The sequence below is a fragment of the Acinetobacter sp. LMB-5 genome, assembly GCF_001541635.1.
GTDB lineage: Bacteria > Pseudomonadota > Gammaproteobacteria > Pseudomonadales > Moraxellaceae > Acinetobacter > Acinetobacter pittii.
In genome coordinates, this window is sequence record NZ_LRDR01000001.1 from 519,043 (window position 1) to 576,713 (window position 57,671).

The window sequence follows — 57,671 nt, forward strand, 5'->3', positions numbered from 1 at the left end:
TAAAAAAACCTAAGAAACTATCTTTAGGCGTGCTAAACGGACAAAACAATCCGTCTTTTGATGTCACATCACATACTCCCTCATCAGTATTACCTGCTATTAATCTTTCATTACTAGGGTAAAGAATATTAGGAAGTTTTGATGAGGCATTTCGATTACATTCTGCTGTCACCAAATTACTTTGTATAATTGTTTTATCAGTTGCACTAGCTTGACAATTGACTACATTACCAACTAAAACACTATTTGAAATAGAAGCATTACCTTGCGGAGCATCAAGAAATAGGCCTTTGTCATTTTTTATCATGGTGATGTTATTAACAAACATTCCATCGTAAATATTGGCAATAAAACCGACTTTATTGTGAAAAAACGTACTATTACTTAATCCAATAGCTCGACGACTTAAATATTGCCCAGTACTTTCGTCATTAAATTTATTTGCACTGAAGAAAAGTGATCCGCTTGCTAAACTAACTTCATTATCACGTATTACTGATTGAGTAATAAAATACAAAGGCTGTTCACTATAAATCACCCCGCCCTGATTTGCTTTATTATTTTGAATAAGGCTATTTATAATACGAACTGATCCAGCAGTTTGATCTGTTTGAGTCAATAATCCCTGATTATAAATAGCTCCGCCTTCATTAGCATATCCATCAGTTAATCGAGAGTTTTGAATAATTAAGCTTTCGTGATTTAGAATTAAACCGCCGATAGTAACATTTGATTTCGCCCCAGCACCCTGTAAGTTAAGATCATTGAAATAAACGGAAAATGATGGCTTTTCTGTACTGCCATCATCTATGTGAAATAGCCTGTCGGTGCTTGCTATTTTAATAGTAGCATTATGAGAGCCTGGTTGATCAGTGTCTTCAAAAGGGGAATCATTTTCAGTTATTGAGATAGTAAGAGGCGCTGCAATCGTTATACTTGTATTTAATAAATATTCTTTATCACGCTGCAAAATAATATTTGAAGAAGCGTCTTTATTACCACAACCATTGTAACCATTTGCATATTTTTCAACATCAGCAGCATTGGAAGAGGCTCGATAATTTAGAAATTTTACAGCCTCGCGTAATGAACAGGCAGTGTTATCGACGTCTTCATCAGTTGTAGTTGTGACTTGAATATCGGCAGAATAAGCGTGTCCAGCAGCAGCCAATAAAGCAAAAGCAATGCTCCGTTTGAGCATACCCATCTCCTTACATCTTTTTTCATTTTTCTTTGTCAATATTGCAAAATTTCCGCTTTTGCAATCGCATCCTTTGTGCGTACTTTGTCACAGGAAGTAGAATTTCTCAAGACATTTTGGTCGGTCTGTAGAGTCATTTTTGAGCTAGGTTACAAAAAGCCTCGTAGATCTAAAAAAGTTTTTTAAATACAAAAAAGTGGCGTATTAAAAAATTAAAAGAAAATTTAATAGATATAAATATAACTATTCTGAAAGGAGAAAAACTTATGTAGGGAAAGCCATTTTTTAAATTGTATGAGTTTAATTTAAGCAAAACAGCAAACTTAAGTTAAAGAAACTTAATGTTGATACTCATCAATCAAAGCGTAAATTTGTCTTAAAGTCGCATTAGAAAGTTTTGTTTTTTCACCTTTGAGCAGTTTTTCTAACTGAGCAACAGTTTGCAGTAAAAGAGACGCTTGATGAGGACCATGTAATAATAAGTAGTCAACAATTTGTTGATCAAAGTGGATACCCCTTCTAGCCATTACAGATGTCACTAAGGCATAGCGATCTGCATATAAACTTCCACTTGGTACTTTTACACTAACAGCTTGTGTAAGTCGTGATTGTAAGTCTGGTAATTCCAGCTTTAATTCAATCGGTGCTACACGCGAAGAAAATACCAGTTGTCCTTCATGATTATTCATTAAATGAAAAACAGCTTTCTGCCAATGAGGCACACCACTAATCGATTCAATATCATCCAAAGCAACAAGATCATAATGTTCTAAAGAGGTAATTGCCTCAATAGGTGCATCAAGCAGTTCAAGCAAAGATACTTTGATAGCAGACTTACCTATTTCTAAATAAGAATCACAAATTGCGGAAAGCAAATGGCTCTTGCCCGTTCCTGCTCCACCGTAGATATAGAATCTACTCACCAGACCAGCATGTAGTTGCCGCACGGCATCGACTACATGCCCCCAACCCGGTCCCGAAAAATCACTGATTCGGGCATCAAGTTGAGGTTCTATATCCAGTTGGAGTTGACGCATATATTGAATTAACCTTGAAATTATTTCTGGTTAGGAGATTTTAGTTCATCTGTATCTTGCTGTGTTTTAACTTCAAGATCAAGCTTAGTGCTTTCGGTTTGTACATGAATTTGCTCAATATCGCCATGTTGGATCACTAATGTAGATGGTGGAGCATAAAGTGAGCTTCTTTCGTAATTCTCTCTTAAATGTTTCAACAACACTACAATAACCGCAGCAACAGGCAATGCAATTAACATTCCCAAGAAGCCTGCAAGTTGTGCACCTGCCAATACTGCAAAAACAACTGCTACAGGAGATAAGCCAATTTTATCACCCAGTAAGAATGGCTGTAGGATATAGCCTTCTACCGCTTGACCAATCATGAAGACAATACCAACCAGTAATAGATGCATCCAATCCAAGCCAAACTGGAACAGGCTAGCAATAACAGCGGCAATAATACCTACAGCAAAACCTAAATAAGGAATAATACTAGCAAGCCCAGCCACCATACCAATAATCAGGCCAACTTCCAAACCGATGAGTTGTAAACCAACTGCATATACTACGCCAAGCAATAGCATGACAAGAAACTGACCTTTAACAAATGCTCCTAAAACGCTATGGCATTCACCAACGATCTGTAAAGTAGTCGCTTCATATGGACGCGGAATGAGACGACGTAAGTTTTGCAACATACGCTCCCAATCAAGCAAGAAATAGAAAGCAATAATTGGAATTAAAACAACTGTTCCACCAATCTGAATAAAATTCAAACCAGATTGAGCCAGTTTTAATAACACTGCCTGAATGCTGTCTGCGCTATAGTTTGTTTGGACATATTCCATGACAGCTTTAGACAACTGCTCTGTGTCAATTTCCATTTGCTGGACATTAAATGTCGAAGACACCCAAGGTAAAAAGGTAGCGTTAATCCAGTGAATACCTGCTGGAATACTATCTCGGGCATAAACTAATTGTTTCCAAATCAGTGGAACTAAATACCAGAGTGCAATAGTTAAGGTTACACCTATTCCAACAAATACCACGCTAATTGCTAACCAGCGAGGCAATTTCATTTTTACCAGCACATCAACAAGTGGACTGAATAAATAAGCCAGGAAAAAAGCACCGATAAAAGGAATGACTACAGGCTTGAGTAAGTACAACACCCATACCAGCAATACAATACCTGCGAGTAAAAAAATACGGCGCAGTATACGATCTTGCATAAAATCTAGCCTTTTTTGATTTAATCGTTATAAATGAAAAAATATTTTTATTAAAGATAGCATTTTCGAGCATAAATAACATAAGAGTTTCGTATATTCAGGTTATAATCTGCCGCCAATGCGGAGACTTCATTTATGAGCAACTCAACTTCTACCCCAAATACCGGTTTAAGCTACAAAGATGCGGGTGTCGACATTGAAGCGGGCGACGCACTGGTCGATCGTATCAAGTCAGTCGCTAAACGTACAAGTCGTCCTGAAGTAATGGGCGGGCTTGGTGGCTTTGGTGCACTATGCAAAATTCCCAAAGGTTATGAAGAGCCTGTTTTAGTTTCTGGAACCGATGGTGTAGGAACTAAATTACGTTTGGCCCTTAATCTCAATCGTCATGACACAATCGGCCAAGACCTTGTGGCTATGTGTGTAAATGACCTTTTAGTTTGTGGCGCAGAACCATTATTCTTCCTTGATTATTACGCGACTGGTCACTTAAATGTTGACGTTGCTGCAAACGTTGTTACTGGTATTGGTAAAGGTTGTGAGCTTGCAGGTTGCGCACTTGTAGGTGGTGAAACCGCGGAAATGCCAGGCATGTACGAAGGTGAAGATTACGATCTTGCTGGTTTTGCCGTTGGTGTTGTTGAGCAAAGCAAAATTATTGATGGCTCTAAAGTAAAGTCTGGTGACGTACTTATCGGTGTTGCATCAAGTGGTGCTCACTCGAATGGTTACTCATTACTACGTAAAATTTTAGACGTTAAAAACGTTGATTTAACTCAAACGATTGATGGTCGTCCTCTTGCTGATGTAGCAATGGAACCAACTCGTATTTATGTAAAACCAGTTCTTGAACTCTGCAAACAAGTTGATGTTCATGCTATGGCGCACATTACTGGTGGTGGTTTACCAGGTAACTTACCTCGTGTATTGCCAAATGGTGCACAAGCAGTTATTGATGAATCTTCTTGGGAATGGCCTGAATTGTTCCAACTTCTACAACGCGAAGGTAATGTAGAACGCTTTGAAATGTACCGTACTTTTAACTGTGGTGTAGGTATGGTTATTGCTGTTGATGCAAATGATGCTGAAAAAACAATTGAAGTACTTAATGCTAAAGGCGAAAAAGCTTGGAAAATCGGACATATCCAAGAAAATGCTGAGTCAGTGGAAGGTGCAGACGAAAAAATTCGTGTGATCTTTGCATGATAAAAATTGCTGTTCTAGTCTCTGGGAATGGCAGTAATTTACAGGCCTTGATAGATGCAAATCTATCAGGGCAAATTGTAGGTGTACTGTCTAATAAAGCAGATGCTTATGCCCTAGAGCGTGCTCAAAAAGCCAATATTGCTACCGCTGTTATCTCCCATAAAGACTTTCCAACGCGCGAAGTTTTTGATGAGGCAATGCATCAGCAACTCTTAGCTTGGGAAGTAGATGTAGTTATTTTAGCTGGCTTCATGCGTATCTTAACACCAACCTTTGTCAACAAATGGCAAGGGAAAATGCTGAATATACATCCCTCGCTTCTTCCAGCTTACAAAGGTGTGAATACTCATCAACGTGTTTTAAACACAGGTGATCGTTTGCATGGTTGTACCGTACACTTTGTAACTGCTGAACTGGATTCTGGTCAATCTATTGCCCAATCAGCTATATCAGTTAAAGAACATGATACTGTCGCTTCATTAGCAGATCGAGTCCATACACTTGAGCACTTTATTTATCCACAAGTTGCCGAGTGGCTGTGTAACGGTCAACTTACATGGAAAGATGGGCAAGCCTATTTCCGTAATCAAGTTCTAAAAGACCCTATTCGTTTTGCAAGTTGGTAAAGTATTTTACTAACAAACAAAAATAAAAAAGGACATGCTGGCATGTCCTTTTTTATAAGTTTTAAATTAATTTAATTAATGATGAATCAATTTCTTTATAGAATTTACTGTATCAATAGGATGCTCTAGAGGGAACATATGTCCCCCTTCAACCACAGTAAATGGGATTCCCATTTTTCGCTTTGCCATTTGAGGAAAGCCTCTTTTTAAGAAATCACTTCCTTTACCCACAACTAAATGCACAGGCATCTTAGGTTTTGGCATAGGCAGCCACCACCAAGAAGGATTTTTACGGAAAATTGCAACTTCATCTTCACGAGAAATCGTTAAAGTTACTCCACCGCGAATCGAATCTTCTTTCAAAGCATAATCAATATAAGCCTGAAAACAATCTTCATCAAAATCTTTATAAAATCCTTTAGGACGAAGTAACTCAGCAGCCTGCTCTCTCGATTCCCAATGTTCACGACGACGTGCAGATAAGCCCGCCGGTGTCATCGCATCAACCAATTTAGGGCGAAATAACTTTGCCATATGAAAAGCAAACGAATATCGCCCTAAAATAAGAGGCGGATCTAACATAATGACTTGAGAAAACAGTTCAGGACGTCGAAAAGATGCCATCAATGTTAAAACCGAACCAAGAGAATGGCCTAATCCGATGACTTTACGTCCTTTCGCCTGACGCACAATACTATCAATAACTTGATCAACCAAAGCAGGCCAATGGTTAGTCACAGGATAACGTTTGTCAGGACCAATGAGTGGAACATAAATTACGTCATACTCATCTTTTAATTGATCAAACAATTTTTGATACACCATAGATGGCACACCATTAGCATGCGCAAAGTGTATAACCGGTTTTACTGACATACCGTTATCCTAAAAATACAGATTTATTGTAATTTTGCGCTTTGACTAGTCTGCACCTCTTGAGCAATAGATTCACTTACTCCTTGCCCGATTTGTGCCCCCATACGACCCAAAATGGATTGTAGTGGGTTACGCTCAATTGTGTAGTCAACTTTATTATCAAGGTTTAGTTCACGCATCAAGCTCGTAATATTACCTGAACGGTCAGCAACACCTAATTGAATTGCTTGTTCACCCGTCCAGAATAAGCCAGAAAAAATAGCTGGATCATTCGATTTCAAACGCTTACCACGGCCTTCTTTCACTGCGGTAATAAAGTGAGTATGAACATTATCAAGAACAGATTGAATATGTTGCTTTTGAGCAGGATCAATCGGTTTTGTCATACTTAAAATGTCTTTATTCGTTCCGGCAGTTAAAGTGCGGTCTTCAATACCGAGCTTCTGAGCTAAACCAGTAATGCCATAGTTAGGCATGATCACACCAATTGAGCCCACTAAACTTGATGGGTTGACAATAATCTCATCAGCAGCAGAAGCGATATAGTACGCACCCGATGCCCCCATATCACCAATAACGGCATAAACTTTCTTATCTGGGTGCTGTTTTTTCAAATAACGAATTTCCTGCCAGATTTCATCAGACTGAACTGGAGAACCGCCAGGTGAGTTAATGTTAAGTGCAACAGCCTTACTATTTGAGGCTTCAAAAGCACGTTTAAGCGCTTTATTCGTATCTTCACTATTTACCGCTTGATTACTCGAAGCATCAATCGTTCCAATAATATCCACCACTGCCAAATGAGCACTACTGCTACTTACGGCAGAGCCTTCTTTGCTGGTTGAACAGCCTTTACCCATGAGTACAATAATGAATAATAGATAAATAAAAGTTAATGTTTTAAAGAAGATACCCCAACGACGACTACGGCGTTGCTCTTCTACTGAAGCAAGTACAGCCTTCTCAAGAATTTGCCATTCCGGTCCATTTTGTTTAGGGATTATAGGTTCATTTTGTGGTTTTGGTGGCCAATCGGACATAAAATTCCAATCCAAATCAATCTAAAATGATGTCATTATATACGTTGATTTGATAAAAACTGTCTAAATTATATGATTTCATTTATAATATTTTTATCTTTTTTTACTTGTTGCCTCCTTTTTACCGCGATAGATGACCAAACTAGATGTAAAAAGCATGAACTATTACTTACTCAAAACTTTTAGCCGTCAACCCATTCAATTTGGACGTTTTATTGCCCGTATGTTGGCAGGGTTAGTCAATACTTTAAAAATTACTAGAACATCAAAAAGTATAGAACTTAACTTACAAATTGCACTTCCCCACTTAACACCACAGCAACGAATAGATATTACACAACAAGCTATTCGTAACGAGTTAACCTCATACTTCGAGTTCTTAAGTATTTGGGGCTCGTCAAATAGTAAGAACATTTCAAGAATTCACCATATCGAGGGTGAACATTACTTTCATGAAGCACTGGCAGCAAAAAAAGGTGTGGTTTTGATTGTTCCACATTTTGGTACATGGGAAATCATGAATGCTTGGTGTGCCCAGTTCACTTCCATGACTATTTTATACAAGCCTGTAAAAAATGAAGATGCAGACCGTTTTGTTCGCGAAGCACGTAGTCGTGAACAAGCCAACTTGGTACCTACCGATGAGACGGGTGTTCGACAAATTTTTAAAGCACTCAAACAAGGCGAAACCACTGTAATTTTACCCGACCATACACCTAATGTTGGTGGGGATATGATCAATTATTTTGGTGTACCACTTGCCTCAAGTAATTTAAGCGCCAAGCTCATCCAAAAAACAAAAGCCAAAGCATTATTTCTTTATGCGATTCGTAATGAACACGACGGTTTTACGATGCATATTGAACCTATGGATGAGAAGATTTACGAAGGTAGTGCCGATGATGGAACCTTTGTTATTCATCAAGCCATTGAACAACTGATCCAACATTATCCAGAACACTATCACTGGAGTTATAAACGTTTTAAAGCAAATCCAGCTTTAGATAATATTTACAATATTGATCCAAATGAAGCACTTCAAATTGTAGATAGACTTAAAGCAGAAGCTTCACAAATTCCTGTGAAGCCAAGTACGCTCGAAACGTCGAGTGTATAAAACCATCTCTTGATTGCGAGATACAAAGCTTAATGTTCCTTGTTCAACTGTGCTTTTAAACGGAAGATTAAGTGCTTGTACTCTCGCTAAAACCTCTTTGCTTGGATGACCATAACGATTATTAAAGCCAGCAGAAGCAACAACAAGCTTTGGTTTTAGAGTCGCTAAAAAGTCATAAGCCGAACTATGTTTACTTCCATGATGACCTAATACCAAAACATCTACCTTTAAATCAGGATATTCTTTCATGAGTTGATATTCTGCTTCCCACCCTGCATCACCCATAATTAAATAATTTTGATAACCATTTATCTGTTTTAAGTGAATATAAACCACACAAGAATATTGGTTTTGATTTGAAGAAACTAAGTTTAAATCTTTTTCTTTAGGCCAAAGAATTTCAATATTTAATTGTGGATATTGCCATTTTTGCCCTTGATGACAATAAGTAAAGGGTTCTGTAATTTGCTCTTTCCATAATTCATTTGATATGACTTGTTTAATAGGAAAAGTCTGAGCAATAGAAGGAAATGCTCCGCTATGATCTTGATCAAGATGAGATAGTACGACGTGATCCAGTTGTTTAATTCCCTTTTGGCGTAAATATGGAATCACCACATTTTGACCAATACTAAAAGCTTTCTCATCATAAGACCCACCCGTATCGATGAGCCATGTCTGCTGCGGGTGCTGTAAGAATATAGATTGCCCCTGTCCTACATCTATAATATTTAATTGAATTTGCTGGGACGACTCATCTGGAATGATCAAGGGTAGACAGCATATTAGTCCCCAAGATTTTGGTAAAACTCCACGCGGTAAAAATAAGATAATAATAACGAAGCTAAGGCAAACCAAAGCAAGCGGTGTCAGGCTAAAGCCTTGTAATGGTAGAGATAACTTCTCTAAAAGATTAAAACATGACAGTACTATACTAATCAGGACGTCATTAATTTGAAAAAGTAAATTTCCGAATGATTTAAAAATAAGCCATACACAAGCTGCAAAAATATTTAAAGGAACAATTACTCCTCCAAGTAAAGGAACAGCAATAATATTTGTAAAAGGAGCAACCCATGAAATTTGTTGAAAGAAAATCAACATTAAGGGACATAAGGCAATAAATATTTTGCCTTGAGATTCAATTAAAATTTTACTGAAAAGAATGATTCTAAATAACAGACTAGTTGAAACAAGATTTGGGGCCTGCTCTATAGTTTGATAAATCCGTAATAAAATAAAGCAAGAACCATAAGACAGCCAAAAGCCTGCTGATAAAACACTGAAGGGATCGAAAAGTAAAAGTAGACTTGCACTATAAACCAAGAGTGAAAATGGCTTAACAGGCACTTTAATCAATAACAAAGAAGCAAATAAAAATACTGAGAGTAAAGTTCTTAAGGCGGGAATTTCAAAACCAACAAATGCCGTATAAATTAAAACACCGAAACATAATGGAATCATGGCCCATATTTGTTTAGGTTGACGCAAATAAAGCTGCGGATAATAACGTCTTATTAATTGATGTAATACCCAAGACAACATGATGGCAAAAATGAGTACATGAGGCCCTGAAATGGCTAACAAATGAGAGATTCCTAATTCCTTAAATTGATTTTTAATCTCATCATTTAAGAGACTTTCGTCCCCTGTTAATAAAGCTAATAACAGACCTTTATTTTGCAAAGGAGATTGTTTTAACATTAATCTAAATGTTAGGCGCAACTTTTCTACATTTAACTTTTGTCTGTTAAAGAATTTTTGTTGCTCTTTTAAATGATGTTGATAACCCAACTGATAAATTTCATCAGAGCTTAAAGGCTCAATATGCTGAACACTAAAACCAGACATTATATTTCGTTGAATGAACCACTGTTCTTGGTCAAAAACACCAGCCACTGCGTAACTATGAGCAGGTTTGGTTTTGCCAGAAATTCGATAATAATGACCTAATTTTAATTTTGGCTCATCTATGGCTGAGTTTACTTTTTGATTTTTTAAATACAATAGCCAATTGACGGGATGTAAGGACTGCCCTAATACCTGAACGGGTTGCTGTGTCTTATCTTCTTTTTCTTCACTTATACGGTCGACATACACAATAATATCTAAAGATTTAGGCTGCATTTGTCGCAGTTCTAATCTTTCATTTAAGGCATACTGAGCATATTGATGTCCTATAGTAAAAAAACTAATAGCGCAGACTAAACAGTAAATGGTTTTTAATATGGGGCGATTTAAGAATAAATTTCTCTTAAAAATATAAAAAATAAAGCCGATAACAAGCAAGACTTTACCTAACCACCCATATTGCATTATTAAAGGGATATCTATCCCCATAAATGCAATACCCCCAATCCACCCCATTAAAATAAGTTTTAACATTCAAGGTCATATCATTATCTTTTTAGGGGCAAAATTAAAGCCCAACTCAGTGGGCTTTAACAATGTGATTTAATGACAATTTTTTAAGTGCCACTCACCCAGAGTCCATCTTGCATATGCAAAATAGAATCAGCAGCCTGAGCTAAATGCTCGTCATGGGTCACAATTAACATTGCCATGTTGAGTTCTTTCTTAAGATCGGTCAGTAATTCAAAAATACCTAGAGCTGTTTTACGGTCTAAATTACCTGTAGGTTCATCAGCCAGAACAACCGCAGGTTTAGTGACTAAAGCACGCGCTAAAGCCACACGTTGGCGCTCACCACCCGAAAGCTCCCCTGGCTTATGATCCATACGATGAGACAACCCAACTCGATCAAGTAAATATTCAGCTTGCGCTTTTACCGATTTAAATTGGCTATCTGCACGAAGCATTAAAGGCATCGCGACATTTTCAAGCGCAGAAAACTCAGGTAATAAATGGTGAAATTGATAAACAAAACCGAGATATTGGTTGCGCTGAAAACCACGTTCAGCTTCACCTAAATTATCAAAGCGCTGACCATTTAAAAATACTTGCCCTTGAGTTGGCTGCTCCAAACCACCTAGCACATGAAGCAGAGTACTTTTACCTGAACCACTCGCACCGACAATCGAAACAAACTGCCCTGCTTCAACTTGTAAAGAAAGACCTTTAATGACTTCAACTTTAGATTTACCGTCATCAAAATGTTTATATATTTCTTTCGCTTCTAAAACAATTTTACTCATAGCGCAGAGCCTCGGCAGGTTGAACTTTAGCAGCACGAAGCGCTGGATAAATAGTCGCCAAGAAGCTTAAAAGTAAAGAAACAATCACGATAATCGTTACATCTTGCCATCTTAAATAAGAAGGAAGGTAATGTACAAAGTAAGCATCAAATAGATTTAAGCCCAACACATTGTTAAACCATGAAATGATATCACTAATGGTTAAAGCTAAAATTACACCTAAAACCGTACCTGCAACTGTACCAATCACCCCAATCACGGTACCTTGAACCATAAATATTTTAGTGATCATCGATGGCGAAGCGCCTAATGTACGCAAAATTGCGATATCAGATTTTTTATCAGTCACCACCATGACCAATGATGAAACAATATTAAATGCTGCAACCACAATAATAAGGACAAGCAATAAACCGACTAGAGTTTTTTCCATTTGAATGGCATTAAATAAATTACCATGCGTATAGGTCCAGTTCGTCGCGTAGAAATTGCTTGGTAAACTTTTTACTAAGTCGTCAGCAACTTGCGGCGCTGCAAAAATATCATCTAGTTTTAAACGGACACCTTGGGCACCATCTGGTAAGCGTAATAAGGTTGAAGCATCGTATAGGGCGATATAACCCACCATAGAGTCGACTTCAGCGCCTACACTAAAAATACCAACCACTTTAAAACGCTTGAAACGAGGTACAACACCTGCTGGAGATGGCGTTGCTTCTGGTAAAACCAATGTCACACTATCATTTAGACGTAAGCCCAATGAATCAGCCATATCTTTACCAAGTACAATACCAAATTCACCTTTTTTAAGTGAATCTAAGCTCCCGGCAACAATATGATTTTGAATAATAGAGACATTCTTTTCATATTTTGGGTCAATACCCGTCACCATAATACCAGCGACTTGCCCTTGCGCAGTTAACATACCTTGCAATTGCGTAAAAGGTGCAACCCCTGTTACATGTGGATGATGTTCAACTCGCTTCACGAGTTCAGGCCAATCCGTGAGGATTTGTGTAGATGAAACTGTTGCTTGCGGCACCATTCCTAACACACGGTTTTTCAATTCGCGATCGAAACCGTTCATGACAGAAAGTACTGTAATCAGCACAGCGACACCTAGTGTCAAACCGACCATCGAAACCAATGCAATAAAAGAAATAAAATGATTACTGCGTCTTGCGCGAGTATATCTCAACCCTATATACAGTGAGATTGGTTTAAACATACCTTCTAAATCCAAGGTCATTGATGGAAAATATAAGATGTTGATGTCAAATTGCACCCACATCTACTATTTGGCCATACCGTTAGATGCTGTATTAAGGTTTAAAAATCAGTAAGTTCTGACTTATCCTTAATAATCCTAATATTATATTGCTGCGCTATTTTCTACTAGTTGAGTTGGGAGATCAATTTGATCATGCATTTCGCTACGAATTAGAACAATTTAATGAATAAGCTCAACAAATTACCCAAATCTTCTCCTATTTAGACTTCATATGTTGAGCAAAGTTCCGGTTTGCCTGAATGTCTTTATAGAAATATAAAAAGAGTCCAGACAAGATAATGAAAGCGCCTACAAAAACCATAATTGAAAGTTGTTCATGGTTTAAAGCAGCCCCAATCATCATCGCTAACATAGGGGTAATAACTGTCGTTAAAGATAAAGTGGTTGCCTGAATATTTTGTATAAGTTTGAAATAACAGAACATGGCAACGAGTGAAGCCATGAGTACCGTATAAATTAGGGCAAATAGTGATTTGGCTTCTGGCAAATGTGTCGGTGCATATTGCCAAATAAATGGAATAAAACAACTAGCAAAAATAGAAGACACTAAAATAGAGCCTGTTGCCTGAGCCATCGGCTGAATTTGGGCATTAACTTTCTTAACCCAGAAAATTGAAAATGAATAAACAAACACACTGATCAGCATAAGAATAATACCAAACGGGTGTACATGCTGATTCGCACCGCTCAGACAAATAATAGCTAGCCCACAGACCGCAATTGCCATACCCAACCATTGCAGCTTATAAAGTTGCTGGCCAAAAGCAAACCGCCCAATAAGCCCCGCCATAATCGGTGCTAAGCCAAACATAAGTGCAATCATGCCGGAACTTAAATATTGGGTCGCGGCATAAGTGAAAATTTGAGAACCAATTAAGCTAAAAGATCCGGCAATATAGCTATGAACTGCTTGTCGATGCGTCGGAAAAGGTGTTCTCAAAATTAGTAATATGATGACAGCCAAAGGCAATGCAATAAAAAAGCGTAATAACAATGCCCACATCAGATGTAGATCAGACACACTCCAGACAATTGCCAACGGAGTTGTTGCCCAGATAAACACTAACAAGGCATAGGTTAGAGCCAAATTGGTTTGCGATGGCATGCGATGCTCACTTAGCTGTTTTACGTTTTTGCTTTAAAATCGTTTGATCTAATGAACTTGAAAATTCACGTTTATCTCGCTCGGAAATAGGCGGTGGTCCACCAGTTTGCACACCCGCACCACGAAGCGTATCCATGAAATCACGTAGATGTAAACGCGCTTTAACATTGGCCGTTGTATAGACTTCACCACGGGGATGAATAGCAACTCCACCTTTCTCGATCACCTGAGCTGCCAGTGGAATATCCTGCGTAATGACAATGTCATTTTCAACCATACGATCAACTATTTCTTTATCTGCCTGATCAGCACCACTGAGAACCTGTATTGATTTGATTCGTACTGAAGGGGTGATACCAACATTCTGATTGGCTACAAAAATGACTTCTAATTGATAACGATCTGATGCACGTAAAATCACTTCACGTAAAATTTTCGGTAAGGCGTCTGCGTCTACCCATAGCTTAAATGGCAGCACGTTATTCTCTATTTCCACTAAAAATATTAGTCTAACAGATGCTTTTCTAAGGTGAGTAAAAATAACGATTAAACTGATTTTTAATTTCAACATTTAAATTTTTTATAAATTAAACGTACTTTTAACTTATAAATAGAAACGCCGCTTCCCTTTAAATGACTAAATATGCGCTTTTACAAGAGAATTTACATATGGTGACTTGAAAAATAGCAAACACCCTCGATTTAATATAACAAGTAATGTGAACCCAACAGCATCATGCTTATGAAAAATCAAAACAGTCCAGAAGTTATTAAAGTAAATGACCAAAATTTTGGTAGTCATGGAGAACATTGGAATCTATTGACGTCCCATCCCGAAACAGATGTACCAAAATGGTTAGGACTGGCACTTGATGCACCTGTAATGCCAATGGGTTTGTGTGAACATGAAGAAGACATGGACCAATCTTTTTGGCTCATTCAAGGTCCACAAGACCAAAAAGTTACGATCAATCAAATTATTGCTGTTGAAAACCAAAAACCTCGCGCGCTTAAAACAGCCTTCCCAAGTTTTGAAAGTCCATATCAATATAATGCGAAAATTGAACGCATCATTACTTGTGACTCTGCTACACAAGCCGTGTTGAGTTTAAGACTAAATAAAAATACAACCGTTTATGCATTTGATAATTTATTTAGTGTTAACTACTGTCAATATGACAAAAATCAAAACTATCAAGTCCAATTTAATGCATGGGCTTATGAATTAGAACCTGTTCCAGCAGGTGAAAAAATCATTGTTGATGACCCCGCTTCTATTAAACATCACCGTGCATTAAATGCAATTTTAACTGAACATAATGGTGTTGCTCCTGAAAACTTACAGGAACTCATTAATGAATGGCAACCAAAAACTCCAGAAGATCAAGAACCTGTAACCGTTGATTTTTCTAAAATGGTCGCTTATTTATATGGCGAAAATCTTGGTCAAGAAGATGAAGCATGGTTCCAAGGTAATATTGTTGGTAAGACCTCTATGACATTTATGGGGGCAGAATATACCCTTTATGATGTCACTTTGGTTTTAGAAGATGATCTTCCTGCCATATTAGTGCGCATTGCGACCAAAAACGATTTGTATAAAAACTTTAATATTGGCGAATATATTCGCGGTAATATCTGGATTCAGGCGACTATTTGTGCTAAAAAGGGTGAAACTAATTGAATTTCACTAATATTTTAATAATTAGGTTATTGAATGAAGATTATACCCGAACAAACTACCAGCCTCATTCAATCCAGTAGCCTGCGCGTAAAGGTCGATACTGGTGCGTTTTGCTTTTTTGTCTTGGGTATGTTCTTAGCTGCCATATTCATGCACCAGTTTGGTTTAGTGCCTTTTTAATTTATAACTTATTTAATAAATAAAGCCCTCATTTGAGGGCTTTATTTATTTGATTTGCTTAACCATTACGCTTTGCAAAATCATCCATAAAGTTGATTAAAGCCTGTACGCCTTCTAATGGTACGGCATTATAAATACTTGCACGCATACCGCCGACAGAACGGTGGCCAGCTAAATTCAACAAGTGATTAGCTTCCGCTTCTTTTAAGAATTGCTTTTCTAAAGCTTCGTCTGCCAAGGTAAACGGTACATTCATAATTGAACGGTTTGGAATTGCGATCGGGTTATTGTAGAAATCACTTGAGTCGATATAACCATATAACAACTGAGCTTTTTCAAGGTTCACTTTATGAATAGCCTCTACCCCACCCTGCTCTAGCAACCATTCAAATACCAAACCAGACAAGTACCAAGCGTAAGTCGATGGTGTATTTACCATAGAACCATTTTTCGCTTGCTCACCATATTTTAAAATACTTGGAATTTCTGGTTTAGCCTGATCAAGTAAGTCATCACGAATAATGACAATTGTTAAACCAGCAGGACCAATATTTTTTTGTGCACCAGCATAGATTAAACCGAACTTAGTCACATCTAATGGAGCAGATAAAATACTTGATGAATAGTCACAAACAAGTGGAGCTTTTACATCAGGAATTCCTGCAAACTGTAAGCCGCCAATCGTTTCATTATCCGCATAATGTACATATGCTGCATCGTCAGATAAATTCCATTCGCTTTGTTCAGAAATCGCGAACTTGCCATCTACTTTAATGCCAGCTTCTACAACATTAATATCGCCATAACGTTTTGCTTCTTTTAAAGCTTTTTCAGACCAGATTCCGGTGTGAATATAATCGGCTTTACTGTTCTTACCTAGAAGGTTTAAAGGAATCGCAGAAAATTGTAATGACGCACCGCCTTGTAAAAACAGTACTTTATAGTTTTCTGGAATATTCATTAACTTGCGTAAATCTGCTTCAGCTTTTTCAGCCACAGCAACATAGTCAGCACTACGGTGACTCATTTCCATGATGGATAGACCTTTACCTTGCCAATCCAACAATTCTTGTTGAGCTTTTTCTAAAACGGCAGTAGGTAATGCAGCAGGACCAGCACAGAAATTGTACGCGCGCATGATTTTTCCCTTGTATAAAGTCAAACACAATAAAAATGGCATTTAACCACAGATTGCTTAAGCTTGCAGCAGCTTCTCAAGTAAATATTTCAATGCTGGACTGTATTTAGGTTTATTTTTTCAATTATTGTTGTCTTTATTTCTTTAGTTTTAATAATCAGCTTCCCCATTTAAAAAATTTTTAAGCAAAAAGATCAACTTGACTTGTGATTATAATTTCACATACCTTGATAGCTATTACAAAAATATTGGCTTAGTAAATTCAATAATTAAAGGAGCTAAAAACCACTATGTTTTTATACAAATGTATAATAAACAAGATGATAATTGAATTTAATAACAAGAAATTTAAACTATAAGGGATGCCAAAAATTGTTATTTAAAATGCCAACACATCGATATAGACAGTCTATTTTTCCCTTTTCATTTAAACCAAAACATCTTGCTTTGGCTTTAGGCTTTTTTTTCACTAATCATTTATATGCCGGAAGCTTAAGTTATGCTGAAGCAGAACAACAAGCTTTAAAAAGTTCATACAGTACTCAAGCCAACCAAGCATTACAGCAAGCATCTCAATTAGAAGCTGAAGCAGTAAAGGGCCTCGGATTACCTAGAGTTGATTTGAATGTCAGAGCATATGCTTTTCATAGTGAAACAGATGTACCTCTTGGGGCTTTTAAACAAAAACTTGAGAATGATTTAAGCCAAGGACTAAACGATAAACTTTCACAGTGGAACAATGTCATTCCATCAGATGTGCTGGGACAAGTTCAAGAAGGCGCAAACCAAACCATACATGATGGTATTAACCGATTTCCAGATTATGCGAATCTGACCATAGAAGATCAGGTCGTACGCCCTTCCATTTCAGTCGTAATGCCACTCTATACAGGCGGCTTAACCAGTAGCGCTAAAAAAATAGCAAATATACAAGCACAGCGCTCTGAACTTTCAAGCCAACAACAACAAGATATACAGCGATTTGAAGTAGTACAAAGTTACTTTAATGTGCAATTACAGCAGCAACTGGTCGCAAGTAGCTTATTTAATTTTAATGCGATGCAAAAACATTACAGCAATGCCCTAAAGCTGGAACAACAAGGATTTATTAGTAAAGGGCAACGCATGCAATTTGAAGTCGCGCGTAATAATGCGGAACGTACTTTACAAAATACTCAAGCCAACTTAAACGCCAGCCGCTTTAGTCTTAATAATCTTTTACATCAACAAAATAATGTCGATTTAAGTACACCGTTATTTGTAAACAACACTCCCAGCCAGTCCCTAGAATCACTTTTAACCAGTTATTCACAACAATCTAGCCTTGTACAAAAAATGCAGATGGATACTCAACTGGCTAATGTCAATATTCAAGCTCAACAAGCAGCAAAAAAACCAAGTCTATTTGCATTTGGTGAATATGCGCTTGATGAAAATGAAAACTGGATTGTCGGTGTAATGGCAAAATACAACCTATTCTCTGGGGTAGATAAAAATAAGAATATTCATGCTGCCGAATTGAAGCGCTACGCTTCTGAGCTCATGACTGAACGAACTAAACAAGAGATTGAAGCACTTTTGAATAAATCATATAACGAGCTTAACTCTGCTCAACAAAGTCATCAGCTCTTACAAAGAAACGTAAATGCCGCTCAAGAAAACCTACGTATCCAAGAACTTTCTTTTCGTGAAGGAATGGGTACAGCAACCCAAGTGATTGATGCACAAAATGCATTAAGTGCGTTAAAAACTGAAATGGCTTTAAATGCTTATAAATATGTCATGTCACTCGCAACTTTACTGCAAAGTCACGGCTCAATTGATCAGTTTAAAGCTTATGTTAATCAACCACATACCGACTATATTCGTTAATGGGAGTATAAAATGAATCAAGACTCAGCTCATTCAGAACAAGATTCTCCTGTTGCGGATACGGCAGAAACCAACCAAGTTCAAAAAGATGATCAAGTTAGTGACCATCAAGAATCAAGCACAAATAAAAGTGACTCTAAATCGCCTAAAAACTCTAAAATTAAACTGATTATTGGCCTGATCATCATTACCCTATTAGGTTTAATTATTTTTGGTTTGTGGAAAAGCTATCAGCCGAAACCTATTGAACTTCAAGGCCGAGTTGAAGCCGAGACTATTCACGTAAGTACAAAAGTTCCAAGTCGTATTGAAGAAATTTATGTACAAGAAGGCCAGAAAATTTCCAAAGGTCAGCCCCTTGTTCGTTTGGTTAGCCCGGAAATAGAAGCTAAAAAGCAACAAGCCTTGGCTACCTTACAATCGGCTTTAGCATTTCAATCTACGGTAGACCGCGGTTCGCAACAAGAAAATATCGATACTCTTTATGCCAACTGGCAAAGCACGAAAGCACAAGCAAACCTTGCAAAGACCACTTACCAACGCGGTGAAAATTTATATAGACAAGGTGTCATTTCACGTCAAAGACGAGATGAAATGCTTGCTGCACAGACCTCTGCTCAAGAATTAAGTGAAGCCTCTTATCAACAATATGCTCGTGCAAAACGTGGAAGTACTAGCCAGCAAAAATCTACAGCAGATGCACAAGTTGAAATTGCAAAAGCTGCGGTAGCTGAGGCAAAAGCGTTAGAGGAAGAGACACGCTTACTCTCACCTATTTCAGGTACGGTTTCAAAAACTTATGGTAAACCTTCCGAATTAGTCGCTATGGGCGTGCCTGTTGTTAGCATTTTAGAAGATGATGATTTATGGGTAAGTTTAAACGTCGGTGAAAATCAATATGCATCCGTTTATAAAAATAAAACCCTTGAAGGATTCATACCTGCTCTTAATCAGAATGTGAATTTTAAAATCAAGAATATTGATGCTGAAGGTGAATTCGCCACCATTAAAACGACTCGCCAAACTGGAGGCTATGATATTCGTAGCTTCAAATTACATCTGGTGCCTGAAAGTCCTGTCAAAGATTTAAAGGTTGGTATGAGTGTTCTATTTAAAATTAAAGAAGAAAAATAAAGCATGTTTGCCAGTATATTACGGGAACTAAACTATCTAAAAAGCAATAAATGGGATTTGTGTATGGTCACACTTATCCCTGCTTTTATCATTTTCATGTTTAGCAGCATGTTTTACGCAGGTAAAGCTGAACACTTACCAATTGCGATTATTGATCAAGACCAAAGTGAACTCAGCCGCAATATTGAAAAGTATCTTTCGTTGAATCATACAGTAGACATTAAAACAATTACGGCAAGCTCTGCTGAGGCTGAACAACTACTCAATGAAACCAAAATATGGGGTTATGTTTTTATTCCAGACGGGGCTGAAAAACGCTTCGTGAAAGCACAAGATGCTCAAATCAGCATTGCATTTAATCAGTCTTTTTTTAGTGTCGGAAATACAATTTCTTCAGCAATGCTGGTCAGTACCCTTAATGCTTTAGCAGACTATGCTGGTCAAAGTTATCTTGCAAATAGTATTCCCTATTTAGATGCTCCTACAGCTCATGTAAAAATCTCAACGCTTTATAATCCAAGCATGAGCTATGAGTTTTATTTAGAACCCTTCATGGTTCCTGCTGTATTGCACTTATTGCTGTGTTGCTGTGTTGCCTTTGCTATTGGACAAGAACTTAAACGTGGCACATTAACAGCATGGGTAAACCGAGAAAGTTTTATTCAAGGCTTATTGGCTAAAAATTTGCTTTATAGCCTTATATTTTGTGCATGGACATGGATATGGATGTTTTGGCTAGTCGAAATCCGTGGCTGGTTCGTAGCAGGTTCTCTTAGTTTATTGTTATGTGCACAGTTTTTACTCTATTTTGCCTACGCTTTGATTAGTAGCACCGTCATTCTTGCAACCAAAAATTTAAGTAAAACTTTTGGTTTTATCGCGGTATATGGCGGGTCTTCTTTAAGTTTCGCAGGCGTTACGCTACCTTTAAATAATGCCCCTATTTTTACCAAATTTTGGTCACTCATTATTCCTTATACCCCTTATGCTAAGCTTCAAACCGAACAATGGGTGATCGGCAGTCCAATTTTCATTTCAATGATTCCTTTTTTAATACTCATCGGTTATTGCCTGATTTACTTCTTTTTAAGTTCTCTACTGCTTAAAAAATTAATTCGGGGAGCAGTGCAATGAAAGAATTTTTAAAGGCATATTTGCAAACTTTTAAAGATATTGTAGGAAACAGTTCAGTTTTCACAACTCTGATTTTATCCGTCATTCTTTATAGTTTTTTTTACCCTACCGCCTATAAAGCTGAGCGGGCAGAATCTATTCCTATTGTCATTGTTGATGAAGAACAAAGCCTCTTAACTTCTCAATTGATTGGCCAAAGTGCAAATAGCCCCCATGTTCATATCGTTACAGTTACCAGCAATTTTTTACAAGCTGAACAAATGGTCCGTGAGCAAAAAGCCGACGGTATTTTACTTTTACCCAATAACTTAACCCAAAGCTTACGCAGAGGAGAAACAGGTGGAATCGGCTTATACTTAAGCACAACCAACTTTTTAAAAACTAAAGAAATTGGTTTAGGTCTAGCAACCTCGATAGAAGCTATATTAAAAGAATATATTGAAAAATTTGGACAGCGCACACATTTCCAGCCAGCGCTTTCTATTCATCAAGTGCCGTTATTTAACCCACTTTCAGGCTATGGAAGTTATATTTTTCCGGCTGTTGCATCTTTAATTATTCATCAAACGATTGTGCTAGGTTTGGCAATGTTAATAGCTAGTTATCGTGAGCAACATGAAAAGATTACAGCTGTTCGCTTCGCTGGAGTTTTCGCAAGTATATTTACTATTGGTTGTTTGGGCTGTTTTTATCTTTTTGGTTTTACCTTGTGGTTCAATGACTATCCACACGGTGGAAACTTTATAGGTCTACTCATTGCCGTTCCAATTTTTATTAGTTGTGTGATTGGATTAGGCATGCTGATCGGTTCACTTTTAGATATGCCGGAACGTGCAGGACATATTATTGTGTTTAGCTCTGTACCTTTATTCTTACTAACTGGAGCTGCTTGGCCTCATCAAGCCATGCCTGAATGGTTACAATCGTTGGCATGGTGTTTACCCTCAACACATGCGGTACAAATGTTTGTGCAACTTAACCAGATGGGCGTTCCATTAGCCACGGTTGTACCAAAGCTGATTTTTCTTGGGACCCTTGGATTAATATTGATGAGTTTATCTTATTATCGGCTTGTTAAAAAATCTTCTTCATAAAATAAAAAAAGGAAGCTTATGCTTCCTTTTTTATTAAAGTTTTACTTAGTCTTCAGAAGCATCTTCATTATTTGATACAACTTCTTCGCTATCAGTTTCAGTAGTATCTACTTCGCCTTCGAGAAATTCTTCTTCATCTTCAACAGCTTCAATAGACACAACGCCCACTAGAGTTTCTTCTTCGCTTAAGCGAATTAGACGTACACCTTGTGCATTACGACCAGTCATTGCAACTTCTGCTGCACGGGTACGAACTAATGTACCGCCATCAGAAATAAGTAACAATTCTTTGGTTTCATCAATAGACACTGCACCAACAAGCTCACCGTTACGTTCGCTTGTCTTAATCGCAATTACACCCTTACCGCCACGTTTCTTGGTCGGGAAGTCATTTACTGGAGTACGCTTACCATAACCGTTGGCACTTGCACATAGTACTTCACCTGTTTCAGGTACAACTACAAGCGATACGATACGGCTTACTAAATTTGAATCTGCTGAATCGTCATTGTCATCTGATTCATCATTTTCAACTTCTGCATCTTCTTCACTTAAAGTACTGCTTGCAAAGCTAACGCGCATACCACGCACACCTTTCGCAGTACGACCCATTGCACGTACGTCAGTCTCAGCAAAACGGATTGCCTTACCTTCGTTCGAGAACAACATGATTTGCTGATTACCATCAGTAATCGCAACACCAATTAAGGTATCTTCTTCATTGAGTTCAATTGCGCGCAAACCATTTGAACGGATATTAGCGAATTGCTCTAAATCAACACGTTTAACCGTACCTGATGCTGTCGCCATAAATACGTAATGGTTTTCTGGGAACTCAGTCAACGGCAAGATAGCTGTTACTGTTTCATTCGCATCTAAAGGTAACAAGTTCACAATCGGACGGCCTTTGGCACCACGTGATGCTTGAGGCACTTCAAACACACGAAGGCGATATACTTTACCTACGTTGGTAAAGCACAGCACAGTCGCATGGTTTGAAGCTACAATCAGATGTTGAATAAAGTCATCATCTTTCATTGAAGTTGCAGACTTACCACGTCCACCACGGCGCTGAGCCTGATAATCTGAAAGTGGTTGAGTCTTTGCATAACCTGTTTGTGAAACCGTTAATACAACTTGCTCTTCAGGAATTAAATCTTCACGGCTAAAATCAATACGTGATTCAATAATTTCAGTGCGACGTCCATCACCATACTGTTGTAGTACCAGTGCCAACTCTTCGCGAATTACAGCCATCAATAAATTGAAATCATTCAAAATTGCAGTAAGTTCAGCGATTTGACCTAAGATCTCAGTATATTCTGCATGTAATTTGTCTTGTTCAAGACCAGTTAAACGATGTAAACGTAATTCTAAAATTGCGCCTACTTGTGTTGGTGATAAACGATAAATCGATTCAGTTAAACCGAATGGACGATTTGGATCTTCACCTTCGATTTCATCTGGACGAACAGAAATTGCGCCAGCTTTTTCAAGCAATGAAACGACACCACCACCTGCCCACTCACCTGCAAGTAAACGCTCACGCGCTTCAGCAGGGTTAGCAGAAGTTTTAATCGTCTCGATAATTTCATCGATATTGGCTAAAGCAACGGTTAAGCCTTCTAAGATATGACCACGTTCACGTGCTTTACGCAGTTCGAACATGGTACGGCGGGTCACAACTTCTTGGCGGTGACGGATAAATGCCGCAATAATATCTTTCAGATTCATCAATTTTGGTTGTCCGTTATCAAGACAAACCATATTGATGCTGAATGAGTTTTCAAGTTGAGTATTTAAGAATAAGTTATTTACAACGACTTCAGCGTTTTCACCACGCTTTAAGTCAATTGCAATACGCATACCTTCTTTGTCAGACTCATCACGAAGTTCTGAAATACCTTCAAGTTTTTTCTCTTTCACTAACTCGGCAATACGTTCAATAACTCTTGCTTTGTTTACTTGATATGGAATTTCAGTAAAGACGATGGTTGTACGGCCTGTCTTTTCATCTTCTTCGAAATGGTACTTACCACGAATGTGTAAGCGGCCTTTACCTGTACGGTAGGCATCAACAATACCTGATTTACCGTAAATAATACCGCCTGTAGGGAAGTCAGGACCCGTAATGTATTCCATCAATCCTTCAATCGAGATATTCGGATTGTCAGCATAGGCTAAGCACGCATTCACAACTTCTGTCATGTTATGCGGTGCCATGTTGGTTGCCATACCTACGGCAATACCAGCAGCGCCATTAATTAACAAGTTAGGAACACGTGTCGGAAGTACTTCAGGAATACGCTCAGATCCGTCGTAGTTATCTTCCCAGTCAACCGTGTCTTTTTCTAGATCTGCAAGAAGCTCGTGTGCAAGCTTGGTCATACGGACTTCGGTATAACGCATTGCAGCTGCGCTATCACCATCAATCGAACCGAAGTTACCCTGACCATCTACCAATAAATAACGTAAGCTAAAGTCCTGAGCCATACGTACAATGGTTTCATAAACAGCTGAGTCACCGTGAGGGTGATATTTACCGATTACGTCCCCAACAACACGCGCAGATTTCTTGTAGGCTTTGTTATAGTCATTGCCCAATTCGTGCATGGCATAAAGCACACGACGGTGAACAGGTTTAAGACCGTCTCTCACATCCGGCAATGCACGAGATACGATTACACTCATCGCGTAATCTAAATATGAATGCTTGAGTTCGTCCTCAATGGCAATCGGTCGGATTTCCGATACGCTCATGCATACTCCTTCTTACAGATAGAAATTTCCATCTGCTTATATGTCTTGATCTTGCAAAAAATTTAGTTCCGGAAACTGAACTAAAATCGAAAAAAATATAGCTGTATACTATAGCATAAAAGCACTGTGTAATGTGCGGAATCTACACCGCCAATCTGGTGATATTTGTATAATTTAATTGCATATTATTCTTATCATATCGCTATAACGAGCACGTTCTATTCTTAATAAAACTATGTGATTTTTATTCTATAAAAATCAAACCTCAAATGAGATAAAAGTTTCAGTTATACATTTCAGGACACTATCCATAATAAAAAACCCCTAGTAAAAACTAAGGGTTTTTTAGCTTTAATCGGTAAAGATTAAAGTTTAGATACCAATTCTGGTACTACAGTGTTCAAATCACCAACTAACCAGTAGTCAGCAACACTGTTGATTGGCGCTTCTTCGTCTTTGTTGATTGCAACAATAACTTTAGAATCTTTCATACCAGCTAAATGCTGGATCGCACCAGAAATACCTACAGCAATATAAAGCTCAGGCGCAACGATTTTACCAGTTTGACCAACTTGGAAATCGTTAGGTACAAAGCCCGCATCAACTGCTGCACGTGAAGCACCTTGTGCTGCACCAAGCTTGTCAGCTAATGGATCAAGTACTTTATGGTAGTTCTCACCAGAACCTACACCACGACCACCAGAAACTACGATGCGAGCCGCAGTTAATTCTGGACGATCAAGCTTAACGATTTCTTCAGATACGAAGTGAGAAATACCCGCATCTTTTACTTCGCCAACTGTTTCAACAGCAGCTGAACCACCTTCCGCAGCAACTGGATCAAATGCTGTACCACGAACAGTACCAACAATGATTGCTTCGTCAGATTGAACAGTTGCAATCGCGTTACCAGCGTAGATAGGACGCTTGAATGTGTTCGCAGATTCAACAGAAATGATATCTGTGATCATGCTTACATCAAGAAGAGCAGCAACACGTGGAAGAATGTTCTTACCAGTCGTTGTAGAAGCAGCTAAAACGTATTTGTAACCTTTAGCCAAGTCAGCAACTAGGCCAGCTACGTTTTCAGCTAATTGGTTTGCATAAGCAGCATTGTCAGCAAGTAAAACTTTGCTTACACCAGCAACTTTAGCAGCAGCATCAGCAACTGCTTGAGCACCAGAACCAGCAACTAATACAGTAATATCACCACCGATTTTTTGTGCTGCAGCAACAACGTTTAAAGTAGCACCGTTAAGTACTTGGTTGTTGTGGTCAGCGATAACTAAAATACTCATGATTTTATCCTTCCGTATTAGATCACTTTCGCTTCATTTTTCAATTTTTCAACAAGCTCATCTACAGATTTCACTTGTACGCCAGCTTTACGTTCTGCTGGAGCTTCAACTTTAACAGTTTTAAGCTTAGTACCAGCTGTAACGCCATAATCAGCAGGAGATTTAGTATCAAGTGGCTTCTTACGAGCTTTCATGATGTTAGGCAATGCTGCATAACGTGGCTCGTTCAAACGCAAGTCAGTCGTGATGATTGCAGGAAGTGTAAGTTCAACAGTTTGTAAACCACCGTCAACTTCACGAGTCACCTGTACTTTACCGCCATCAACTTTCACTTCAGAAGCGAATGTACCTTGACCAGCACCTAATAATGCACCAAGCATTTGACCTACTTGGTTAGAGTCATCATCAATTGCTTGTTTACCAAGAAGGATAAGTTCTGGTTTTTCAGCTTCAACAACACCTTTTAAAATTTTAGCAACTTCTAAAGCGCCAATTTCATCAGTAGTTTCAACCAAAATACCACGGTCTGCGCCTAGAGCCATTGCAGAACGGATTTGTTCTTGAGCTTCTTTAGGACCAACAGAAACAACAACGATTTCTGATACTGTTCCTTTTTCTTTTAAGCGAACCGCTTCTTCCACTGCGATTTCACAAAATGGGTTAATTGACATTTTTACGTTGGTAAGGTCAACCCCACTATTGTCCGGCTTAACACGAACTTTAACGTTGGCATCAACCACGCGTTTTACAGCAACAAGAGCCTTCATGTAATCCTCGGCTGTTCTAGCAAAAGTAAATGTTGAGAAAAGTATATTAACTCTTCAATTAAAATTTTTTAGGTACCCTATCTTGCAATGTGTTTGGCATTTCGGTCAAGTCACAATTTTCTGGAACAGCACAAAAAAAATGAAATCATCAGTTCATAAAAAAATTTTATACTGCTATGAGGGCCTATTTTATTCTTTTTAAACTCTATTTTATACATTGATTTTTATTATCTTTTTATCTTATTTAGCATATTAGCTAGAAACATAACATTACTTTTAAAAACCTTAAATCCGACGTTTTTTAGACCCAGTCGTCCACAAAATACCCAAAGATCAAAATGGTCAATTTGGCTGTTTTGACTATTTCTCTTAAACAAATTTGTAAAAAAATACAAATGATCTCTACATTCACCTAAAACTTCTCAATTTAATTATCTATTTATTGAGTCTATTTTTAAATTTTAGTTTTTATTAGCCCTTGGATGAGCTTGATCATATACTTGTGCTAAATGATCAAAATCAATATGCGTATAAATTTGTGTCGTAGATAAATTACTATGGCCTAGCATTTCTTGTACTGAACGCAAATCACCGCTACTCGATAGCATATGGCTAGCAAAACAATGTCTGAGTAAATGCGGATGTAAATCGACATTTACACCTGCCCTTTGTGCTTGAAGCTTCACACGTTTTTCAATTTGCCTTGGAGTGAGCGCCCCTCCTCGTAAGGAAATAAAGACAGAATCATTTTGATCAAAATGTCCTTTCCAAATTTTATAAACTTTCAACCAGTTCAATAGGCTTTCTTTTGCTTTTTTCCCAAATGGTACTATACGTATTTTATTTCCTTTACCTGTAATACGAACAAGTTGGCGATTAAAATCTACATCTTTAACAGTTAATCCCTGCAATTCAGCCAGACGTAAACCACTTGAGTAAAGTAACTCGAGCATCGCTTTGTCTCTTAACCAAAGCTGCTGATCAATTGGTTTTTCAGGCATAGGTTGATCTAAAATTTGATTAACTGTTTCTATGTCGATCATGCCTGGTAAAGGTCTAGGTTGGCGTTTTAACTTAAAATCGTCAGTAGGATTAATTTCTAGATATTTGCCTTGTTCAGCCCACTTCATAAACTGGCGAATTGAAGTGAGATGGCGTTGCATACTACTTGAACTTAACTGGTCCTGTTCGACACGCTGCGCTAAGTACTCTCTTAAATCTGAAGCTTCAATATTTCTCAAATCTAGTTGTTTGTGCTCGCAGAACTCAAGAAAGCTTTTAACATCTCGTTCATAAGCAGTAATCGTGTGCTCAGATTGATTCTGTATTTTTCTTTCTTTTAACCACATTGAGAGCAGTTGTAATGCAAAATCCAAATTGCTCTCCATTTATTTGCTCATTTTTTTGAGTGTATCAAAAACTATGTGATCATGAAAATTTGATATCGCACAACCTAATGCTGATCTAATTTATATATTACAATTTAAACCAAGTATTCATTGGACCATGCCGCCATGACCACCATACTCATCCCTTATTTAATTGCCATTACATTACTTACACTGACCCCGGGTCTGGATACGACTTTAATTATTCGTACAGCAACACTTGAAGGTAAATCGAAAGCATTTCAAGCAGCGGTCGGCATTAGCCTTGGCTGTATTGTATGGGGAATTATGGTTGCCTGTGGTCTAGGTGCTTTGCTCATGGCATCTGATCTCGCTTTTAATATTCTAAAATGGATGGGAGCAGCCTATCTAGCATGGTTAGGTTTAAATATGATTTTAAAACCACGTAGCCAACTTGCAGATATTCAAGAGAATAGTTCAAATACCTCTCCTTCACAAAATTGGTTTATTAAAGGCTTTTTGGGTAATTTACTTAATCCCAAAGTTGGTATTTTTTATATTTCATTTCTTCCACAGTTTATTCCACCACAAGCATCAGCAGTTACTTGGGTGATGGGACTGGTAATGATTCATGTGGTGATTGGAATGTTATGGTCAACTTTATTAATTTTGGCTATGCAACCACTGTCACGTTATCTTAAGCAACCTAAATTTGTGAAATATATGGACCGAATTACTGGCAGTATTTTTGTGTTGTTTGCTTTGAAATTAGCTTTGAGTAAAAAGTAAATTTTAAAAAGCGTGCTAACACATAGCACGCTTTTTAAAAGACTTACCTCATCTTTTTTAAATAATCTTTAATTTGTGCGGCCACTTCATCAGCATGTTTTTCTGCCAACTGATGATCTCCACCTTTAACAATATGCAGCCTTGAATTTTTAAATATTTGATTTAAGTATGTTCCTACTTCAACTGGGCTTACTGGATCTTGATCACCCCAGATTAATAATGTCTCAATATTTATATCTGACAGCAATTCTTCATAGTTTGCACTCGTAGTAATAAACCAATCTGGATATTTTAAAAATGCTTGGCGATATGCTTCACGCCAGTCTTGCACATTAAATCGCTTAAGGTTAATTCCACCAGAAGTTGCAATCAAAACCAGCCCTTTCACCAGTTGAGGTTTTTGTAACGCTGCGGCAACGGCAAAAATCCCACCCATTGATTGAGCAATAATTACAGACTCATCATGAATTTGATCGACCACATAATTTGTTAGGTCTTCAAAACTCTTCACTTCAAGGGATTCTGGTGTATCGCCAAAACCGGGGTAACCAATAATTTTTGTACGATACTGCTGAGGTAATTTTTCAATTAAGGGATGCCAAAATGTCGTACTGCCTGATGCACCGGGTAAGAAAATTAAATTATTCATATTTTTATAAAGTTATAAAATTATTCTACATATAAAAGAAAGTCTCTTTTATCATTTTAGATAATAAAAGAGACTTCTATTTTGGTAATGCGATTAGCCTTGGAAATAACGTAAATCCAAACGCCCATCATATACATGAGTTGTTGGACCAGTCATCCAAACCACATCGCCTTCTTGCCATTCAATTTGTAACTTACCGCCAGCAAGTTCAACTTCAACTGAGTTCGCAAGTAAGCCACGGCGCATACCACTTACCGCAGCCGCACAAGCTCCTGTACCACAAGCTAATGTTTCACCAACACCACGTTCAAATACACGTAAACGCACATGTTTTTCATCAATTACTTGCATAAAGCCAGCATTAACACGTTCAGGGAAACGTTTATGTGACTCGACTTGTGGACCAATGCCAGCAACATCTGCAGTTAATACATCTGGAACAATCGTTACGGCGTGAGGATTGCCCATATTGACCACATCAATATTAATGTTCTGGTCGTTAGCTAACTCAAGTGTATATAAAGCTTCTGGTTGTTCTGCAATGAATGGAATTTCATTCGGCAAGAACTTCGGGTACCCCATATTGACGCGAACCCAACCATTTTGTCCCAATTCAGGTTTTACAATACCTGCTTTGGTTTGGACAGTAATACTTGTTTTGGTCGTTAAATGGCGCTCATGTACAAAACGAGCAAAACAGCGTACACCATTACCACATTGTTCAACTTCAGAACCATCAGCATTAAAAATACGATATTTAAAATCTGCTTCCGGTAAATCTGGTGGTTCAACAATTAAAAGCTGATCAAAACCGATGCCAAAATGACGATCGGCTAAGCGTTGAATTGTTTCTGTATCCAAATAGGCACGTTGGCTGATTAGATCAACCACCATAAAGTCGTTGCCTAGGCCATGCATTTTAGTAAATTCTAACAACATTTCATTTACTCCTCAGGCAACAAGCGTTCATTTTCCCACAGAGATTCAACCGTTTCACGCTCACGAATCAAATGGGCTTTATCGCCTGACACCATCACTTCTGCGGCACGTCCACGCGTATTGTAATTTGAACTCATTACAAAACCATAAGCGCCAGCGCCAAGAACAGCTAACAAGTCATTTTCTTTTAAAGCCAATGAACGATCTTTACCAATGAAGTCACCTGTTTCACAGATTGCTCCAACGAGATCCCAAGTTTTTTCTTCAGTATCTGAACTTGGCACTACAGGTTGGATATCCATCCAAGCTTCATATAAAGCAGGACGAATTAAATCATTCATTGCTGCATCAATAATGGCAAAGTTACGGTGGCTCGTTGGCTTGAGCAAATCAACTTTGGTTAAAAGCACACCTGCATTTGCACTAATGCTACGACCCGGTTCCATATAAACCTTGAGACCTAACTTTTCTAAAGCAGGTTTCATTGAGTTGGCATATTCTTCAACACTTGGCGGCGTTTCATCTTTATAACAAACACCCAAACCACCACCGATATCGATGTGTTTAAGAGTAATACCAAGTTTTTTCAATTCTTCGATCATCAACATGACACGATCTAAAGCATCAACAAACGGTTTAGTCTCGGTCAATTGCGAACCGATGTGGCAGTCAATTCCAATGATTTCAAGGTTTGGCAAAGATGCAGCATATTGATAAGTTTCATAAACGGTATCACTTGGAATACCAAATTTATTTTCTTTAAGGCCAGTTGAAATATAAGGATGTGTTTTTGCATCTACGTCTGGATTTACACGTAAAGAAATCGGCGCTTTTTTGCCTAGACGAGCTGCAACTTTTTGAAGACGGTCTAGTTCGGCATAAGACTCTACGTTAAAGCAAGCAATGCCTACATTTAACGATGTTTCAATATCAGCTTCAGTTTTACCCAAGCCAGAAAAAACAACTTTAGATGCATCTCCACCCGCTTTTAAAACACGTGCTAGTTCCCCACCTGATACGATATCAAAACCAGCACCAAGTTTTGCCAATACATTCAAAACAGCTAAATTTGAGTTAGACTTCACCGCAAAACAGATTTGATGATCAATAAAATCAAAAGCACGGTCCATATCTAAGTAATGTTTTTCAAAAGCTGCTTTTGAATAAACATACAAAGGTGTGCCAAATTGCTGCGCAAGCTGCTCCATAGAACATTGCTCTGCGTGCAATACTCCATTAATGCGAGTGAAACTCATGAATGTGTCCTTATTTCAAAGCTTAAGGTGAAGTTGTTTGGGTTGGGGCTGATGCTTCAACTGACTGTTCAGCCTGTTCATCCTGTTGCACAACTTGTTTCTGTTCTTTATTACGATAGAGCAAGTATTTCGCACGTTTGTCATAATTCGGATCAGAAGGTAGCTGTAATGCTCCTGACTGACCACAAGCGCTAAGCAAAATACTGCTGCTCAATAAACTGATGAGGCAAATGACACGACGCATCTGAGCACCTGATTTAAACAATTCGATGCAGTATACCGTGATCATGCAGGCGGCTAAAGAGTAAACTTAAAGAGAAAAACAATATGCATAAAAAACGCCAGCTTTTCAGCCAGCGTTTGATCATAACCAAATAAATTTAATTACTTTTTATGACGTGGTTTATAGAAGAAGAAATAACCAATGATCAAGATGAGAAACCAAATTGGGCTGACTTTAAGCGCTTTGAACGTATCTGGTTCTAAAGACAGCACATAAATCATGCCAATAAAGAAAATAATCGTGATCCAACATGTAAATAGACCGCCTGGTAATTTAAATGTTGATTTTGCATGCAGCTCAGGACGCGTAGTGTAGTAACGGATATAACTCCAGATAATGAGTAACCACACGCAAATGAACAGAATCGTTGAAAGTGTTGTTGCAAGCGTAAATGCCTCAACTGTATTTGGTACAAAATACTGTAATGCGGCACCTAACAATAAACACGCAGCAGAGAAATACAATGCATTTGCAGGTACTGCACGTCTGTTCAATTTACCAAAAGCTTTTGGTCCCTGATCTTCACGAGATAAACCGAATAACATACGGCTTGTTGAGAAGACACCACTATTCATTGACGACATCACTGATGACAATACCACCAAGTTCATTAAGATCGCTGCTGCTGCCACCCCTGCTTGACTGAATAAGTTCACAAATGGACTGATCGCTGGATCAATTTTATTCCAAGGTGTTACAGACATCACAATCAACAATGCCAATACGTAGAAAATAATGATACGGATTGGAATTGAGTTAATTGCTTTTGGTAAGTTACGTGCTGGATCTTTCGTTTCCGCAGCTGTTGTTCCCACAAGTTCTACACCAACGAAGGCAAAGATTGCGATTTGGAAGCCTGCCAAGAAGCCATGTACACCCGTTGGGAAGAAACCACCGTTAGCCCAAAGATGAGTAAATGAAGCAACTTCACCTGTACTTGAGGTAAAGCCTGTAAAGATCATCCATAGACCCACAGCAATTAAAATAATAATCGCAAGAATCTTAATGAGTGCAAACCAGAACTCTAACTCACCAAATAAGCGAACTGTTAACAGGTTTAAACCCATAATAAATACAATCGCGGCAACACTAATCATTGCTCCTTCGACAGGCGAGAAAGGTAGACCATTATTGAAAAATTGTAAGTAGTAGATAATTGCAGAGAGGTCAGCGATACCAATCGTGATCCAACATAACCAGTATGTCCACCCTACAAAATAACCTGCCCATGGACCGATTAAATCTGTTGTGAAGTCAATAAATGATTTATAGGCAAGATTTGAAAGAAGTAATTCGCCAAGCGCACGCATGACAAAAAACACCATCACACCAATAATCAAATAAATGAATAAGATTGATGGACCAGCAAGGCTAATTGTTTTGCCTGATCCCATAAATAATCCGGTACCAATTGCACCACCAATCGCGATCAGCTGTAAATGCCGATTGGAGAGGCTTCGATGGAGCTCACCTTGTTCATGAGGCTCGCTCAGATTTTGATTCGACATTTTATAAATACACTCCAGTAATTTTTTTAGTCCGTTAGCTAAATTCAAATCAAAAAGACGATATCGCACCATTTGCAGGTATCTTTTAAATGTATATTTTTTGACAACTTTTCAGCTAACCAATTTGTCTGTATTGCTGATGATTCCAAGCTACATACAATTAAATCCGATAATACGCACAAGCCCATAGCAATACAACGCACTTTTTTGGAACATCCAGTTTCTCATTTATTGATCAATCTCATATGAAAAAAGGTGGTCAATATGACCACCTTTTTAGCTATTTGGTTGTTAAAATCTAGCTTCCTGTTTTCTTAACTTGCGCATTCAATTCTTGGTTTTTCTTCAAGCGCTCTTCCCAGAATGTCGCATTTTTAATTCCTAATTTAATAGGGTCAAATGTGTACTCTTTTACTCCCGCTTTTTGTTGTTCTTCGTAATCTTTTAACGCCTTAATCGTTGGTTTATAAATAAAGTACGTTACAACAATACCAATAATATTAATCCATGCCATTAAGCCGACACCAATATCACCAATACCCCAGATATAGCCTGTGGCACTTAGTAAACCATAACCTACAGCAAGAATGATTGAACATTTCACAATGAACAATAATGACGGTGATTTTGTAATGTAGCTCAAATAAGCAAGGTTTGTTTCTGCAATATAGTAATAAGCTACGATAGTGGTGAAAGCAAAGAAGAATACCGCTAAAGCAACAAAGATCTGACCAAAATTACCAAAAATAGTGCTCACTGCCATTTGTGTAAATGCAGGAGAACCAATTTCAGTCGAGGCAGGAACATTTTGAACAATGAATTGACCTGCTTCTAAAGCCCCCTGAACATTATATTGGCTTGTCATTAAAATCATAAATGCAGTAGCAGAACAAACAATTATACTATCAAAGTGAATTGAAAAAGATTGGACTAAACCTTGTTGAGCTGGATGTTGAACTTCAGCTGCCGCTGCTGCGTGTGGCCCTGTTCCTTGGCCTGCCTCATTGGCATAAACACCACGTTTCACCCCCCAACCAATTGCAGCGCCAAGACCCGCCATTGGCGTAAATGCATCTGTAAAAATCAGGCTTAATACTTTTGGAAGATCTGAGATGTTAACCACAACAATAATAACAGCCATGAGGAAATAACCAATTGCCATGAAAGGTACAACCAGTTCAGCAAACTGAGCAATTCGTTTAATCCCACCGAAGATGAGGATAGCCAGTAAACCAATCACGACAACCAAAGCAACGAGTTTATAGACACCAACATCACCAAAAACAATTGCGCCTTCACCCGTAATCTGGGTAAATGCCTTACCTACTGCATTTGCTTGAATACCCGGTAAAAACAAACCACAAGCGACAATTGCTGCAATAGCAAATACAATTCCTAACCAACGCTGACCTAGTCCTCTATCAAAATAAAATGCTGGGCCACCGCGATATTGTCCTTGATACTCAACTTTATAAAGCTGACCGAGTGTCGACTCTACATAAGCTGTACCGGCACCAAAGAATGCAACCATCCACATCCAAAAAACTGCACCGGGTCCACCAAAGCCAATTGCTGCTGCAACACCCGCAATGTTACCTACACCAATACGACCTGCTAAAGATACTGATAATGCCTGAAAAGATGAAACGCCCTGCTCTGAAGAAGTACCTTTTATTAAAAGTCTAGCCATTTCTTTAATTTGGCGGACCTGAACAAATCTTGTCAAAATAGAAAAGAATAAACCAACGCCCAAACATAAATAGATAAGCGCCTTACTCCATATAATACTATTTACCCAATCAACAATTTCTGCTGCACTCATAGATATCAACCTTTTGTATTTCTAAAAATACAATACTCATATTATTTTGTTCGTTTTCACTTCAGCAATATCCATGCCATATCTATAATAAACAGCTAGATACATACTCCAGTAAAAACACCGTCCTTGGGGAATAGATTAGATTTTTTATATCCACTGAAAACAAACTTTATCTGACTTGTAAAAATCCAATATCGTGTTATTTTTGATGTCTTTCCCTTATTAGTTCCTTAGAAGATCCCTTCAAATTTCCTCATTATCTTTTATGAAAATTTTAGGAAACAAGAATGAAGAACTTCCTAAGAACTATATTTATATAATATCGAGCAAAATTTCAATTTTTTATGAGCAAAGTCAAAACTGTTTACCGTTGCGAGCAATGTGGTGCCGATCATCTTAAATGGGCTGGTCAATGCTCAGAGTGTGGTGAATGGAATTCTCTGACTGAAGTTAAACTTGAGCCAACCACTGCTCACCGTGCACGTCCTAAAATTGGGGGCTATGCTGGACAAGTTGCTAATATTACAACACTAAATAAAGTTTCCGTTTCTCATGAAACCCGCTTACCTACAGGCATTAGCGAATTTGACCGAGTGCTTGGCGGCGGTTTGGTGACAGGTTCTGTGGTGCTGATTGGTGGTGACCCCGGTATTGGTAAATCAACCATTCTTTTGCAAACTGCGACCCATATGGCAAGCGCAAAAAGCTCTGCGCTTTATATTACGGGTGAGGAATCTTTATCTCAGGTAGCTCTTCGTGCGCAACGTCTTGATCTGCCAACCGACCAATTAAAAGTCATGGCTGAAACCTGTGTAGAACGCATTTGTGAAGTTTTAGAACAAGAAAAACCTGTAGTCGCTATTCTAGATTCGATTCAAACTCTTTATACAGAAACCCTCCAATCTGCTCCGGGTGGTGTTTCACAAATTCGTGAATCTGCTGCTTTATTAACCCGTTATGCAAAAAATAGTGGCACGGCGCTATTCATTGTTGGTCACGTGACCAAAGAAGGTGCACTGGCAGGTCCGCGTGTTTTAGAGCATATGGTGGACTGCGTACTTTACTTTGAAGGTCAATCAGACTCACGTTATCGAATGATTCGTGCTGTTAAAAACCGTTTTGGTGCAGTGAATGAGCTTGGCGTATTTGGCATGACTGATAAAGGCTTACGTGAAGTGGCCAATCCTTCTGCTATTTTCTTAAGTCGTTATGATGAAGCGATTCCCGGCTCAATTGTCATGATTAGCCGTGAAGGAACTCGCCCTCTTTTGGTCGAAGTGCAAGCTTTAGTTGATGATGCTCAAGGACAACCACGACGTGTTGCACTTGGTCTTGAACAAAACCGTTTGAACATGCTGCTTGCTGTCATGCATCGTCATGGTGGCGTGCAAACCACTGGACAAGATGTATACGTCAACATTGTAGGTGGCTTAAAAATTACCGAAACAGGTTCTGATTTGGCTGTTTTACTTGCATGTGCTTCAAGTTTACGTACTAAAGCATTGCCCCAACAGCTTGCAGTTTTTGGTGAAGTTGGTCTTTCTGGTGAAATTCGCCCTGTTCCTAACGGTCAGGAGCGCTTAAAAGAAGCAGCGAAACATGGCTTTAAATATGTCATTTTACCAAGAGGAAACGCCCCTCAAAAGGCAATTCCGGGCGTACAAGTTATTGCTGTTGCGCGCTTACATGAAGCATTGACAGAAGCTATGCAACTCAGTGATGAATTGACATAAAAAAACATACTTTTATAGTTGAAATTTAGAGTAAAAGCCTGCATAAATACTATTACAAATTAACTTTAAACAGGAATTTCCTATGGAAGTACACCAGCGTGGCTTGATTACCGGTATTTTAATGGCTGCTTTAGCAATTTCTCCTCTTGCTGAAGCTAAACGTGCAGGTGGTGGTAAAAGCCACGGTATGGCACGTTCGACTACTTCAAGCCAGTCTTATCAACAACCTCGTCAAGTGACTCCAGTTCAACAAACCACTACAGCGCCTCAGAAATCTGGTCCAGGCGTTGGTTCAATGGTTGCAGCTGGTGTGGCTGGTGCTGCCGTAGGTGCTGTTGCAGCAAATGCTTTAGCTGATGACAAACCGACATCAACTGAACAGCAAGCCACTCAGGCTCAAGCTCAAGAAGAGAAAAAAGGTGGAATCCCAGGTTGGATTTGGGTATTGCTTGCCGCAGCTCTTGCTTTCTTTGTATTCCGTAAATTGGGATCAAAAAAAAAATTAGCGGGTAACAACCCTTACGCACCAAATAGTAACGGTCAAAACCCATTTGGCCGTTCTGCTGCACCACAAGCAGCTCCACGTAATGCTGGCGATAATACAAATATCTTTGGTCAATCTGTGGGTGGCGGTTCAGCAACGCAAGCACCTTTTGGTGGTGTAACAACGAGCAATGGCAATCAACTTCCAGATGGTAGTGAACCAGCTGCGTTCTTACGTATTGCACGTCAACGTTTTAATCACATCCAATCGATGAATACTGCAAGTAACATTGAAGAAATTCGCCGTTACTTAACACCAGAACTTTATAGTTCTATGTATAACGACATTATGGAAAACCAAGATCAAGACGTTGCTGAATTTAGTAACTTGAATGCGATGGTTGTAGACAGTGCGACTGAAAATGGTCAATACGTGGTAAGCGTACGTTTCACTGGTACAGTAAGTGAAGACCTAAACAGCTTGCCACAACCGTTTACCGAAATCTGGCACTTTGTTAAACCTGCTGGCTCTCAGCAAGACTGGGTTGTTGCAGGTATTCAACAAGCTTAAGCTGAATAAACCCTAAATAAAAAAGCCACAATATTGTGGCTTTTTTATTTGTCAGCTTTTAAGCAATTTCTGCTGGAAAAGTCACTACTTTTTCAATTTTGACCTGATCCATTGCAACCATGAGTAAACGGTCTACACCTAAAGCGATACCTGAGCATTCCGGCATATGAGGCAATGCAGCTAACAGATGCTCATCTAAAGGCATAACATGAAGACCCTGCTTAGCCCGCTCTGCATTATCTGCTTCAAAGCGTGAACGTAACACATCTGCATCGAGTAATTCATCGTAGGCATTGGCTAGCTCTAAGCCTTCAATATAAACCTCGAAACGCGCCGCAACTTCTTCCCCATCTTCATCGACTTTCACTTTTGCCAAAGAGGCCATTTCTGGTGGAAAGTCAGTTAAAAAAACTGGAGCATCAAAACCCAAACTTGGTTCAACAAAATGAGAAAACAACAAATCCATATAAGCTAGGCGATCATCGCCCAAGTCGAGATTTAATCCCACACGATTTGCGGTATCTTTGAGTTGTTTCAAAGTTGCCTGCAAAGGGTTGATATCAAGACGATCTTGAAAGGCATGTTTATAACTTAAAATAAACGGGCGAACTTCACCAAAACGATGTTGCAAACAGGTTTGCAATAAATCGGCTGTTTCATGCATTAACGCTTTTAAGTCCAGACCCGGACGGTACCATTCAAGCATGGTAAATTCACTGTTGTGTTTACGCCCGTGTTCATCATCTCGGAACACCTTACAGATTTGATAAATCGGCCCACTACCGCTCGCCAATAAACGCTTCATGGCAAACTCTGGTGAAGTCTGTAAATATTGAGTTTGCAATTTGCCATTAATATGACGCAAAGCCTGAACCGAAGCTAAATGTACATCGGTGACACCTGCTTGTGAAACGATTGGTGTTTCGACTTCCATGACATCACGTTCAGCAAAAAACTGACGAATTTGGGTATAGAGCTTGGCACGTGCTTTTAAGGCATCAATTGAACAAGTAGGTTGATAGCTTAAACTCATGCCTGTGGTCCCCCATGTGCTGCCCATTCACGGCGCAGCGGATAATTTTTACGTAATAAATCAAATGCTTTTTGCTCTACTTTGCCGTCTTTAATACAAGCACGGATGTTGGCATCATCTTGAGCAATATCATAAATTTGAGATAGTTTTTGCTTTAATACAGCTTTTAAATCATATCCTGAAAAATAGTCTTCGCATGCAGGTAGCTGAGTTTCAAAACGCTTATTAATGTCGTATCCAAATTTTTGGCAAAACGCTTCATAAATCATTTGGGTACCGCGGGCTTTTCCTTCAAGGCTATAACCCGCAATATGCGGTGTTGCTAAAGCCAACATGTCTATGAGTTCTTCTGATATGACTGGTTCATGCTCAAATACATCAAGCACCACTTTACGCTGTGTACGTTGAATATCTTCCATTAAAGCGGCTTCTTTCACGACTGGACCACGTGCACTATTAATTAAAATCGTGTCAGGTTGAAGCGCTGCAAAAGCTTTTTCATCAAACAAATGATATGTCGGATGTTGACCGTTTTTTGTAAGCGGCACATGAATTGAAATGGCATTGGCTTGTTGCAACAGAGTTTCTAAACTTACATTTTCAATTGTGTCTAGTTTCACATATGGGTCAAAGCCAATTACATTCCAGCCAAGTAACTGAGCCATATAAGCCAAGCGCTTACCGACGTTGCCAAGGCCAACAATACCTAGGGTAAATTTTTCTTGTTGTTCTAAAAGGTTTGCATCTAAATGAAGTAAAGCAGTAATGACATATTCAGCAACCGCTTGGGCATTACAACCAGCCGCATTTGCCCATGTAATTCCTTGTTTTTCTAACGCCGCAATATCTAAATGATCGGTCCCGATTGTGGCACTGCCCACATATTTTAATGCTGTGTTTTCAATTAAACTTGCGTTAACTGCAGTAACCGAACGAACCAATAAAGCTTGAGCATCTTTTACATCTGCATGGGTTAAAGTGCGCCCTGCTTTGTGTTGAATATCGCCAAACTCAGAAAAAAAGTAATCGGTAAATGCCAAGTTTTCATCTGCGACGATTTTCATTGTCTGCAACCCATAGCTTATAAAAACGTTATTATCCTTTGAGTTGTAGCAAAGCACAATGTTAAGGGTATAAATTAGTACAGGGTCTCAAAACTCAGTTTAGTCACAACCCACCACCAAAATAAAAGTAAGCCATGACAGCGAGTGTGAGCCAAATTAAAATAATGAGTACGGCAACCAAATAGTTTTTTGGTCGTTTTTCATGTTCATCCAGCCATTCTTCAGCTTGTTGTTCTGCATCGAAAATGACTTGTTGAGGCGTAAAACGAACTGCTAGCCAAATGAGCATTGGTAAAATGATGGCATCATCAATAAAGCCCAAAATAGGAATAAAATCTGGAATTAAGTCGATGGGGCTAAAAGCATAAGCCACAGCCACCACAGCAATAATTTTGGGTAACCACGGCATTTGAGGATGCTTTGATGCAAACCAAAGCATAATAATTTGTTTCTTTAGACGTTTTGCCCATTCTTTTATTGATTGTAACCAAGACATTTGGACAGACTCTGAACCTTTAGAGTTTTATAATAATCCATAAAACCTATCCTTAGCTTAAAAGCCAAAGAAATGTCAGATGAGCTTTATTTCAGGCTCATCATCTTGAACAATATATTTTAAATTTCTGTATATAAAACAAATCTATCTCCCCTACAAAAACTTGCCAAAGTCAGGCCAGATTGCTTGGCTAATTGAATGGCCATGCTGGTAGGTGCTGAAATTGATGCCAGTAGACTTATATTCAGCTGGGCACATTTTCGTATCAGTTCATAACTTGCACGACTGGTCATCACCACAAAACCTAAACTGGTGTCGTAGTTTTCTTGTGCTAAATAACCTATTAATTTATCTAAAGCATTATGGCGGCCGACATCTTCAAATAAAGCGACGATGTGACCATCAACCACCCATGCTGCGGCATGTGCGCCACCCGTTAAAGCGGTAATTTCTTGCTGGGCTTTTAAGTGGGAAATGGCACTCGGAATTTGCTCAAGCCATATTTTTGATGCATGTGTTGTAATTTTTGGAACATCTAACTGAAACTGCTCTAAGCTTTCAATTCCACATAAACCACAGCCTGTACGGCCTACCATCATGCGGCGGTGTTCTTTTAAGGCAGCAAATGCTCTCGATGAAATGGTCATTTCCACCGTAATACCCAATTCATTTTGATGTACATCAAGTGCATATAGCTCTTTTAAGCTGGTTAAAATGCCTTCTGAGAGACTAAAACCTTTGGCAAATAATTCGACATCTGTTGGTGTCGCCATCATCACCGCATGCGAAATGTCGTTATACACCAAGGCAATTGGGTACTCTTGCACAATATGATCTAAAACATTTTCAGAGTCGTTTTTGTTAAACCGCTGTACTGGTAATGTTTCAACCCCATAGGAATGTGGTGTCAAAATTATTTCCTTTATTTCAAAATGGCGCTTGTTTAGAGCGCCATTTGTTTGGATGACATTTTTTAATATTGCCTTTGATTAAAGGTTGCTTACTTTCTTATCAGCGTCTTCAGGCGCAACTGCTGTTGCCAAGTTAAAATGCTCTGGCGCATTTCCGGGATGCAAAATCACAGGAACACTTTTTGAAGCAGGAATCTTGGCATATTTATCATGACTGCTTAACGCCACCAAAGGATTAGTTTCCGGATAGTAAGCGGCCAAGCTGCCTCGCGGAATGTTGTACGGCACAATACGGAAACTATGCACGATACGTTTTACACCGTCCGAGAAAACACTTTCGATATCAACCCATTGGTTTGCTTCAAAACCAGCTTCATCAATATCAGCTTGGTTCATAAATAACACACGGCGTTGCCCAAAGACCCCACGATAGCGGTCATCTAGACCATATAGAGTAGTGTTGTATTGATCATGAGAACGCGTGGTCATTAAGGTATAAACTTTACTGTCGGTATATGCGGCAGCGTACTGATTTTCCTTATCGGCATACACCTCACTCAGCGGTGTAATCATAAACTGCGCTTTACCACTTTTTGTATTCCAGATGTGCTGATTGGCTGGATGCTCTAGATGAAAACCGCCCGGTTTATAGACGCGTAAATTAAAGTCATGGAACTCATCAAACACATCGGCAATTGAATCACGAATACGGTCGTAGCTTTCGATATACCATTTCCATTTAATTTGGCTGTCTGGAAGCACTGCTTCAGCCATTCGGGCGACAATATCTGGTTCAGACAAAATATTGTCAGAAATTGGAGCGTTACGTCCTGCTGACAAATGAATATTACTCATTGAATCTTCAACTGAAATTGCTTGTGGGCCATGAAGCTGCTCATCAATTTCGGTACGACCTAAACATGGCAAAATTAGTGCATCTTTACCACACACCAAATGGCTACGGTTTAACTTGGTTGCGACATGAACGGTTAAATTACACTTTCTAAGTGCTTCTTGGGTATACGGCGTATCTGGCGTTGCAACTGCAAAGTTCCCACCCAAACCAATAAAGACTTTGACCTCGCCTTCAGCCATGGCTTTAATGGTCTCAACAACACCATGCCCATTTTTTCTCGGTGATTTAATTCCAAATACGCGGTCAATGTTATCGAGTAATTTAGGGCTAGGCAGTTCATTAATACCCATGGTTCGGTCGCCTTGCACGTTACTGTGCCCACGAACTGGACAAAGCCCTGCACCCGGTCTGCCAATTTGTCCACGCGCCAACAATAAATTTGCCAGCATATGTACGTTAGCTGTGCCGTGGCGGTGTTGCGTGATACCCATTCCCCAACAGAAAATTGAACGCTCTGATTCTAAAAAGAGTTTGGCGAGTTTTTCTAAATGTTCAGGCGATAACCCTGAGTGTTTATAAATATCTGCCCATTCAGTTCTTTCAACCTCAGCAATCATTTCATCAAAACCAACGGTATTCACCGCAATAAAGTTTCGGTCAAAAACGCTTGGTTTACCTGAGGCAAGTGCTTTTTTATCCCACTCATTTAAGTGCTTTAACATCCCTAACATGAGTGCATAGTCGCCCCCAATTTTAGGTTGGAAATAATAACGACTAATTGGCGTACTGCCGTTGGTCATCATTTCAAGAGGTGCTTGCGGGTCTTGGAAACGCTCAAGACCTCGCTCTTTAATTGGGTTAATCGCAATAATGTTGCCGCCACGTTTAGATACTTCACGCAAAGTACCTAACATACGTGGATGGTTGGTGCCGGGGTTATGACCAAAACTAAAAATAGCATCGGCTACGTCAAAGTCTTCTAGGGTGACTGTGCCTTTTCCTAAACCAATCGAGTCAAGTAAGCCAACACTTGTGGTTTCATGACACATGTTCGAGCAGTCTGGAAAGTTATTTGTACCAAAGCTTCTCACAAACAATTGATATAAAAATGCTGCTTCGTTACTGGCACGACCCGAAGTATAAAATGCCGCTTGGTCTGGGTTGTCTAGCGCATGTAAATGTTGAGCAATGAGTTTAAATGCATCGTCCCATGAAATAGGCACATATTTATCGGTTGCAGCATTATAGCGAACTGGGTCTGTTAAGCGGCCTAAGTCTTCGAGGAAAAAGTCACTTTGTTCTGATAACCAACTGACGGTATGCCCTGCGAAATATTCAGGAGTCACTGTTTTACTGGTTGCTTCAAAGGCAACTGCTTTTGCACCATTTTCACAGAAGTTAAAGGCATGAGCATCTTTCTTTTCTGGCCATGCACAGCCGGGACAGTCAAAACCTGTAGGTTGGTTAATGTTGAGTAAGGTAATTGAACCTTTACCTAAAATATCTTGTCGCTTTAAGTTTCGAGCAACACTTAGCAGTGCGCCCCACCCGCCAGCAGGATGAGTATATGGCTCAATTCGCGCAAAACCGTTATTTTCCTGTATGTGCTTTTGTTCTTCTGAATTATCCACTTTGTCATCCTCTTAATTCTTCTTAGGCATTCAACAGATCTAATAGAACCACAATTTAATTATGCTTATATCAAGAATCGCTGCTGTCTAGCTTGGGGGTAGAGTCCGCTTGGTATGTTATTCACCATATTTTAAAAAGCTGGCTCAACTGTTCTTATAATATGTGCCATATTTTTTACAATTACAATCATTCAAGCCAACCACGCTATTTATAGAAAAATATATAAAACAATGAGTTAAAAAGATAGAAACTCCGCCTTTTACAGATCAAAACATTATTAGTTTTCATTCTTAACAGAAGAGAAACTCTTTAAAATTGATGCTTACATGTCTTTATGTATGTTTTTTTTGGATTAAGCAGTATAAAACAATTAAAAATCTATCCACATTAGAGCACTTATGAAGGTTGTGATCGCTCCTGACTCATTTAAAGACAGCTTAACTGCTTTAAACGTAGCTCAGGCCATTGCCAAAGGATGGCAAGAAATTTTTCCTCATGCGGAAACTGTTTTATGTCCAATGGCAGATGGTGGTGAAGGAACCATTGAAGCTGTTTTAGAAGTCTGCGATGGTCAATGGCGTGAAAAAACGGTGGTTGGGCCATTAGGTCAGCCTGTTCAAGCAAAATGGGGCTGGTTAGAAAAACAAAAAATCGCCATCATTGAAATGGCTCAAGCGAGCGGCATACAGTTAATCCCACCGTCAGAACGTGATGCCTGCCACAGCACAACGTTTGGAACAGGCCAACTCATTCTTGATGCTTTAGACGCAGGTGCAAAAGACATTATTTTAACTGTGGGCGGTAGTGCGACCAACGATGGCGGCACAGGATTACTGAGTGCTTTGGGTGCTGTTTTGCTCGATGCCAACCAAAAGGCTTTACCCGCAGGTGGTCTCGCTTTAAGCAACCTATCAAAAATTGATTTAACACACTTTGACACACGTATTCAGCATACACGGTTTTTACTAGCTGCCGATGTGACCAATCCACTTTGCGGTCCAAACGGCGCATCACATATTTTTGGTCCACAAAAAGGAGCTTCCCCTACTCAAGTACAGTTACTCGATACTGCCCTTGCCCATTTTGCCGATGTCTCGGCACAACTTTTAGGTTTCGATAAACGAGAGGAAGCAGGTTCTGGTGCTGCTGGTGGTTTGGGCTTTGCAGCCAAAAGTTATTTAAATGCCGACTTTAAAGCTGGAGTTAAAGTCGTGGCTGAACTGAATCAGCTTGAGCATAAAATTTCTAACGCAGATTGGGTCATTACAGGCGAAGGTAAATTTGACCAGCAAACCTTAAGCGGCAAAACAGTTTTTGGGGTAAGCCAAATTGCTAAAGCACATAACGTTCCGGTCATTGTGATTGCAGGAACTTTAGGCCAAGGCTATCAAGCACTTTATGAGCACGGCGTTACGGCTGCATTTTCACTAGCAAATGGTCCCATCACATTAGAACAAGCCTGCGAACATGCGGCAGAACTCATTTATGAAAGAACAGTCGATATTGCGAGGTTAATTCAGCTTAGCCAACCAAGTATTAAAGCTTCAAAAGTTTAATCGGCTAATTTTAAAAGGCTCTCTTTACAACTTTCCAATATTTCATCGCTAAGCAAGGATTGGTCTGGACATGCGCGAGACAAAGCAATTGCCCCTACGGATTGAGCAAGAATATTAATAGCTTGCTTTCTCAACTCTGGCGCTTCCAAAGAAACTTGTTTTGCACGTTCGTTCATAATGAACTGAATAAGTTGCTCAATGCCCTCTTCAAATTCGACTTTTACTTCTTCTGGTTGTCTTGCGGCATCACAAGACAAGGCTGTTAAGGTACATCCCAAATCTCGGTTATCTCGATGGGTACGGGACACATAAAGCTGAATAAATTGAGCTAAATTTAAACCTTCTATTCTTTTTAAAACCTGCTCAAGTCCATGTTTAACGGTAATTGAGACAAGGTCTGTTTTCGAACTGAAATGTTTATAAAACCCACCATGAGTAAAGCCTGCACTAGACATTAATTCAGCAATGCCGACACCGTCGTAGCCTTTGTTACGAAACAGTTGAGTCGCCTTTTCAACAATTTTTTCTCGGTTTTCTTTTACCTGAGTTTTACTGACTTTCATGTTGGACTACCCACTTTTACTCACCCTACTCGTCATAATTATACATTGATTATGATTGACATCAAAAATTATATATTTTAGATTATGATCATCATCTAAAAATTAAAGCGTGGAGACATCACATGTCAGCTCAATCAAAAGTACTTATTACAGGAGCTTCGTCAGGGATTGGTTCTGTTTATGCAGACCGATTTGCTCAACGTGGCCATAACTTAATCTTGGTTGCACGAGACACAAACCGCCTAGATAAAATCTCAAAAGATCTTCAAGAAAAATACGGCGTACAAGCCGAGTTCATTCAAGCCGATCTATCAAACGATCAAGACATCAGTAAAATTGAAGATGTACTCAAAAATGATGCTGATATTGAAATTTTGGTAAATAATGCAGGCATTGCACTAAACGGAACCTTGTTAACCCAAGATATTAAAGATATTGAAAAACTCATTACTTTAAATATGACTGCAGTTGTTCGTTTGTCTCATGCAATTTCGCAATCACTTATACATAAAGGTAAAGGTGCCATTATTAATTTAGGTTCTGTGCTTGGATTAGCCCCTGAATTAGGTTCTACCATTTATGGTGCAAGTAAATCTTTCATCCAATTTTTTAGCCAAGGCTTATATTTAGAATTAAAAGATCATGGCGTGCATGTTCAAGCCGTATTGCCTTCTGCTACTAAAACCGAAATTTGGGAACGTTCTGGCATCGACTTAAGCCAAGTCCCACCATTAATGGATGTCAATGATTTGGTCGATGCGGCTCTGATTGGTTTTGACCGCAAAGAAACGATTACAATTCCTGTGCTGAAAGACGAAAATCAATGGAATAATTTTGAAAAATCACGTATCACATTACTACCAAACTTTTCTTCGGCTGATGTAGCCCAACGTTATAAAAACTAACGAGTACCGCTACCCAAATCTTAAGTAGGAAAATCTTATGAATGTTATTGATGCCATCCGTAACCGCCGCGCAGTTAAACGCTTCGACCCTGCTTTTCAACTTTCTGAAGATAACAAAAAGCAGTTATTACAAGAAGTTTTAGCCAATGCGCCAAGCGCTTTTAACTTACAACATTGGCGTCCAGTCATCATTGAAGATACTGAGTTAAGACAAAAAATTCGCACCATTGCTTGGGATCAACCACAAGTTACAGAGTCATCATTACTGATTGTGTTGTGTGCAAAAGTAAATACATGGGAAGTTGATGCTAAGCGTGTATGGGATGGCGCGACTCCGGAAGTTCAAAATATTATGGTTGGCGCAATTGACCAATATTACCGTGACCGTCCACAAACCCAGCGTGACGAAGTTATGCGTAGTGCAGGTATTTTTGCTCAAACCTTGATGCTTCTTGCTCAAGAGCATGGTTTAGACAGTTGCCCTATGGATGGTTTTGACTTTGATGCAATGGCAAAGCTCATTAACTTACCTGAAGACCATGTGGTGTGTTTAATGATTGCTGTTGGTAAGTCGGCTTCCGAGCCTTACCCACGCGTGGGCAAACTTCCTTACGACGATGTCATTATTCAAAATACATTCTAAGTTTTTAGTCAGATTTTAGGCTTTCATACTATTTGTTCTTTTTTTATAAATAGATGGAAGCCTTTAATTTGGCATGCATTTTAAAAGCGGACTTTGAATCCTATTTAAACTGCTTCAAAAAACATTCTAATATCATTTCTCTATCCCCTACTTGAGCCGAGCTTAAAAGCTGAATAATGGTTCCTTCAATCATATATAAAAATAATTTGGCGTCCTGAAAGGAAACATCTTTTTTAGTTTTATTAACTGACTATAGATTTCATTAAGCAACCATGTTCTATATCTCATTGCGGTGATATAAGCTTTTGGATAGGTCAGTTTGATTTCAAAAATTGCTTTAAATAATAGATAGTAAAGCCCCTCCAAATCGGTGTGTAAGACATAAAGTTTTTTAAGTTTATCCACCACACTTGTTTGACTAGTGTACTCAACCATTGAAACTACTTTTTCTTTTAAACGTTCTTTTTGCACGATCATGCAGATTTCGATAAACCGCTCTTTAGAGTGAAAATAATGATAAAAAGTCGCTTTTGGAATTTGAGACTCTTTCACGATTCTGTCGATTCCAACCGTATGAAATCCGTGATGGTGAAACAGATCAATTGATTTATTTACGACTTGGATGGCACGTGGGGAGATCACTAAATTTGGCATAGTTTTACCGTTATGAAAATTCTTGTTGTATGTAAACGAGATACTTTTTTGGGAGAAAAAAAGGCATAGCAAAGCCGTTAAGACTGTGTTTTGCACATCTCAAGTTTTATTGTTGATTAAGTTTTTGGTCGCGACGAATTAAAGCCTGAAAGCGCTAATCGCTATCAAGCTAAGTATAAATTTAAGTCGTGTCGATATAGACTTTGGCAAAGGCTGCCAAGAAATTAAGAATGTGCAAAGCCAACTCCTTTTTATTGGGAGTTCTGCCAGACATTTATAGAATTATGGTGGCAGAACGAAAGGGGGTTAGCAGACTGGCTCAAGACCCAGCACACCCGAAGGTGTCCCCCTTCCGTCCTACCGCTACAAAAAGGGAGACGAACGGGTCTACATCAAAAAATGAATTTTTTCAATGTTCTTGAGCACGGTCTGCTAAAACCGGCTGGCAATGTGGCCAGCAGGCAAAGAATAGTGCTCCGCCCTTTTGCAGTCAAGCACACAAAATGACATTTGTTTTAATTTAGATCATTAAAAAGTAAGGATAAATAATGCGTGAGTTATTGTTTAAGTGAGGTTTATAAAGGGAAAATAAAACAGCCTTAAGAGGCTGTTTTATTTGAGCTAGAAAGACTTCGTATAAGCTCCATTAGGTTAATTTTAAATAGTTTTCATAACTCGTTGTCTCTAAAACGTGTAATTTACTTATTTCTAGTTTTTTCATAATATCTGGGATCAAAGATCTATTAGCTAAAAAGAGCTGATCAGTCCTATCAAATCCACCTTGTAGCCTTATTCTTCCATTTTGAACATACATATCCATTAATCGATGTTCTCTTAGACTTTGTATAACAGTGGTTTTATATTCATCAAAATCTATTTTTTTATTATCTTTAAAAGAATACTCATCAAAAAGTTGATAGTAAAAGTTTAAGAATTTTTCTTCGCCATTTAAATATTCATCCAAGCTATTATTTTTCAATGAGATGTCGTAGCAAATGATATTCGATTGATCAGCTTCTACTTCTGAAAGCCAATGATCAAAAATAGAAATAGAAATGACCGTGTCCCACATAAATTTACTCAAATTACTAGAATTTTATAAGGATACATTAAGAGCTTTTCATCGTATAAAATATTTAATTCAACACTAAATAATTTATAAACCTCTCTTTGCTGCAACCACAACACCAACTGTTTTTTTAAACTTAGAACTTTCTTTATTAATTACTCCAACAATGCATAAGACTGCCGACTTAATCTCTGAAGAGGTCGAATAGAGCTTTTCAGTAAGGTCGAAACCAAGGTTTTTTGGGCTTAGTTCCCGTATATGCTGGACTAACTTTAATTGGCCCTTGACCTTTTTCACATTCTTGAACACCCCACTCACTCGGACGAAAACGTGCATTAGCTCCATCGGGTTCAGGTTTACCAAATTCTTTTGCAATATCATAATGAATGGATGGAATTTCAAACAGTACGATGTCCCCACGAGAACAAGCGATGGTGGGACGCTTCGTATCGTAAACCCATTTACCATAACCATTTTCTTCATTAGGATCAAAGCGCATAACTGGACCCACATGCTGATCCCATGCCAATTCCATTCGAGGAGGTTCCATCGCAGTTACCCACATTCCAGCGACTTGTACAGGATGAGGAAAACGTACAGCTTGTAATCCCCGTAAACTCAAGGGTAATTGAGGCTCACCATTATCAAAAGCATCATAACGACTGATTAAGCTCCCTTTGGGAATCAACAGTTCACCATATTGGGCATCTTGAGATAAAACGAAATGACTGCGACTTTCTTTATAATGCTCTTTAAGCGCAAAATCATACCCTACCGATGCAATCATATAAAATAAATAACCAGCCCACAGATCACATATCAATGCCAACAGCATAATGAATAATGTTTTTCGAGAAAAAAACCTAACAGGCTTTTGCGCCTTCTTTCGCCAAAAGAATATTAATTTCACCAACAAGCCTAGTGTTAGTACAACACCAATTAATGGAACAAAAAACAACAGAAAAATTGCGAAAAAAGAGAATGGCTGTACCGGTATCATAATTTTTAAATCTTTAACTTCATATTTTTCAAAGGTGGGCCGCCAAGAAAATTGTATATACGTGTATTAAAACAAGCCTTATAATTCACAGACACTATTTTATAGCCTTAGCATTTTCACACACTAAATTAAGCATAGCTAAATCATTATCACCCGTGGCTTTCATTACTTCACTCTTTTTATCGCTCTTATACTTAAGTTCACCATTATTTTTATCACCAATCATAAAGTCTAAAATCTGTATCGTCTTATGTGAACAGTCAAAAGCCATGTGGTATTGTGCAATATTATCTTTATCAAAATCACCTGTATAAAACTTTGTTTCGGGTACGCCAACTAGTTTTCTGGTAGCAGTAATTTTAAATTTACTTTTACTTGGTAAATAAAATTCGATTGAATCTAGTTCAAAAGCATAAGCGATATCTTCTTGTTGATAATAAACTTCTTCTGCTTGAATACTATTTGAAAAAGCTGCACAGGTAGCAAAAATTAAGCTAAAAATTGTTTTATTCATTTACTAAAACTCATACATAATTTTTTGTTGCCTGATTTTATATAATTATATTATTTGTTCATACCTGAATTAAAAAAATTTCTTTAAAATAAAAATACTTATTGAAAATTTACTATGTATATCTCAAAAAAGGTTATATAGAGATTTCCTATAGAAAAATATACTCCTATTTCTATGCCTTAGATTTTTTATCCAGCTATCAGTTATATATTCCACTACTGATACAAGATAAAATATACCGATATCTAGGAGAGTGTTTTCGCCTACACACTATAAACAATAAAATTTAATGAGAAGTTATGGATAATTTGAAGCATATAATTATCGCCTTTGTTGTGACTATTATTACGACAATATTAATCCCCTTTATTTTCAAGGTTTAACCCTCTAAAACTTACTTTAGCTTGTTTCTTGTCTTCCACTTTAGGTTTTGGATTAGCAGCTACCTATGACCGTAAATCTAATAATCGAGGAATAGAGGGTGATTGGGGAGCACATGGCTTATGGAAAGAGATATTTAATTTAGAACTAGTAACTATCAGCGTAGGTATGGAAGTTTTAATTACTCTTATACTTATGTTAGCAATTTATTTTTCTAGTGAATAATATTCTTAAACTAATAAATAAAAAAGCCAAGCCCCATCACTGTGGCTTAGCTTTTAAACATAATTTTAAATTAAAAAAATTACTTATTTGACATCTTCAAATTCAGAAACAGGTTTGTTCACTTCAACTTTTGTTCCACCGAATTTTTCGCTTACAAACTTTTGAACTTTAGGTAAGTGGTAAAGTTCACCAAGTTTGGTATAGATCGGATCATTCTTCTTCGCTTCAGCCACACCTAACAAATTCACATAAAGCTTTGTAGACTGGTCAATAGGTTCACGGAAGATAGAATCTTTCATTACATTTAAGCCACCCTCAAGTGCCAATGTATTACCCAATACAATTGCATCTACATCGTCTTTAACACGGACTGCTGTAGTCATTTGAATTGGTTTTAATTGCAAATTTTTAGGGTTCTCAGCAATATCATTAGTCGTCCCTTTTACAGGATCAAAGTTCGGCTTAAGTTTAATCAGATTTGCAGATTGCAATAAAGTTAATGCACGTGCTTCATTAGCAGTATCGTTTGGAATCGCGATGGTCGCACCTTGTGGGAACTCTTCAACAGATTTAACTTTATTTGCATAAATACCCATTGGCTCTAGATAGGTTGTCGCAACAGCAGCAACTTTGGCCTTATTTGAAGCATTATAAGCTGCCAAATAGTTAAAGGACTGGAACGCATTTACATCTTGTTCACCATTTGCGACTGATGTATTAAGCACAACATAGTCAGTCAGATTGGTCACTTCGAGTTTAATACCAGCTTCTTTAGTTTCAGGAAGCGTCGCAACATATTTCCACACGTCAGTATCCGAACCTGTTGAAACCAGTTTAATTGTTCGAACTGACTCAGTTTTGTTCTCAGCTGTATTTTCAGTTTGCGCAGGTTGTTTACTACATGCAGACAGTGTGAGAACAGATGCGCCGAACAGGACACTAAATAATTTTTTCATAAATACATCCTAAAATAGGAAATGCTTACTCTACAAAAGAAAGACATTCCCAACCATTGGGTCAAAATGCAATATTTGGCTGGAAATAGTTTCCAGATATATAAGGGTTTAGAAACCTGAATTCAGCCTTATTTCTTCCTTGATCTTGCTCGCTGAACAATAGAATCACGTTTTGAATCAGTCTCTAAATATTGGATCATCATATATCAATAAGTGATTATTCTACAAATAACTTGTTCGATTCTGATATATAGGGGATTAATTGATAAGATATTGAAAATAAAAAACATATTATATAAATATATTAATTTCAATTAAAATATATAGTTATTTGATTCATATGAAATTTTCAGGATTTATTAGCAGTATTTAAGCTAAATCTTACTGTAATGTAGACACTAGATATAAAAAAAAGCCCTTGTCATTAACAAGGGCTTTTTAAGAATCTGGCGGAAGCGGTGAGATTCGAACTCACGGAGGACTCACACCCTCGTCGGTTTTCAAGACCGGTGCATTAAACCGCTCTGCCACGCTTCCAACGAGCGCTATAATATAAATAAAAATTGAAGTTGGCAAATCTTTTATTTAATTTTTAATTCAACCGCTCAAAATAAACACAAATCTATTTAAATTTCTGAGTTTTCTGTCTTTTCATAGCGAATTGTATTGATATACCACAGCTTTTTTCCGGATGGCGTGTGTACTTCAATCTCATCATCAACTTCTTTGCCGAGCAATGCGCGAGCCATAGGTGACTCAATCGAGATATGTTGAGGGTGATGATCATAAATTTCATCAATTCCAACAATACGTAAAGTTTTTTGCTCACCTTCTTCATTTTCAATCTCGACCCAAGCACCAAAGTAAACTTTGCCGTCTTGCTCAGGTGAGTAATCAACGATTTTTAATTCTTCTAAGCGTTTTCCTAAATAACGTACACGTCGATCAATTTTTCTGAGGAGCTGCTTATTATATTGATAATCCGCGTTTTCACTGCGGTCACCTAAGCTTGCAGCCCAGTTTACTTTTTTGGTAATTTCCGGTCGTTCTTCATGCCAAAGTTGTTTTAATTCAGCAACTAATTTGTCATGCCCTGACCGAGTGATTAAGTTAGATTTCATGATAAAAAACCACTGTTCAACAACATATCGCTTACAAGATGTAGCATTTTATACCCTATTTTCTCACATCAGAAGTGTATAAATTTTCTTCCTTAAGAAATTCATGTGTTTATGATGATATATCGAAGTTTTAATTGTACAAAATTTGACATTACTTTTTTTCAATATTATGATGCGCGCAGTTTAAATGTTGAGCATTTTTTAACCCACTCGAAAACTATGTAGATTTTCTACACAGTTTGTTTTTTCATTTCATGTCATTTTGAATGACGTCATGACTGCCCACCCCTTATTGAATTTATCAACTTTTAGAAGTTATGGCAGCTTTTTGTCTGACTTTTAGGGCATAAATTATCTGTAGCGGAGACAACATGCACAGTAATTCAAGTTCTGGGTCGAGGCTTTGCCTTAACTCTTTATTTTCTTCTCTCCCGTTAAAAGCTCTTGCACTCAGTACTATACTTCTCCCATTTCATAGTCTTAATGCAGGAAAAACCCTACAGTACAATACTGTAGTTAATACAAACACTTTAACTGTTGTTGCGGTAGAAAGCCCGACAACCGTTTTCAAAGAAGATCAGTTTTTACATGGTTTTGGTTACGATTTAGCACGTAACTATGCACAGAACCTAAATGTAAAGCTGGACTTTAAAATCGTGGCAGACAATGCCACTGCACTTAGATGGGTTCAGCAAGGTAAAGCAAACTTTGCGATGACTACAGCAGGTTTAAGCACAATCGAAAACAAAGGTTTAATGTCGTTTTCTGCAAGTTGTGGTGACACAGCAAATTTGCAAAAAAATGGCTTAAATCCTGAGTTAAGTTGGGTATTTAAACAAGCTGATGACCCACTCACACAGACCGCCAGCGGCTTTGTTTGCCAAAGTAAGCAAAATGGTGTGACCCAACAACTTGCCTCTTTTTATAACCGCAATGTGGTGAAACCAGAAGCATGGTCAACCATTCAACGTGACTTAAGCACACGTTTACCGATTTACAAAGCGAGCTTTAAGCAAAGCGCAGCGAAGTATGATCTAGATTGGCATTTACTTGCTGCAATTGGTTATCAAGAATCATATTTAAAGCCAGAATCTGTTTCTCCCACAGGTGTGCGTGGCTTAATGATGCTAACCAATAGCACTGCTCGAGCAATGGGTGTAAGCAATCGTAGCGATCCTGCTCAGAGTATTCAGGGCGGCGCGAAGTATTACGATCTGATGCTAACCGAATTTGATAATATTCCGTTCCCTGATCGGAACTGGTATGCGCTTGTGGCCTATAACATGGGACCAGGTGCGGTAAGTCAGATTCAGAAGCGCTTGCAATCTCAAGGGAAAGATCCGAACAAATGGGTCAATCTCTATGACTATTTGCAAAGTAATAAAACGCGAAATGGTCGATATAAGCAAGCAGTTCAATATGTCACTCGTATCCGTGCTTATCTTGAACATATCAAAACGGCGCAGACACGAATCAATATCTAATTTTTATTTTTAAAAGTTGATAAATTCATTGTTTATACAAATAAAAAGCTTACCTCTTTGGGTAAGCTTTTTATATGAATTCTTTTAGATTTAAGCAGTATGCTCTAATACTTTCTTAAACAAATCTTTTTGTTCTTGGCTTGGCTTAGCTGTTTGTAAAGCCATTAATTGAGACATGTCGCCTTGAACTTTAATTTTACCAGTCATGAATGCCTGCATAGCAGCAGCCATATCAAACTCTAAGAATACTTTACGTAAAGTTTCAGCATCCATATTTAAAGTTGTTTTGGCATTTGAAGACAAACCTTTTTGGATTTTACCCCCATCTAAAGCTAATTCGGTATTTCCAGAAGCATCTGTAACTACTAAATTAATTGCCAAGTTCGCAAGAGCGGGCGGCAAATTAAGATCACCTGCTTCAGCAGTTAATTTTTCGACAGTCGCAAACCAATCTTCAGTTAAAAATGCAGGCATGATTCTTCCTCAAATTTATTTGTTCAATTTCTCTGGTTGTCTATCCAGACAACATCATGTGAAGCAATTCTGCTTGTGGCTTGTTATAGCATGTAATTTAAATTTTGGGCTATGACTTTTTGTACGGAACATTCATTTTTTAGTATTTTGATACATTAAAGGCACTTGTTTATAAAGTGCCTTTAACATTCTTTATACTAGCGTTTATTCAGCAGCGAAGCTTAAGTTCACTACATCTAAACGGTTCTTAAGCTCTTCCGGATCTTTAATATCCAACTCGCGCTGAGAATCTAGGGCTTCGAAATCAAACAATTCGCGGTCTGCTAACTGAGACGGAGATACGTTTTGTAATGCTCCGAAAATGCTGTGTAAGCGCTTCGGATATTGTTTATCCCATTCACGTAGCATTTCATTAAGCATGGCACGCTGTAGGTTTTCCTGCGAACCACAAAGGTTACATGGAATGATTGGGAACTGACGAATCTCGGCATATTTAATAATGTCTTTTTCTTCAACATATGCCAAAGGACGAATCAAAATGTTCTTTTTATCTGACGATAAAAGCTTTGGAGGCATCGCCTTTAAGCTACCGCCATGGAACAAATTCAAGAAGAACGTTGCAATGATGTCATCACGGTGGTGACCTAAAGCAACTTTAGTGGCACCAATCTCTTGTGCAAAGCCATATAAAGAACCACGGCGTAAACGTGAACATACTGCACAGTAGGTTTTACCTTCCGGCGTTAAGCGTTTAGTAATGGTATAGGTGTCTTTTTCTAAAATGTAATATGGAATGTTGTTCTCTTCCATATAACGAGGCAAAACATCTTCAGGAAAGCCTGGTTGTTTTTGGTCAAGGTTAACCGCAACCACCTCAAAATTAATCGGTGCAATACGCTTAAACTGCAACAAAATATCGAGCAAGGTATAACTGTCTTTACCACCAGACACACACACCATGACCTTATCGCCATCTTCAATCATATTGAAGTCACGAATAGCATGCCCAACTTGACGGCGAAGCTTCTTGAGCAAACGGTAATAGGCCGAGCTTGTTGGAAGTTCAGGCTTAAAATTAAATCCCTGATTGGACTCAACTGGCGCGTACATAGACGAGATATACCCATAAATAAAAATACCGCGCAATTTTATATGATTCAGAAGAGAATCGCATCAAAAGAATAGTTTCAATTCTTGAAGTCGTCACATTGCTCGTGCATGATGCAAAACACATGCTCTATTTTGACTGAAGCGTTCAAAATTTGTGCAAAATGCTTACTTTTTGGACTTTTCCACAGTTTTCCACAAAACCTGTGGATAAAATTGTGGATTTCTTCGTACTTGACAAACTGTTTTGGCCTTCTGTTAAGGGTTTTCTTTAAATTGATCATTTTTTAACCAATGTTTTTTATTATTAATAATCAACATGTTAACCATGTCAATAGAATCATTTTAAAAAAAAATTTTAATTTTTTTTGATGAGCATTCGAACAAATCAGCTTGATTTTTTGAAAGAGTCGAAATAAAAAAAATTACACAAATCTTCTTTAAGTAATATTTTTTGATAAACTCTTTTGCAAGTTTTGAGTACCTAAAAATTGTGAATAACATAAAATGAAAAATTCGGTTCAATTTCTTGTTTCTTGTTTGCTGGGGATGACCACTTTTACGGTCGGCATAACTTCGAGTTCAGCAGGTCAAATGTATATTTACCAAGATAAAAACGGTAGTACATTACTCACCAACCGAAAAAGCTATGACCACTCTCTTAAAAAAGTAAAAGTGACCTATTACCCTGATAGTAATATTCACAGTTATACAAA

Annotated in this window: 50 protein-coding genes, 1 tRNA gene and 3 pseudogenes (2 of these 54 only partly in view); 18 read left to right on the forward strand and 36 right to left on the reverse strand. The window is 38.3% G+C overall.

Annotated features, from left to right (window positions below; all coding sequences use genetic code 11):
• The 3 genes from rbtA to cxpE form a co-directional block, all read right to left on the reverse strand.
• Positions 1-1,201: the 5' portion of a rhombotarget A gene (gene rbtA, locus AW165_RS02365; protein WP_060464862.1), read on the reverse strand. Its footprint begins 653 nt before the window's first position; the window shows 1,201 of its 1,854 coding nt (coding positions 1-1,201); it begins with the start codon at positions 1,199-1,201; its stop codon lies beyond the left edge, outside the window.
• A 338-nt stretch (positions 1,202-1,539) separates the two neighbouring features.
• Positions 1,540-2,238, reverse strand: a complete 699-nt coding sequence (gene hda / locus AW165_RS02370) for a DnaA regulatory inactivator Hda (RefSeq protein ID WP_060464863.1) — start codon at positions 2,236-2,238, stop codon at positions 1,540-1,542.
• Positions 2,239-2,258: 20 nt separating this feature from the next.
• Entirely contained in the window at positions 2,259-3,452 is a 1,194-nt protein-coding gene (gene cxpE / locus AW165_RS02375; protein ID WP_002118385.1) for a chloramphenicol efflux transporter CxpE, read from the reverse strand.
• Between the two features lie 135 nt (positions 3,453-3,587).
• Between cxpE and purM the strand changes: the two genes are divergently transcribed.
• Both purM and purN read left to right on the forward strand, forming a co-directional pair.
• Positions 3,588-4,658 carry a phosphoribosylformylglycinamidine cyclo-ligase gene (gene purM, locus AW165_RS02380; RefSeq protein ID WP_060464864.1) on the forward strand — a complete coding sequence of 357 codons (1,071 nt, stop codon included), beginning with the start codon at positions 3,588-3,590 and terminating at the stop codon, positions 4,656-4,658.
• Positions 4,655-5,284 carry a phosphoribosylglycinamide formyltransferase gene (gene purN, locus AW165_RS02385; protein WP_005073082.1) on the forward strand — a complete coding sequence of 210 codons (630 nt, stop codon included), beginning with the start codon at positions 4,655-4,657 and terminating at the stop codon, positions 5,282-5,284. Before purM ends, purN begins: the two co-directional genes overlap by 4 nt.
• A 75-nt stretch (positions 5,285-5,359) precedes the next feature.
• Here purN and AW165_RS02390 read toward each other — a convergent pair whose 3' ends face one another.
• The gene (locus AW165_RS02390; protein ID WP_017385815.1) at positions 5,360-6,160 is read right to left on the reverse strand and encodes an alpha/beta fold hydrolase; all 801 of its coding nucleotides are present in this window, start codon (positions 6,158-6,160) and stop codon (positions 5,360-5,362) included.
• A 23-nt stretch (positions 6,161-6,183) separates the two neighbouring features.
• Positions 6,184-7,200, reverse strand: a complete 1,017-nt coding sequence (gene sppA, locus AW165_RS02395; RefSeq protein WP_005067744.1) for a signal peptide peptidase SppA — start codon at positions 7,198-7,200, stop codon at positions 6,184-6,186.
• Between the two features lie 133 nt (positions 7,201-7,333).
• On the opposite strand from sppA, the gene AW165_RS02400 reads away from it, so the two are divergent.
• A complete protein-coding gene (locus AW165_RS02400; protein WP_002118440.1) occupies positions 7,334-8,317 on the forward strand; it encodes a lysophospholipid acyltransferase family protein in 984 nt (327 codons plus the stop codon).
• Here the strand turns inward: AW165_RS02400 and AW165_RS02405 are convergent.
• The 3 genes from AW165_RS02405 to AW165_RS02415 form a co-directional block, all read right to left on the reverse strand.
• Positions 8,270-10,702 carry a DNA internalization-related competence protein ComEC/Rec2 gene (locus AW165_RS02405; RefSeq protein WP_060464865.1) on the reverse strand — a complete coding sequence of 811 codons (2,433 nt, stop codon included), beginning with the start codon at positions 10,700-10,702 and terminating at the stop codon, positions 8,270-8,272. The genes AW165_RS02400 and AW165_RS02405 overlap by 48 nt on opposite strands.
• An 83-nt stretch (positions 10,703-10,785) precedes the next feature.
• Positions 10,786-11,472, reverse strand: a complete 687-nt coding sequence (lolD, locus tag AW165_RS02410) for a lipoprotein-releasing ABC transporter ATP-binding protein LolD (RefSeq protein ID WP_032004412.1) — start codon at positions 11,470-11,472, stop codon at positions 10,786-10,788.
• A complete protein-coding gene (locus tag AW165_RS02415) occupies positions 11,465-12,700 on the reverse strand; it encodes a lipoprotein-releasing ABC transporter permease subunit (protein WP_004790618.1) in 1,236 nt (411 codons plus the stop codon). Before AW165_RS02415 ends, lolD begins: the two co-directional genes overlap by 8 nt.
• A gap of 128 nt (positions 12,701-12,828) precedes the next feature.
• Here AW165_RS02415 and AW165_RS20265 point away from each other — a divergent pair.
• Positions 12,829-12,930: pseudogene (locus AW165_RS20265) on the forward strand (PilZ domain-containing protein); the annotation flags it as partial.
• Between the two features lie 29 nt (positions 12,931-12,959).
• Here the strand turns inward: AW165_RS20265 and AW165_RS02420 are convergent.
• Positions 12,960-13,868 carry a DMT family transporter gene (locus AW165_RS02420; protein WP_060464866.1) on the reverse strand — a complete coding sequence of 303 codons (909 nt, stop codon included), beginning with the start codon at positions 13,866-13,868 and terminating at the stop codon, positions 12,960-12,962.
• A gap of 7 nt (positions 13,869-13,875) precedes the next feature.
• Positions 13,876-14,364 carry a YaiI/YqxD family protein gene (locus AW165_RS02425; RefSeq protein WP_078210287.1) on the reverse strand — a complete coding sequence of 163 codons (489 nt, stop codon included), beginning with the start codon at positions 14,362-14,364 and terminating at the stop codon, positions 13,876-13,878.
• Between the two features lie 246 nt (positions 14,365-14,610).
• Between AW165_RS02425 and AW165_RS02430 the strand changes: the two genes are divergently transcribed.
• Positions 14,611-15,552 (forward strand): hypothetical protein, encoded by a 942-nt coding sequence (locus AW165_RS02430; protein ID WP_002118998.1) that lies wholly within the window; start codon positions 14,611-14,613, stop codon positions 15,550-15,552.
• A 238-nt stretch (positions 15,553-15,790) separates the two neighbouring features.
• On the opposite strand, the gene serC is transcribed toward AW165_RS02430, so the two are convergent.
• Positions 15,791-16,870, reverse strand: a complete 1,080-nt coding sequence (gene serC, locus AW165_RS02435) for a 3-phosphoserine/phosphohydroxythreonine transaminase (protein ID WP_060464867.1) — start codon at positions 16,868-16,870, stop codon at positions 15,791-15,793.
• A gap of 384 nt (positions 16,871-17,254) precedes the next feature.
• On the opposite strand from serC, the gene AW165_RS02440 reads away from it, so the two are divergent.
• From AW165_RS02440 to AW165_RS02455, 4 genes are read left to right on the forward strand one after another with little or no spacing between them, the layout of a single operon-like run.
• A complete protein-coding gene (locus AW165_RS02440) occupies positions 17,255-18,742 on the forward strand; it encodes a TolC family protein (RefSeq protein ID WP_060464868.1) in 1,488 nt (495 codons plus the stop codon).
• Between the two features lie 12 nt (positions 18,743-18,754).
• Positions 18,755-19,876, forward strand: coding sequence for an HlyD family secretion protein (locus AW165_RS02445; RefSeq protein ID WP_060464869.1), 1,122 nt, complete (start codon positions 18,755-18,757; stop codon positions 19,874-19,876).
• Positions 19,877-19,879: 3 nt separating this feature from the next.
• Complete coding sequence (locus tag AW165_RS02450) at positions 19,880-21,010, forward strand: ABC transporter permease (RefSeq protein WP_212823798.1); 1,131 nt, start codon at positions 19,880-19,882, stop codon at positions 21,008-21,010.
• The gene (locus AW165_RS02455) at positions 21,007-22,104 is read left to right on the forward strand and encodes an ABC transporter permease (RefSeq protein ID WP_060464871.1); all 1,098 of its coding nucleotides are present in this window, start codon (positions 21,007-21,009) and stop codon (positions 22,102-22,104) included. Before AW165_RS02450 ends, AW165_RS02455 begins: the two co-directional genes overlap by 4 nt.
• Positions 22,105-22,149: 45 nt before the next feature.
• Here AW165_RS02455 and gyrA read toward each other — a convergent pair whose 3' ends face one another.
• The 4 genes from gyrA to xerA form a co-directional block, all read right to left on the reverse strand.
• Complete coding sequence (gene gyrA / locus AW165_RS02460; RefSeq protein WP_060464872.1) at positions 22,150-24,864, reverse strand: DNA gyrase subunit A; 2,715 nt, start codon at positions 24,862-24,864, stop codon at positions 22,150-22,152.
• 365 nt (positions 24,865-25,229) lie between these two features.
• Positions 25,230-26,162: an electron transfer flavoprotein subunit alpha/FixB family protein gene (locus AW165_RS02465; RefSeq protein WP_060464873.1), complete on the reverse strand. Its 933-nt coding sequence runs from the start codon at positions 26,160-26,162 to the stop codon at positions 25,230-25,232.
• A gap of 17 nt (positions 26,163-26,179) precedes the next feature.
• A complete protein-coding gene (locus AW165_RS02470) occupies positions 26,180-26,929 on the reverse strand; it encodes an electron transfer flavoprotein subunit beta/FixA family protein (protein WP_002118903.1) in 750 nt (249 codons plus the stop codon).
• Positions 26,930-27,390: 461 nt separating this feature from the next.
• The gene (gene xerA, locus AW165_RS02475; protein ID WP_081410519.1) at positions 27,391-28,278 is read right to left on the reverse strand and encodes a site-specific tyrosine recombinase/integron integrase; all 888 of its coding nucleotides are present in this window, start codon (positions 28,276-28,278) and stop codon (positions 27,391-27,393) included.
• Positions 28,279-28,443: 165 nt separating this feature from the next.
• Here xerA and AW165_RS02480 point away from each other — a divergent pair, with 165 nt between their 5' ends.
• Positions 28,444-29,067 (forward strand): LysE family translocator, encoded by a 624-nt coding sequence (locus tag AW165_RS02480; RefSeq protein ID WP_060464875.1) that lies wholly within the window; start codon positions 28,444-28,446, stop codon positions 29,065-29,067.
• Between the two features lie 43 nt (positions 29,068-29,110).
• Here the strand turns inward: AW165_RS02480 and AW165_RS02485 are convergent, their stop codons facing one another.
• From AW165_RS02485 to AW165_RS02510, 6 genes are all read right to left on the reverse strand, one after another.
• Complete coding sequence (locus tag AW165_RS02485) at positions 29,111-29,716, reverse strand: alpha/beta fold hydrolase (protein ID WP_060464876.1); 606 nt, start codon at positions 29,714-29,716, stop codon at positions 29,111-29,113.
• Between the two features lie 93 nt (positions 29,717-29,809).
• Complete coding sequence (gene dapF, locus AW165_RS02490) at positions 29,810-30,655, reverse strand: diaminopimelate epimerase (protein WP_002118553.1); 846 nt, start codon at positions 30,653-30,655, stop codon at positions 29,810-29,812.
• Between the two features lie 5 nt (positions 30,656-30,660).
• Positions 30,661-31,911 carry a diaminopimelate decarboxylase gene (lysA, locus tag AW165_RS02495; protein ID WP_060464877.1) on the reverse strand — a complete coding sequence of 417 codons (1,251 nt, stop codon included), beginning with the start codon at positions 31,909-31,911 and terminating at the stop codon, positions 30,661-30,663.
• A gap of 22 nt (positions 31,912-31,933) precedes the next feature.
• Entirely contained in the window at positions 31,934-32,155 is a 222-nt protein-coding gene (gene lptM / locus AW165_RS02500; protein WP_016140224.1) for an LPS translocon maturation chaperone LptM, read from the reverse strand.
• A gap of 140 nt (positions 32,156-32,295) precedes the next feature.
• Positions 32,296-33,702 carry an amino acid permease gene (locus tag AW165_RS02505; protein WP_032052326.1) on the reverse strand — a complete coding sequence of 469 codons (1,407 nt, stop codon included), beginning with the start codon at positions 33,700-33,702 and terminating at the stop codon, positions 32,296-32,298.
• A 298-nt stretch (positions 33,703-34,000) separates the two neighbouring features.
• Positions 34,001-35,524 (reverse strand): alanine/glycine:cation symporter family protein, encoded by a 1,524-nt coding sequence (locus tag AW165_RS02510; RefSeq protein ID WP_014207419.1) that lies wholly within the window; start codon positions 35,522-35,524, stop codon positions 34,001-34,003.
• 344 nt (positions 35,525-35,868) lie between these two features.
• Between AW165_RS02510 and radA the strand changes: the two genes are divergently transcribed.
• Positions 35,869-37,257: a DNA repair protein RadA gene (radA, locus tag AW165_RS02515; RefSeq protein ID WP_005073053.1), complete on the forward strand. Its 1,389-nt coding sequence runs from the start codon at positions 35,869-35,871 to the stop codon at positions 37,255-37,257.
• 82 nt (positions 37,258-37,339) lie between these two features.
• Positions 37,340-38,311: a Tim44 domain-containing protein gene (locus tag AW165_RS02520; RefSeq protein ID WP_060464878.1), complete on the forward strand. Its 972-nt coding sequence runs from the start codon at positions 37,340-37,342 to the stop codon at positions 38,309-38,311.
• A 58-nt stretch (positions 38,312-38,369) separates the two neighbouring features.
• Here AW165_RS02520 and epmA read toward each other — a convergent pair whose 3' ends face one another.
• The 5 genes from epmA to AW165_RS02545 form a co-directional block, all read right to left on the reverse strand.
• On the reverse strand, positions 38,370-39,344 hold the full coding sequence (epmA, locus tag AW165_RS02525; protein ID WP_060464879.1) for an EF-P lysine aminoacylase EpmA: 975 nt from the start codon (positions 39,342-39,344) through the stop codon (positions 38,370-38,372).
• Entirely contained in the window at positions 39,341-40,408 is a 1,068-nt protein-coding gene (locus AW165_RS02530; protein ID WP_060464880.1) for a 4-phosphoerythronate dehydrogenase, read from the reverse strand. Before AW165_RS02530 ends, epmA begins: the two co-directional genes overlap by 4 nt.
• Before the next feature lie 103 nt (positions 40,409-40,511).
• A complete protein-coding gene (locus AW165_RS02535) occupies positions 40,512-40,904 on the reverse strand; it encodes a YkvA family protein (protein ID WP_014207422.1) in 393 nt (130 codons plus the stop codon).
• A 119-nt stretch (positions 40,905-41,023) separates the two neighbouring features.
• Positions 41,024-41,815, reverse strand: a complete 792-nt coding sequence (gene fdhD / locus AW165_RS02540) for a formate dehydrogenase accessory sulfurtransferase FdhD (protein ID WP_060464881.1) — start codon at positions 41,813-41,815, stop codon at positions 41,024-41,026.
• A gap of 78 nt (positions 41,816-41,893) precedes the next feature.
• Positions 41,894-44,302: an FdhF/YdeP family oxidoreductase gene (locus tag AW165_RS02545; RefSeq protein WP_060464882.1), complete on the reverse strand. Its 2,409-nt coding sequence runs from the start codon at positions 44,300-44,302 to the stop codon at positions 41,894-41,896.
• A 399-nt stretch (positions 44,303-44,701) separates the two neighbouring features.
• Between AW165_RS02545 and AW165_RS02550 the strand changes: the two genes are divergently transcribed.
• Positions 44,702-45,859: a glycerate kinase gene (locus AW165_RS02550; RefSeq protein ID WP_060464883.1), complete on the forward strand. Its 1,158-nt coding sequence runs from the start codon at positions 44,702-44,704 to the stop codon at positions 45,857-45,859.
• On the opposite strand, the gene AW165_RS02555 is transcribed toward AW165_RS02550, so the two are convergent.
• On the reverse strand, positions 45,856-46,422 hold the full coding sequence (locus tag AW165_RS02555; protein ID WP_060464884.1) for a TetR/AcrR family transcriptional regulator: 567 nt from the start codon (positions 46,420-46,422) through the stop codon (positions 45,856-45,858). The genes AW165_RS02550 and AW165_RS02555 overlap by 4 nt on opposite strands.
• A 122-nt stretch (positions 46,423-46,544) precedes the next feature.
• Between AW165_RS02555 and AW165_RS02560 the strand changes: the two genes are divergently transcribed.
• Both AW165_RS02560 and AW165_RS02565 read left to right on the forward strand, forming a co-directional pair.
• Positions 46,545-47,327, forward strand: a complete 783-nt coding sequence (locus tag AW165_RS02560; RefSeq protein ID WP_060464885.1) for an SDR family NAD(P)-dependent oxidoreductase — start codon at positions 46,545-46,547, stop codon at positions 47,325-47,327.
• A 37-nt stretch (positions 47,328-47,364) separates the two neighbouring features.
• The gene (locus tag AW165_RS02565) at positions 47,365-47,970 is read left to right on the forward strand and encodes a nitroreductase family protein (protein ID WP_060464886.1); all 606 of its coding nucleotides are present in this window, start codon (positions 47,365-47,367) and stop codon (positions 47,968-47,970) included.
• Between the two features lie 100 nt (positions 47,971-48,070).
• On the opposite strand, the pseudogene AW165_RS02570 reads toward AW165_RS02565, so the two are convergent.
• The 4 genes and pseudogenes from AW165_RS02570 to AW165_RS02585 form a co-directional block, all read right to left on the reverse strand.
• Positions 48,071-48,624: pseudogene (locus AW165_RS02570) on the reverse strand (TetR/AcrR family transcriptional regulator).
• Positions 48,625-49,270: 646 nt separating this feature from the next.
• The gene (locus tag AW165_RS02575; RefSeq protein ID WP_060464887.1) at positions 49,271-49,696 is read right to left on the reverse strand and encodes a hypothetical protein; all 426 of its coding nucleotides are present in this window, start codon (positions 49,694-49,696) and stop codon (positions 49,271-49,273) included.
• Positions 49,697-49,907: 211 nt separating this feature from the next.
• Positions 49,908-50,651: a hypothetical protein gene (locus tag AW165_RS02580; RefSeq protein WP_081410520.1), complete on the reverse strand. Its 744-nt coding sequence runs from the start codon at positions 50,649-50,651 to the stop codon at positions 49,908-49,910.
• A 136-nt stretch (positions 50,652-50,787) separates the two neighbouring features.
• Positions 50,788-51,207 carry a hypothetical protein gene (locus AW165_RS02585; protein WP_060464889.1) on the reverse strand — a complete coding sequence of 140 codons (420 nt, stop codon included), beginning with the start codon at positions 51,205-51,207 and terminating at the stop codon, positions 50,788-50,790.
• Between the two features lie 411 nt (positions 51,208-51,618).
• On the opposite strand from AW165_RS02585, the gene AW165_RS20035 reads away from it, so the two are divergent.
• Entirely contained in the window at positions 51,619-51,813 is a 195-nt protein-coding gene (locus AW165_RS20035) for a hypothetical protein (protein WP_081410499.1), read from the forward strand.
• An 83-nt stretch (positions 51,814-51,896) separates the two neighbouring features.
• Here the strand turns inward: AW165_RS20035 and AW165_RS02595 are convergent, their stop codons facing one another.
• The 3 genes from AW165_RS02595 to greB all read right to left on the reverse strand — a co-directional run bounded on the left by AW165_RS02595 (position 51,897) and on the right by greB (position 53,890).
• The gene (locus tag AW165_RS02595; RefSeq protein ID WP_060464890.1) at positions 51,897-52,769 is read right to left on the reverse strand and encodes a MetQ/NlpA family ABC transporter substrate-binding protein; all 873 of its coding nucleotides are present in this window, start codon (positions 52,767-52,769) and stop codon (positions 51,897-51,899) included.
• A gap of 447 nt (positions 52,770-53,216) precedes the next feature.
• Positions 53,217-53,306, reverse strand: a tRNA-Ser gene (locus tag AW165_RS02600).
• A gap of 89 nt (positions 53,307-53,395) precedes the next feature.
• Positions 53,396-53,890 carry a transcription elongation factor GreB gene (gene greB, locus AW165_RS02605; RefSeq protein ID WP_002118865.1) on the reverse strand — a complete coding sequence of 165 codons (495 nt, stop codon included), beginning with the start codon at positions 53,888-53,890 and terminating at the stop codon, positions 53,396-53,398.
• A 371-nt stretch (positions 53,891-54,261) separates the two neighbouring features.
• On the opposite strand from greB, the gene AW165_RS02610 reads away from it, so the two are divergent.
• A complete protein-coding gene (locus tag AW165_RS02610; RefSeq protein ID WP_032057444.1) occupies positions 54,262-55,374 on the forward strand; it encodes a transglycosylase SLT domain-containing protein in 1,113 nt (370 codons plus the stop codon).
• Between the two features lie 90 nt (positions 55,375-55,464).
• Here the strand turns inward: AW165_RS02610 and AW165_RS02615 are convergent, their stop codons facing one another.
• Positions 55,465-55,848 (reverse strand): SCP2 sterol-binding domain-containing protein, encoded by a 384-nt coding sequence (locus AW165_RS02615; RefSeq protein ID WP_002118641.1) that lies wholly within the window; start codon positions 55,846-55,848, stop codon positions 55,465-55,467.
• A gap of 204 nt (positions 55,849-56,052) precedes the next feature.
• Positions 56,053-56,958 (reverse strand): tRNA 2-thiocytidine(32) synthetase TtcA, encoded by a 906-nt coding sequence (gene ttcA / locus AW165_RS02620; protein ID WP_002118895.1) that lies wholly within the window; start codon positions 56,956-56,958, stop codon positions 56,053-56,055.
• A 573-nt stretch (positions 56,959-57,531) separates the two neighbouring features.
• Here ttcA and AW165_RS02630 point away from each other — a divergent pair.
• A pseudogene (locus AW165_RS02630) lies at positions 57,532-57,671 on the forward strand (lytic transglycosylase domain-containing protein); its annotated part runs 652 nt beyond the window's last position; the annotation flags it as partial.

Bases quoted from the DNA above. Each gene is read 5' to 3' on its own strand.
- hda (WP_060464863.1), bottom strand. From the start codon at position 2,238: ATGCGTCAACTCCAACTGGATATAGAACCTCAACTTGATGCCCGAATC.
- cxpE (WP_002118385.1), bottom strand. From the start codon at position 3,452: ATGCAAGATCGTATACTGCGCCGTATTTTTTTACTCGCAGGTATTGTA.
- purM (WP_060464864.1), top strand. From the start codon at position 3,588: ATGAGCAACTCAACTTCTACCCCAAATACCGGTTTAAGCTACAAAGAT.
- purN (WP_005073082.1), top strand. From the start codon at position 4,655: ATGATAAAAATTGCTGTTCTAGTCTCTGGGAATGGCAGTAATTTACAG.
- AW165_RS02390 (WP_017385815.1), bottom strand. From the start codon at position 6,160: ATGTCAGTAAAACCGGTTATACACTTTGCGCATGCTAATGGTGTGCCA.
- sppA (WP_005067744.1), bottom strand. From the start codon at position 7,200: ATGTCCGATTGGCCACCAAAACCACAAAATGAACCTATAATCCCTAAA.
- AW165_RS02400 (WP_002118440.1), top strand. From the start codon at position 7,334: ATGACCAAACTAGATGTAAAAAGCATGAACTATTACTTACTCAAAACT.
- AW165_RS02405 (WP_060464865.1), bottom strand. From the start codon at position 10,702: ATGTTAAAACTTATTTTAATGGGGTGGATTGGGGGTATTGCATTTATG.
- lolD (WP_032004412.1), bottom strand. From the start codon at position 11,472: ATGAGTAAAATTGTTTTAGAAGCGAAAGAAATATATAAACATTTTGAT.
- AW165_RS02415 (WP_004790618.1), bottom strand. From the start codon at position 12,700: ATGTTTAAACCAATCTCACTGTATATAGGGTTGAGATATACTCGCGCA.
- AW165_RS02420 (WP_060464866.1), bottom strand. From the start codon at position 13,868: ATGCCATCGCAAACCAATTTGGCTCTAACCTATGCCTTGTTAGTGTTT.
- AW165_RS02430 (WP_002118998.1), top strand. From the start codon at position 14,611: ATGAAAAATCAAAACAGTCCAGAAGTTATTAAAGTAAATGACCAAAAT.
- serC (WP_060464867.1), bottom strand. From the start codon at position 16,870: ATGCGCGCGTACAATTTCTGTGCTGGTCCTGCTGCATTACCTACTGCC.
- AW165_RS02440 (WP_060464868.1), top strand. From the start codon at position 17,255: ATGCCAACACATCGATATAGACAGTCTATTTTTCCCTTTTCATTTAAA.
- AW165_RS02445 (WP_060464869.1), top strand. From the start codon at position 18,755: ATGAATCAAGACTCAGCTCATTCAGAACAAGATTCTCCTGTTGCGGAT.
- AW165_RS02450 (WP_212823798.1), top strand. From the start codon at position 19,880: ATGTTTGCCAGTATATTACGGGAACTAAACTATCTAAAAAGCAATAAA.
- AW165_RS02455 (WP_060464871.1), top strand. From the start codon at position 21,007: ATGAAAGAATTTTTAAAGGCATATTTGCAAACTTTTAAAGATATTGTA.
- gyrA (WP_060464872.1), bottom strand. From the start codon at position 24,864: ATGAGCGTATCGGAAATCCGACCGATTGCCATTGAGGACGAACTCAAG.
- AW165_RS02465 (WP_060464873.1), bottom strand. From the start codon at position 26,162: ATGAGTATTTTAGTTATCGCTGACCACAACAACCAAGTACTTAACGGT.
- AW165_RS02470 (WP_002118903.1), bottom strand. From the start codon at position 26,929: ATGAAGGCTCTTGTTGCTGTAAAACGCGTGGTTGATGCCAACGTTAAA.
- xerA (WP_081410519.1), bottom strand. From the start codon at position 28,278: ATGTGGTTAAAAGAAAGAAAAATACAGAATCAATCTGAGCACACGATT.
- AW165_RS02480 (WP_060464875.1), top strand. From the start codon at position 28,444: ATGACCACCATACTCATCCCTTATTTAATTGCCATTACATTACTTACA.
- AW165_RS02485 (WP_060464876.1), bottom strand. From the start codon at position 29,716: ATGAATAATTTAATTTTCTTACCCGGTGCATCAGGCAGTACGACATTT.
- dapF (WP_002118553.1), bottom strand. From the start codon at position 30,655: ATGTTGTTAGAATTTACTAAAATGCATGGCCTAGGCAACGACTTTATG.
- lysA (WP_060464877.1), bottom strand. From the start codon at position 31,911: ATGAGTTTCACTCGCATTAATGGAGTATTGCACGCAGAGCAATGTTCT.
- lptM (WP_016140224.1), bottom strand. From the start codon at position 32,155: ATGCGTCGTGTCATTTGCCTCATCAGTTTATTGAGCAGCAGTATTTTG.
- AW165_RS02505 (WP_032052326.1), bottom strand. From the start codon at position 33,702: ATGTCGAATCAAAATCTGAGCGAGCCTCATGAACAAGGTGAGCTCCAT.
- AW165_RS02510 (WP_014207419.1), bottom strand. From the start codon at position 35,524: ATGAGTGCAGCAGAAATTGTTGATTGGGTAAATAGTATTATATGGAGT.
- radA (WP_005073053.1), top strand. From the start codon at position 35,869: ATGAGCAAAGTCAAAACTGTTTACCGTTGCGAGCAATGTGGTGCCGAT.
- AW165_RS02520 (WP_060464878.1), top strand. From the start codon at position 37,340: ATGGAAGTACACCAGCGTGGCTTGATTACCGGTATTTTAATGGCTGCT.
- epmA (WP_060464879.1), bottom strand. From the start codon at position 39,344: ATGAGTTTAAGCTATCAACCTACTTGTTCAATTGATGCCTTAAAAGCA.
- AW165_RS02530 (WP_060464880.1), bottom strand. From the start codon at position 40,408: ATGAAAATCGTCGCAGATGAAAACTTGGCATTTACCGATTACTTTTTT.
- AW165_RS02535 (WP_014207422.1), bottom strand. From the start codon at position 40,904: ATGTCTTGGTTACAATCAATAAAAGAATGGGCAAAACGTCTAAAGAAA.
- AW165_RS02550 (WP_060464883.1), top strand. From the start codon at position 44,702: ATGAAGGTTGTGATCGCTCCTGACTCATTTAAAGACAGCTTAACTGCT.
- AW165_RS02555 (WP_060464884.1), bottom strand. From the start codon at position 46,422: ATGAAAGTCAGTAAAACTCAGGTAAAAGAAAACCGAGAAAAAATTGTT.
- AW165_RS02560 (WP_060464885.1), top strand. From the start codon at position 46,545: ATGTCAGCTCAATCAAAAGTACTTATTACAGGAGCTTCGTCAGGGATT.
- AW165_RS02565 (WP_060464886.1), top strand. From the start codon at position 47,365: ATGAATGTTATTGATGCCATCCGTAACCGCCGCGCAGTTAAACGCTTC.
- AW165_RS02575 (WP_060464887.1), bottom strand. From the start codon at position 49,696: ATGTGGGACACGGTCATTTCTATTTCTATTTTTGATCATTGGCTTTCA.
- AW165_RS02585 (WP_060464889.1), bottom strand. From the start codon at position 51,207: ATGAATAAAACAATTTTTAGCTTAATTTTTGCTACCTGTGCAGCTTTT.
- AW165_RS02595 (WP_060464890.1), bottom strand. From the start codon at position 52,769: ATGAAAAAATTATTTAGTGTCCTGTTCGGCGCATCTGTTCTCACACTG.
- greB (WP_002118865.1), bottom strand. From the start codon at position 53,890: ATGAAATCTAACTTAATCACTCGGTCAGGGCATGACAAATTAGTTGCT.
- AW165_RS02610 (WP_032057444.1), top strand. From the start codon at position 54,262: ATGCACAGTAATTCAAGTTCTGGGTCGAGGCTTTGCCTTAACTCTTTA.
- AW165_RS02615 (WP_002118641.1), bottom strand. From the start codon at position 55,848: ATGCCTGCATTTTTAACTGAAGATTGGTTTGCGACTGTCGAAAAATTA.
- ttcA (WP_002118895.1), bottom strand. From the start codon at position 56,958: ATGTACGCGCCAGTTGAGTCCAATCAGGGATTTAATTTTAAGCCTGAA.